This is a genomic window from Janthinobacterium aquaticum, from assembly GCF_009208565.1.
GTDB lineage: Bacteria > Pseudomonadota > Gammaproteobacteria > Burkholderiales > Burkholderiaceae_D > Janthinobacterium.
Genome location: NZ_WFLK01000019.1, coordinates 1 through 55,681 on the forward strand (window position 1 = coordinate 1; position 55,681 = coordinate 55,681).

At 55.4% G+C, this 55,681-nt stretch carries 53 protein-coding genes and 5 pseudogenes (1 of these 58 cut by a window edge); 28 read left to right on the forward strand and 30 right to left on the reverse strand.

The genetic code is table 11. From position 1 onward, the window contains the following. Positions 1-159 precede the first annotated feature (159 nt). Positions 160-852: an IS6 family transposase gene (locus tag GCM43_RS23865; RefSeq protein WP_152248397.1), complete on the reverse strand. Its 693-nt coding sequence runs from the start codon at positions 850-852 to the stop codon at positions 160-162. A 165-nt stretch (positions 853-1,017) separates the two neighbouring features. Between GCM43_RS23865 and GCM43_RS23870 the strand changes: the two genes are divergently transcribed. The 3 genes from GCM43_RS23870 to GCM43_RS23880 all read left to right on the forward strand — a co-directional run bounded on the left by GCM43_RS23870 (position 1,018) and on the right by GCM43_RS23880 (position 4,240). Next, a complete protein-coding gene (locus GCM43_RS23870) occupies positions 1,018-2,088 on the forward strand; it encodes a type IV toxin-antitoxin system AbiEi family antitoxin (protein WP_152248398.1) in 1,071 nt (356 codons plus the stop codon). Positions 2,089-2,090: 2 nt separating this feature from the next. Further along, positions 2,091-3,020, forward strand: a complete 930-nt coding sequence (locus GCM43_RS23875) for a hypothetical protein (protein WP_152248399.1) — start codon at positions 2,091-2,093, stop codon at positions 3,018-3,020. 401 nt (positions 3,021-3,421) lie between these two features. Beyond that, positions 3,422-4,240: an AraC family transcriptional regulator gene (locus GCM43_RS23880; RefSeq protein ID WP_152248400.1), complete on the forward strand. Its 819-nt coding sequence runs from the start codon at positions 3,422-3,424 to the stop codon at positions 4,238-4,240. Positions 4,241-4,259: 19 nt separating this feature from the next. Here GCM43_RS23880 and GCM43_RS23885 read toward each other — a convergent pair whose 3' ends face one another. Together GCM43_RS23885 and GCM43_RS26535 are read right to left on the reverse strand one after the other, a co-directional pair. Then, entirely contained in the window at positions 4,260-4,925 is a 666-nt protein-coding gene (locus GCM43_RS23885; RefSeq protein WP_193315731.1) for a substrate-binding periplasmic protein, read from the reverse strand. A gap of 140 nt (positions 4,926-5,065) precedes the next feature. After that, positions 5,066-6,676, reverse strand: a complete 1,611-nt coding sequence (locus GCM43_RS26535; RefSeq protein ID WP_152248402.1) for a methyl-accepting chemotaxis protein — start codon at positions 6,674-6,676, stop codon at positions 5,066-5,068. Positions 6,677-7,165: 489 nt separating this feature from the next. Between GCM43_RS26535 and GCM43_RS23895 the strand changes: the two genes are divergently transcribed. Next, positions 7,166-7,960 carry an SDR family NAD(P)-dependent oxidoreductase gene (locus GCM43_RS23895; protein WP_152248444.1) on the forward strand — a complete coding sequence of 265 codons (795 nt, stop codon included), beginning with the start codon at positions 7,166-7,168 and terminating at the stop codon, positions 7,958-7,960. A gap of 193 nt (positions 7,961-8,153) precedes the next feature. Further along, positions 8,154-9,316 (forward strand): IS3 family transposase gene (locus tag GCM43_RS23900; RefSeq protein ID WP_413770984.1). Its coding sequence is split into 2 segments (ribosomal slippage): positions 8,154-8,424 and positions 8,424-9,316, totalling 1,164 coding nucleotides; the frame shifts between segments, so codons are not numbered across the junction. Positions 9,317-9,319: 3 nt separating this feature from the next. Here GCM43_RS23900 and gorA read toward each other — a convergent pair. The 5 genes from gorA to GCM43_RS23925 form a co-directional block, all read right to left on the reverse strand. After that, positions 9,320-10,672, reverse strand: coding sequence for a glutathione-disulfide reductase (gene gorA / locus GCM43_RS23905; protein ID WP_226929645.1), 1,353 nt, complete (start codon positions 10,670-10,672; stop codon positions 9,320-9,322). 111 nt (positions 10,673-10,783) lie between these two features. Then, the gene (locus GCM43_RS23910) at positions 10,784-11,482 is read right to left on the reverse strand and encodes a DsbA family oxidoreductase (RefSeq protein WP_152248405.1); all 699 of its coding nucleotides are present in this window, start codon (positions 11,480-11,482) and stop codon (positions 10,784-10,786) included. A 61-nt stretch (positions 11,483-11,543) separates the two neighbouring features. Beyond that, positions 11,544-11,876, reverse strand: a complete 333-nt coding sequence (locus GCM43_RS23915; RefSeq protein ID WP_152248406.1) for a carboxymuconolactone decarboxylase family protein — start codon at positions 11,874-11,876, stop codon at positions 11,544-11,546. Positions 11,877-12,104: 228 nt separating this feature from the next. Then, positions 12,105-12,668, reverse strand: coding sequence for a TetR/AcrR family transcriptional regulator (locus GCM43_RS23920; RefSeq protein WP_152248407.1), 564 nt, complete (start codon positions 12,666-12,668; stop codon positions 12,105-12,107). Between the two features lie 124 nt (positions 12,669-12,792). Then, positions 12,793-13,347 carry an OsmC family protein gene (locus GCM43_RS23925; RefSeq protein ID WP_152248408.1) on the reverse strand — a complete coding sequence of 185 codons (555 nt, stop codon included), beginning with the start codon at positions 13,345-13,347 and terminating at the stop codon, positions 12,793-12,795. Between the two features lie 347 nt (positions 13,348-13,694). Between GCM43_RS23925 and GCM43_RS23930 the strand changes: the two genes are divergently transcribed. Continuing rightward, a complete protein-coding gene (locus GCM43_RS23930) occupies positions 13,695-14,105 on the forward strand; it encodes a hypothetical protein (RefSeq protein ID WP_152248409.1) in 411 nt (136 codons plus the stop codon). 17 nt (positions 14,106-14,122) lie between these two features. Next, positions 14,123-14,452, forward strand: a complete 330-nt coding sequence (locus GCM43_RS23935) for a thioredoxin family protein (RefSeq protein ID WP_152248410.1) — start codon at positions 14,123-14,125, stop codon at positions 14,450-14,452. A 253-nt stretch (positions 14,453-14,705) separates the two neighbouring features. Here GCM43_RS23935 and GCM43_RS23940 read toward each other — a convergent pair whose 3' ends face one another. After that, the gene (locus GCM43_RS23940) at positions 14,706-15,479 is read right to left on the reverse strand and encodes an SDR family NAD(P)-dependent oxidoreductase (RefSeq protein ID WP_152248411.1); all 774 of its coding nucleotides are present in this window, start codon (positions 15,477-15,479) and stop codon (positions 14,706-14,708) included. Positions 15,480-15,555: 76 nt separating this feature from the next. Next, the gene (locus GCM43_RS23945; protein ID WP_152248412.1) at positions 15,556-16,671 is read right to left on the reverse strand and encodes an alkene reductase; all 1,116 of its coding nucleotides are present in this window, start codon (positions 16,669-16,671) and stop codon (positions 15,556-15,558) included. Positions 16,672-17,123: 452 nt separating this feature from the next. Here GCM43_RS23945 and GCM43_RS23950 point away from each other — a divergent pair, with 452 nt between their 5' ends. Continuing rightward, the gene (locus tag GCM43_RS23950) at positions 17,124-18,032 is read left to right on the forward strand and encodes a phosphate/phosphite/phosphonate ABC transporter substrate-binding protein (RefSeq protein ID WP_152248413.1); all 909 of its coding nucleotides are present in this window, start codon (positions 17,124-17,126) and stop codon (positions 18,030-18,032) included. Between the two features lie 239 nt (positions 18,033-18,271). Here GCM43_RS23950 and GCM43_RS23955 read toward each other — a convergent pair whose 3' ends face one another. Beyond that, entirely contained in the window at positions 18,272-19,309 is a 1,038-nt protein-coding gene (locus tag GCM43_RS23955) for a DNA-binding protein (RefSeq protein ID WP_152248414.1), read from the reverse strand. 833 nt (positions 19,310-20,142) lie between these two features. Here GCM43_RS23955 and GCM43_RS25925 point away from each other — a divergent pair. The 3 genes from GCM43_RS25925 (at position 20,143) to GCM43_RS23970 (ending at position 22,790) form a co-directional block, all read left to right on the forward strand. After that, a complete protein-coding gene (locus GCM43_RS25925) occupies positions 20,143-20,577 on the forward strand; it encodes an RRXRR domain-containing protein (protein ID WP_193315732.1) in 435 nt (144 codons plus the stop codon). 78 nt (positions 20,578-20,655) lie between these two features. Then, a complete protein-coding gene (locus tag GCM43_RS23965; RefSeq protein ID WP_152248416.1) occupies positions 20,656-21,075 on the forward strand; it encodes a hypothetical protein in 420 nt (139 codons plus the stop codon). Positions 21,076-22,331: 1,256 nt separating this feature from the next. After that, positions 22,332-22,790, forward strand: a complete 459-nt coding sequence (locus GCM43_RS23970) for a transposase (RefSeq protein ID WP_152248417.1) — start codon at positions 22,332-22,334, stop codon at positions 22,788-22,790. On the opposite strand, the pseudogene GCM43_RS23975 reads toward GCM43_RS23970, so the two are convergent. Continuing rightward, positions 22,730-24,130: pseudogene (locus tag GCM43_RS23975) on the reverse strand (Tn3 family transposase); the annotation flags it as partial. The gene GCM43_RS23970 and the pseudogene GCM43_RS23975 sit on opposite strands and share 61 nt — an antisense overlap. 80 nt (positions 24,131-24,210) lie before the next feature. Between GCM43_RS23975 and tnpA (GCM43_RS23980) the strand changes: the two are divergent. The 3 genes from tnpA (GCM43_RS23980) to tnpC (GCM43_RS23990) are packed head-to-tail and all read left to right on the forward strand — an operon-like array spanning position 24,211 to position 26,491. Next, complete coding sequence (gene tnpA, locus GCM43_RS23980) at positions 24,211-24,504, forward strand: IS66 family insertion sequence element accessory protein TnpA (protein ID WP_152248418.1); 294 nt, start codon at positions 24,211-24,213, stop codon at positions 24,502-24,504. Continuing rightward, the gene (tnpB, locus tag GCM43_RS23985) at positions 24,504-24,845 is read left to right on the forward strand and encodes an IS66 family insertion sequence element accessory protein TnpB (protein ID WP_152248419.1); all 342 of its coding nucleotides are present in this window, start codon (positions 24,504-24,506) and stop codon (positions 24,843-24,845) included. Before tnpA (GCM43_RS23980) ends, tnpB (GCM43_RS23985) begins: the two co-directional genes overlap by 1 nt. Positions 24,846-24,898: 53 nt before the next feature. Continuing rightward, positions 24,899-26,491: an IS66 family transposase gene (gene tnpC / locus GCM43_RS23990; RefSeq protein WP_461653627.1), complete on the forward strand. Its 1,593-nt coding sequence runs from the start codon at positions 24,899-24,901 to the stop codon at positions 26,489-26,491. Here the strand turns inward: tnpC (GCM43_RS23990) and ltrA are convergent. Continuing rightward, positions 26,454-27,830: pseudogene (gene ltrA / locus GCM43_RS23995) on the reverse strand (group II intron reverse transcriptase/maturase); the annotation flags it as partial. The gene tnpC (GCM43_RS23990) and the pseudogene ltrA sit on opposite strands and share 38 nt — an antisense overlap. Before the next feature lie 301 nt (positions 27,831-28,131). On the opposite strand from ltrA, the pseudogene GCM43_RS24000 reads away from it, so the two are divergent. Next, positions 28,132-28,368 (forward strand): annotated as a pseudogene (locus tag GCM43_RS24000) (transposase domain-containing protein); the annotation flags it as partial. Here GCM43_RS24000 and GCM43_RS24005 read toward each other — a convergent pair. Beyond that, entirely contained in the window at positions 28,355-28,669 is a 315-nt protein-coding gene (locus tag GCM43_RS24005) for a phage integrase N-terminal domain-containing protein (protein ID WP_152248420.1), read from the reverse strand. The pseudogene GCM43_RS24000 and the gene GCM43_RS24005 overlap by 14 nt on opposite strands. A gap of 1,098 nt (positions 28,670-29,767) precedes the next feature. Between GCM43_RS24005 and GCM43_RS26600 the strand changes: the two genes are divergently transcribed. Genes GCM43_RS26600 through GCM43_RS26610 form a run of 3 tightly spaced genes read left to right on the forward strand, consistent with a single transcriptional unit; the run spans position 29,768 to position 30,599 of the window. Continuing rightward, positions 29,768-29,890 (forward strand): hypothetical protein, encoded by a 123-nt coding sequence (locus tag GCM43_RS26600; RefSeq protein ID WP_413770985.1) that lies wholly within the window; start codon positions 29,768-29,770, stop codon positions 29,888-29,890. Beyond that, a complete protein-coding gene (locus GCM43_RS26605; RefSeq protein ID WP_152248421.1) occupies positions 29,883-30,260 on the forward strand; it encodes a hypothetical protein in 378 nt (125 codons plus the stop codon). Before GCM43_RS26600 ends, GCM43_RS26605 begins: the two co-directional genes overlap by 8 nt. 42 nt (positions 30,261-30,302) lie before the next feature. Further along, a complete protein-coding gene (locus tag GCM43_RS26610) occupies positions 30,303-30,599 on the forward strand; it encodes an IS4 family transposase (protein WP_152248422.1) in 297 nt (98 codons plus the stop codon). Between the two features lie 75 nt (positions 30,600-30,674). Here GCM43_RS26610 and GCM43_RS24020 read toward each other — a convergent pair whose 3' ends face one another. Further along, the gene (locus GCM43_RS24020) at positions 30,675-30,962 is read right to left on the reverse strand and encodes a hypothetical protein (RefSeq protein ID WP_152248423.1); all 288 of its coding nucleotides are present in this window, start codon (positions 30,960-30,962) and stop codon (positions 30,675-30,677) included. Between GCM43_RS24020 and GCM43_RS26615 the strand changes: the two are divergent. Next, positions 30,874-31,062, forward strand: a pseudogene (locus tag GCM43_RS26615) (IS6 family transposase); the annotation flags it as partial. The gene GCM43_RS24020 and the pseudogene GCM43_RS26615 sit on opposite strands and share 89 nt — an antisense overlap. Positions 31,063-31,972: 910 nt before the next feature. Continuing rightward, the gene (locus GCM43_RS24025) at positions 31,973-32,773 is read left to right on the forward strand and encodes a methyltransferase domain-containing protein (RefSeq protein ID WP_193315733.1); all 801 of its coding nucleotides are present in this window, start codon (positions 31,973-31,975) and stop codon (positions 32,771-32,773) included. A 448-nt stretch (positions 32,774-33,221) separates the two neighbouring features. Here the strand turns inward: GCM43_RS24025 and GCM43_RS24030 are convergent, their stop codons facing one another. The 6 genes from GCM43_RS24030 to GCM43_RS24055 all read right to left on the reverse strand — a co-directional run bounded on the left by GCM43_RS24030 (position 33,222) and on the right by GCM43_RS24055 (position 39,740). Beyond that, positions 33,222-33,731, reverse strand: a complete 510-nt coding sequence (locus tag GCM43_RS24030) for a hypothetical protein (RefSeq protein ID WP_226929647.1) — start codon at positions 33,729-33,731, stop codon at positions 33,222-33,224. Continuing rightward, on the reverse strand, positions 33,728-35,374 hold the full coding sequence (tnpC, locus tag GCM43_RS24035) for an IS66 family transposase (protein ID WP_152248425.1): 1,647 nt from the start codon (positions 35,372-35,374) through the stop codon (positions 33,728-33,730). Before tnpC (GCM43_RS24035) ends, GCM43_RS24030 begins: the two co-directional genes overlap by 4 nt. A 21-nt stretch (positions 35,375-35,395) precedes the next feature. Next, complete coding sequence (gene tnpB / locus GCM43_RS24040) at positions 35,396-35,752, reverse strand: IS66 family insertion sequence element accessory protein TnpB (RefSeq protein WP_152248426.1); 357 nt, start codon at positions 35,750-35,752, stop codon at positions 35,396-35,398. Beyond that, on the reverse strand, positions 35,752-36,075 hold the full coding sequence (tnpA, locus tag GCM43_RS24045) for an IS66 family insertion sequence element accessory protein TnpA (RefSeq protein WP_152248427.1): 324 nt from the start codon (positions 36,073-36,075) through the stop codon (positions 35,752-35,754). The genes tnpB (GCM43_RS24040) and tnpA (GCM43_RS24045) overlap by 1 nt, the downstream gene beginning before the upstream one ends. A gap of 1,620 nt (positions 36,076-37,695) precedes the next feature. Beyond that, the gene (locus GCM43_RS24050) at positions 37,696-38,697 is read right to left on the reverse strand and encodes a ParB/RepB/Spo0J family partition protein (protein ID WP_152248428.1); all 1,002 of its coding nucleotides are present in this window, start codon (positions 38,695-38,697) and stop codon (positions 37,696-37,698) included. Next, the gene (locus GCM43_RS24055) at positions 38,694-39,740 is read right to left on the reverse strand and encodes a ParA family protein (protein ID WP_152248429.1); all 1,047 of its coding nucleotides are present in this window, start codon (positions 39,738-39,740) and stop codon (positions 38,694-38,696) included. Before GCM43_RS24055 ends, GCM43_RS24050 begins: the two co-directional genes overlap by 4 nt. A 2,209-nt stretch (positions 39,741-41,949) precedes the next feature. On the opposite strand from GCM43_RS24055, the gene GCM43_RS24060 reads away from it, so the two are divergent. Continuing rightward, positions 41,950-43,293, forward strand: a complete 1,344-nt coding sequence (locus tag GCM43_RS24060) for a replication initiation protein (RefSeq protein WP_152248430.1) — start codon at positions 41,950-41,952, stop codon at positions 43,291-43,293. Positions 43,294-43,385: 92 nt separating this feature from the next. Here the strand turns inward: GCM43_RS24060 and GCM43_RS24065 are convergent, their stop codons facing one another. Together GCM43_RS24065 and GCM43_RS24070 are read right to left on the reverse strand one after the other, a co-directional pair. Continuing rightward, positions 43,386-43,733, reverse strand: coding sequence for a hypothetical protein (locus GCM43_RS24065; RefSeq protein ID WP_152248431.1), 348 nt, complete (start codon positions 43,731-43,733; stop codon positions 43,386-43,388). Then, a complete protein-coding gene (locus GCM43_RS24070; RefSeq protein ID WP_152248432.1) occupies positions 43,720-44,784 on the reverse strand; it encodes a tyrosine-type recombinase/integrase in 1,065 nt (354 codons plus the stop codon). The genes GCM43_RS24065 and GCM43_RS24070 overlap by 14 nt, the downstream gene beginning before the upstream one ends. 426 nt (positions 44,785-45,210) lie before the next feature. Here GCM43_RS24070 and GCM43_RS25935 point away from each other — a divergent pair, with 426 nt between their 5' ends. The 4 genes and pseudogenes from GCM43_RS25935 to GCM43_RS24085 all read left to right on the forward strand — a co-directional run. Then, on the forward strand, positions 45,211-45,474 hold the full coding sequence (locus GCM43_RS25935) for a hypothetical protein (protein ID WP_193315734.1): 264 nt from the start codon (positions 45,211-45,213) through the stop codon (positions 45,472-45,474). 16 nt (positions 45,475-45,490) lie between these two features. After that, positions 45,491-45,787, forward strand: coding sequence for a transposase (locus tag GCM43_RS24075; RefSeq protein ID WP_193315735.1), 297 nt, complete (start codon positions 45,491-45,493; stop codon positions 45,785-45,787). Then, on the forward strand, positions 45,784-46,131 hold the full coding sequence (tnpB, locus tag GCM43_RS24080; protein ID WP_152248434.1) for an IS66 family insertion sequence element accessory protein TnpB: 348 nt from the start codon (positions 45,784-45,786) through the stop codon (positions 46,129-46,131). The genes GCM43_RS24075 and tnpB (GCM43_RS24080) overlap by 4 nt, the downstream gene beginning before the upstream one ends. A 29-nt stretch (positions 46,132-46,160) precedes the next feature. Next, positions 46,161-46,787, forward strand: a pseudogene (locus GCM43_RS24085) (transposase domain-containing protein); the annotation flags it as partial. 227 nt (positions 46,788-47,014) lie between these two features. On the opposite strand, the gene GCM43_RS24090 reads toward GCM43_RS24085, so the two are convergent. After that, positions 47,015-48,046, reverse strand: a complete 1,032-nt coding sequence (locus GCM43_RS24090; protein WP_152248435.1) for a DNA-binding protein — start codon at positions 48,044-48,046, stop codon at positions 47,015-47,017. Between the two features lie 252 nt (positions 48,047-48,298). Here GCM43_RS24090 and GCM43_RS24095 point away from each other — a divergent pair, with 252 nt between their 5' ends. The 3 genes from GCM43_RS24095 (at position 48,299) to GCM43_RS24105 (ending at position 51,501) form a co-directional block, all read left to right on the forward strand. Continuing rightward, the gene (locus GCM43_RS24095) at positions 48,299-49,249 is read left to right on the forward strand and encodes a site-specific integrase (protein WP_152248436.1); all 951 of its coding nucleotides are present in this window, start codon (positions 48,299-48,301) and stop codon (positions 49,247-49,249) included. A 156-nt stretch (positions 49,250-49,405) separates the two neighbouring features. Further along, positions 49,406-50,077, forward strand: coding sequence for a heavy metal response regulator transcription factor (locus GCM43_RS24100; RefSeq protein ID WP_071080232.1), 672 nt, complete (start codon positions 49,406-49,408; stop codon positions 50,075-50,077). After that, entirely contained in the window at positions 50,074-51,501 is a 1,428-nt protein-coding gene (locus GCM43_RS24105; RefSeq protein WP_100429697.1) for a heavy metal sensor histidine kinase, read from the forward strand. The genes GCM43_RS24100 and GCM43_RS24105 overlap by 4 nt, the downstream gene beginning before the upstream one ends. Before the next feature lie 42 nt (positions 51,502-51,543). Here the strand turns inward: GCM43_RS24105 and GCM43_RS24110 are convergent, their stop codons facing one another. The 6 genes from GCM43_RS24110 to GCM43_RS24135 all read right to left on the reverse strand — a co-directional run. Further along, positions 51,544-52,029, reverse strand: a complete 486-nt coding sequence (locus GCM43_RS24110; protein WP_070289033.1) for an arsinothricin resistance N-acetyltransferase ArsN1 family B — start codon at positions 52,027-52,029, stop codon at positions 51,544-51,546. A gap of 103 nt (positions 52,030-52,132) precedes the next feature. Further along, the gene (locus tag GCM43_RS24115; protein ID WP_198511367.1) at positions 52,133-52,792 is read right to left on the reverse strand and encodes an NADPH-dependent FMN reductase; all 660 of its coding nucleotides are present in this window, start codon (positions 52,790-52,792) and stop codon (positions 52,133-52,135) included. A 77-nt stretch (positions 52,793-52,869) separates the two neighbouring features. After that, complete coding sequence (gene arsH, locus GCM43_RS24120) at positions 52,870-53,613, reverse strand: arsenical resistance protein ArsH (RefSeq protein ID WP_070289034.1); 744 nt, start codon at positions 53,611-53,613, stop codon at positions 52,870-52,872. After that, on the reverse strand, positions 53,606-54,037 hold the full coding sequence (arsC, locus tag GCM43_RS24125; RefSeq protein WP_070289036.1) for an arsenate reductase (glutaredoxin): 432 nt from the start codon (positions 54,035-54,037) through the stop codon (positions 53,606-53,608). The genes arsH and arsC overlap by 8 nt, the downstream gene beginning before the upstream one ends. Positions 54,038-54,051: 14 nt before the next feature. Next, complete coding sequence (locus GCM43_RS24130; RefSeq protein WP_100429698.1) at positions 54,052-55,335, reverse strand: arsenic transporter; 1,284 nt, start codon at positions 55,333-55,335, stop codon at positions 54,052-54,054. After that, positions 55,329-55,681, reverse strand: partial view of an arsenate reductase ArsC gene (locus GCM43_RS24135; RefSeq protein WP_100429699.1) — the 3' portion only. It continues 157 nt past the right edge of the window; 353 of the gene's 510 nt are visible here — the last part of the coding sequence; its start codon lies off the right edge, out of view; its stop codon occupies positions 55,329-55,331. Before GCM43_RS24135 ends, GCM43_RS24130 begins: the two co-directional genes overlap by 7 nt.

The following is a 55,681-nucleotide window of genomic DNA, read 5'->3' on the forward strand; positions in this document are numbered from 1 at the left end:
CACAGAGCACAGGTCCGCAGCCCGCTTAAGTAGAAGATCCATAGAATACCCAACACAACGTCTATCCCACACTATAGACAGAGAAAGGAGGCATTAGAGTCGGTTGTGTCGCGTTGTTGATCAAACGGCGGAATTTCCCTGGAAGGGACATTGTCCCGATCACTGCGGACGGACCTTGCCCGCCAGCGCATAAAATTGGTCGGCAAACGACATCGCATCGGCTCCGCTGATTGCGAACTGCCCCTTGCGGATCATGTGCATGAGCTCGACGCCGACGAGCACGCATTGGGCGGCGCGGAACGATTTGAAGTTGAGCATCGGCCTGGTCACCCGCTTGATGGCGCGATGGTCCTGTTCGACGATGTTGTTGAGGTATTTGACTTGGTGCACCAGGATCTGCACGTCGCGGCCAGCGTTGATCGCATCGATCGCCGCCTTGTTGGCGCCGCTCTTGTCCATCGCGACCTTGTCCGGATCGCCGTTCGCTCTTATGGCCTTGTCGAAGAAGCGCTTCGCCGCAGCCATATCGCGTTTGGCTGTGAGCAGGAAGTCGACGGTCTTTCCATCCTTATCGACGGCGCGGTACAGGTATTTCCAGGCGCCTTTGACCTTAATGTAGGTCTCATCCATGCGCCAGCTGCCACCGACTGGGCGCTTGTGTTTCCGGGCCATCTTCTCGACCAAGGGCAGGAAACGAATCGCCCACCGATTGATCGACGAATGGTCGACCGACACGCCGCGCTCTTCCATCATCTCTTCCAGGTGTCGGTAGCTCAGCGGGTAAGCTACATACCAGCGGATGCAGACGAAGATCACGTCGATCGGAAAGCGCATCCCTTTGATGTTGAGCATGTCGATTCGTCCAGCGTCCAAACACCGTAGTTTACCTGATCGACCCGCCGGCGAGCGCTAATGCGACAGAACCGTATTTGCTTGCACTAATTTATCTGCGCAGCTAAACTATGATTAATACCTAAAGCAAATTAAAGAATAATTATGTATCTGCACGGATAAACCATGTCGATAAAAGAGAAAAACCTTGTAGAATCGCTCACGCAGGCCTTGAACAGCGTCGATATCGAGGTTGAACAAACCATGTTCGACCTCGAACATGACGGCAGGCGACTGGATTGCCTCATGCATATCGTCTCGCCACGCGGTCGCCGACGAATTGCCATAGAACTGCTGCGCCAAGCATATCCGAGAGATGTGCGCGAGGCCGCATGGCGCCTCCAGGGCTTCATGAAGGCGAACGACAATGCCAGCGATATCATCCTGATGGTCGCTGCCGAGCACCTCAGCGAAGGCGCGAAGGACGATTTACGGCACCATCGGATGGCGTATTTTGAGGCCAGCGGGACGTTCTATCTAAGGCACCAGGAATGGCTGATCGACATTCAGCGTCCTTCCAAGCCTGCTTCTCGTCGTGGCACACTGGCGTTATTCACCGATGCACGCGAGCAGGTGATCCTCACCTTGCTTGTGGAGCATCGCAACTTTAGGAGCGGGTTAGAATTTGCCGAGATGTCCACAACCTCTACCTACACTGTGTCCACCGTGCTGGCCGAACTGGAGCGCAGGGAATGGATCGAAAGCGAGGGTCGCGGCCGAACACTACGCCGCAGGCTGTCCAGGCCGGGCGAGTTGCTCGACGCTTGGGCGGCGGCCTGGAAACAGCGCAAAGACACCAAAACGAAATGGCACTGCTACGCATCCAACCCAGCCACTCTACTTGACCAGTTGGCTGGAAAAATCGGTACCGTTGCGCTTGAAGGCAGTGTCTTTACCGGTGCTGCGGCTGCCAACCGCGTCGTGCCGCATCTGACCCGCACCGATACCATTGAGATCATTATTCCTCCCGGCGAGGCCGGATACTATGAGGCCGCGTTCAGGATGAAATCGGTGGACAAGGGCGCCAACGTCACGCTCATCGAGCGTGCCGGTGTCAGCACGATGTTTGCAAGCAAAGATCCATCGTCCAACGCATTGCTGGCCAATCCTTTTATCCTGTATCTTGACTTGCTCGATGGCAAGGGCAGAAACAAGGAGCTCGCCGAACAACTTCGACTTCAAAAACTGGGAATATAAGGATGGCCACAGCGGAAAAACCAAAAACAGCCGACGGTTACGACAGCGCACAGACGCTGGCGTGCGAGCGGGTTCTGGTCACCTTGTTGTCGGCGTTCGGCACCATGAAAGATTCCATCCGACTGGTCGGTGGCCTGGTGCCACGTTACCTGACACCGGAGATGCCACCAGACGTGCCGGCACATGCGGGCACGACGGACGTCGATATTGTCTTCAATCTGCAGGTGATCGCCGAAGGCGATGGCTATGCGTCGTTGGGCGAGCAGTTGAAACAGCGTGGCTTTCACCGTTATCGCAAGCCCGGCGGTACTGGACCGAGCAGCTGGCAGTGGGAGCACAGGATCTCGGCGCATGAAAGTGTCGTGGTCGAGTTCCTGCATGACGCCGCTGACCGTTCCCAGGAAGGCCGGCTCACGCCGATCGAGGGGGAAAAAGTGTCGGCGCTCGGCATTCGTCATGCGGGCGTGGTACATGATTGGTACTGCGAACGCAGGGTCACGGCCGAATTGTTCGACGGGGCAGGCATGTCGACCGAATTGGTTCGCTACGCCGATGTGACGTCCTTCCTCATCTTGAAGGCCATCGCATTCGACCAGCGCGCCGAGAACAAGGACGCCGGTGACCTGGTACACGTGATGCGCTACGTCGGCACGCCGGAGCAGGTCGGCGACGAGATCGTCAAGCGCTACCGTTCAGGCGCACACGACCAGGCCATCCTGGACGCCTTGGATGCTCTGCAAAACCGTTTTTGCGATGGCGACGGCGTGGAAGGGTATCTGCGCAACGGGCCGATTGCGGCGGCGCGCTTCAAGTTGGGCTTGGATGACGAGGACGATGAAGAGCGCGTGCGCGAGCAGCTGGACGTTGCCGGCTTGGTGATGGCGGTCGTCAGTCATGTGCAGAGCCAGCTGCACGGTGCGGGAGTAGAGTAGACAAGCCGAAAATCAGGAGACAATGCCGGTGTCGGTGCTGTCGACAAATTCTCGACATCACCAACACCGGTCATGCTTGCCTTGGCGCGGCCGCACCGCTGGAGCGATTGACGTTACCCTGCGACGATTTTGCCCAGCAGGCTCAAACCCAGGGTCACATTATCGCTGGACAGAGCGAAATGAAAGGCAAAATTTAGTTTATTGATCAGCAATATGTCGATGTTTGTAGTGAACTACGGGCGCAGGATTGGACATTGCCTTTGGCTGTACCAATTGGCATCCGCGCTATGCGCTCCATTCGCGTATGCAAATGATCCAGACAGAACTGCCACACCAGTATACACTGATATATCAGAAGGATTTTCTTCCCAATAAACTCATTTTAAATTGACCTGACGCGGATGATTGCGAAAAATACACCATTTCCATATGGTGATTTCTTAGATGATTTTTATCTCCATAAAACAAAAATAAACGCGTTTCATTCGCAAGACAAGCTGCCCTCCTACCTTGATGCCAGGTCGCACAGTCATGTTCGGGCTGAACTTTTGTATTGTGCAAAAGGACTCATTAACGTTCAAGTCGGGAAGTGTCTTTGGGTGGTGCCTGAAAACTGCGCTGTCTGGATCCCGTCTCGCATAGCCCATAGGAGCTTCGGGAGCGGCTTCGTCGAGTATTGCGCAATATTTGTCGATATCAAGCAAGCGGCCAGCTTGCCGCATGAGGCGTTCGTGATCGAACCGACGGTGCTATTGCGGGAGCTCATACTCAAGTCGGTTTCATTAAAACAGTCGTATGAGAAAAATAGCGCGGAGTGCCGTTTTTTCAGCGTGCTGTTCGATGAAATTGGCCATGCCCAACGGCTGAACCTGATCGTTCCCATGCCGACTGATCCGCGCTTGCAGCTGTTGGTGGAGCAATTGATCGCCAATCCTGCTGACAAGACCAGTCATGGTGAGTGGGCTGCACGATTGGCGCTCAGCGAACGAAATTTTAGCCGCATCATCATGCAGCAGCTTGGCATGACACTGGGGCGCTGGCGCCATCAATTGCATATTACGATCGCCATTCCGCGCATCCGAAGTGGGGAAACGATACAGAAAGTTGCGCATGATCTGGGCTATGAGAATGCAAGCAGCTTCATCAGTATGTTCAAGAGCATCATGCACAATCCGCCGAATCGATTCGTCACCATCACACGCAACAGGAAACATCCCTGAGCTGGTCAGCCCTCCGATGCTATTGCTTGTATTTTTTTTGCAGCCGGTTCAGGGTTCCATCATTGTTCATGTCCGTCATTGCCTGCCTGAACTTTGCAATCATGTCATATGGCACCTTGTTTTTGTTGAACATGATGTAGCTGTCGTAGCTGCCAACTGGCGGGCCGATCATTTTGACGTCAGCCGATGCGTTGAGCCCCTTTAAAATGGTCAAGCCGACCAGACGGCTGCAAAGTACCGCATCCATCCTACCGGCCAGTAATTTTCTGAAATTCATCTCGTGCGAACTCGACGGCTCGAGCTTCTTGTACCCGCCATCAAGGGAAAACTTTTTCAGATCGATACCGTACGAGGCGCCGTGCAGTACCCCGATCGAATAGCCAGCCAGTTGTCTTGGGTTACCTGAAAATTGAATTGCTGAATTGGCACGTACAAAAATCTGGATATCCTGCTTGAGCAGTGGGAGCAGCGCAAAGTCATATCGACTTTCGCGTTCAGGTGTTTTTCTCATCGGGAATAACGCATCGATTCTGCCACTCTCCAGATTGGCCAGAGAACGCTTGAAAGGCAGAAATTCGATGGCGATCGGCTGGCCCATCCTGCCAAATGCATGCTCGATCAATTCCACGGCCAGTCCCGTTGGTTGCCGGCTTGCATGCTCTTCAACGTAAGGCGGATAGTTCAATGTCGCGATCCTTAATTCGAGTTGCCTGACCGCCTTCGTGGGGTGGCATGTCATGGCCGCGAACAACAGGAAAAGATACGATAATCTTGCTCGCATGGGGGAGCTCCGGCTAAACAATATTCGGCAGGTATCTTTCATTGTCAGTTCTTGAGTTGTAGCGCCGGCTTATGCTGCGTCACTACGGGTGTTCGGGCTGTCGCGTGCTTGACCTCGTCATGCGTCTTGAACACGCTCATCAGTTGAGCCAGTTCGGTTGCCTGCTCTTGCATCGCCGCTGAGGCCGCCGCCGCTTCCTCTACCAAAGCTGCATTTTGTTGTGTGACCTGGTCCATTTCCGTCACCGCCTGGTTGATTTGCTCAATGCCAGCACTTTGCTCAGCGCTGGCCTCGGAGATTTGGCGGATGGTTTCGGTTACGCCTGCGACACTTTTGATGATCTCTTCCATCGTGCCGCCAGTCTGCTGCACCAGCGCCGATCCCATATCTACCTTGTGCACTGAATCATCAATTAACAGCTTGATCTCTTTGGCCGCACTGGCCGAACGCTGCGCAAGGTTGCGTACTTCAGACGCAACCACGGCAAAACCACGTCCCTGCTCGCCGGCACGCGCCGCTTCCACTGCGGCATTGAGCGCCAGGATGTTGGTCTGAAAGGCGATGCCATCAATCACGGAGATGATGTCGACGATTCTCCTCGACGATGCATTGATGCCGGCCATGGTGCCGATCACGTCGCTGACCATAGTGCCGCCTTTCTCTGCAATAGCCGAAGCTTCTTTCGCCAGTGAACTGGCATGGCGTGCGTGATCGACGTTTTGTTTGACCGTGGCTGTCAGTTCTTCCATTGAAGAAGCGGTTTCCTCAAGCGAGCTCGCCTGCTGTTCCGTGCGGGCTGACAGATCCAGGTTGCCCGCAGCAATTTGTGCGGAAGCGGCGGCAATATTTTCAGTTCCTTTGAGCACCTTCGACACAATACTCAATAGATTGCTGTTCATGCTTTGCAGCGCCTGCATCAATGATCCCATTTCATCCTTGCGATCTACTTGTACCAGGCTTCTGAGGTCGCCGTCCGCGACAGTTTGCGCAAGCTGCACGGCCGATGCAATTGGGATGGTGATGGAGCGGGTGGCGAAATAGGCGGATGCTATTCCAACCAATAGGGCCAGCGTGCCCATCACGATAAGAAAAATGCGAGTATTTGCGTAGGAACTCAACACATTCGATGCCACGAGTTTTGCCGCATCTGACTGGATAATGGCAAGTTGCCGGATACTGGCGAGGTAAGTGGCTGATGCGGGAAGGACTTGTTCATGAAAGATGGCGTTGCCGGCTGTGCTATCGTTATCGGCTTTCGCTTTCAGCATCTGGCTGCGTGCCTCGACGTAGCGGCTGCGTTGCTGTTTGACTTTGTTGAATTCCGCGATGACGAGAGGGTTGCGTAGCGATCCTTCGATCTCCTGCTGCAGTGCCAAAGACCGCGCAGCATCGGTATTGATCTCGTCCAACAGCAGTTTACTCTCGGCCGCATCGGTGCTTTTCCACATGGCGGCCGAGCGCAACACATTGAGCTCGATGATCTTGGACCATTCGGCTACCATGCTGACATTCTTGTAGCTGACATTGACCAGATGGCTGGTAGCGCCACCCGCTATTTCCATTTTGACGATGGCAACCGACGTCAAAATGACTAACAGCATTAAAACCAAGGCAAACCCCAAGCCCAGGCGTACGCCAATTTTTAAATTTTTCATGCAATGACTCCGGTGTCGTGAGAGAGAATGATGTGCTATCGATACCGTATAGAGGATATCGGCCAGTGCAGTCGATTTTCTGGCGGTCCCGTCGCCAATGTACGTCCCGGATAGGTCTAGAGCTAGCGTGAGCAAGCACGATGGCGCGCTCACAAAGACGGCTAGAAACGTCCGGGCATTTTTTTTTGCAATCATATTTACTTGGCAGAAATAATGTTGTGTTGATCCGCCAAGAAATTACGTGAAACGGCCAATCACGTTAAATGCTATTTCGATCACAAGAAGATAGCCTCGCTTCGATTCAGGCAGCACCACTCCGCCAAAACTGTTTTCGCTGCTCTCACAACATGAATTCGTCGCGAACCTGTCACCCAGTATTTTGGGTGAAGAGCGCGGTTAAAGTAATTCTTGACACAACAAAATTGCTTGCCTAAAATGTCTACCTACTAGTTGGTAATTTTTTGATTAAACTGAAAAAGGAACGTGATGATGGATACCAAAAGCTTTGATGGCCGCAAACTCCTGGTCGTTGGCGGGACCAGCGGCATCGGTCTGGAAGTGGCCACGATGGTTGCACAGGAAGGTGGCGCAGTGGTAGTCGTGGGAAATCGCGTGGAAAAGGCAGAGGTCGCGCGTCAGCAATTGGTGGCCATTGCTGGCGAAGGTAAGGCATTCGCACTGACTACTGACCTATCGGATTTTGCCAGCGTACGTACATTAATCGACAGGTTGAAAAGCGAGCATAGTGACATCGATTTGCTGGTCAATTCCGCTGGTATTTTTTATCCTAAAGGGTTCCTTGAGCACTCGCTCGAAGATTATGATAGTTTTCTGAATCTGAATCGGGCGCTCTTTTTTATTACCCAGCAGGTGGCCAGCTCGTTGGTGGCGCAGAAGAAGTCGGGCTCCATTGTCAACGTGACAGCTGTTGCAGCTCGCCAAGCGATTGAGACGGTGCTGGCCTCGGCTTATTCGATGGCGAAAATCGGACTTGATTCCATGACGCGGCATGTGTCCGCCGAACTGGCAAAATTCGGCATTCGCATCAATTCAGTTGCCCCAGGCATGGTGGAAACCCGGATTTTCGAACGCTTCATTCCTGGTGATCAGCTCGATAGCGCATTGAAGGATTTCAACGATTTCCATCCGCTCGGTCGTAATGGTACGCCGCGTGATGTTGCCGAGAGCATCGTGTTTTTGCTTTCGGACAGGGCCTCCTGGGTGACTGGTGCAGTATGGGATGTTGATGGCGGTGTGATGGCATCCCGCAAATTGGGCAAATAAGCAGCAAATCGTCGCACGCATCAATTGCAAGAATGTAAGGATGGGTTTGCCTATTGCGCACCTGGCTAGTTCAGGCCAGCCTCTAGTGCTGCTGGACCAACCCATCGCTCGATCGTATTCAGGTGGCAGTGTAGTGGTTTAATGTACCCGGACACTGATTTAGGCGAGAATGCTCGCCATGGAGAGGTGTTTGATGAGCAAGCAAAGACGTACATTTTCCCCTGAGTTCAAGCAGCAGGCAGCATGCTTGGTATTGGATCAGGGATACAGCCACGTGGAGGCCAGCCGGTCGATCGGCGTCGGAGAATCGCTAATGCGCCGCTGGGTTCAGCAGCTTCAATTGGAGCGACAAGGCGTCACGCCACAGGGCAAGGCGATCACGCCGGATCAGCAGCGAATACAGGAACTAGAGGCGCGCATTGAACGTCTTGAGCGGGAGAAATCCATTTTAAAAAAGGCTGCCGCGCTCTTGATGTCGGAAGGGATAGAACGTACGAGGTAATCGATCAGATTTGTGGTGACGAATCAATCGAGTTGATTTGCGCGGTGTTCGATGTCGCGCGGTCATGCCTGTATGCACATCGGGAGCGCGTGCGACACATTGATGTTGAGCGCGTGGCATTACGTAGCCGCGTCCACGAGCTGTTCGTTGAGAGCCGAAGTTCAGCGGGGAGCCGCAGCATCATGGACATGATGCGCGAGGAAGGCACGGCCATTGGCCGCTTCAAAGTTAGTCGTCTGATGGCGGAGTTGGGGCTGGTCTGCAAGCAACCTGGCAAGCACGCCTACAAGCAGGCCACGGTGGAGCGTGTCGACATTCCAAATCATCTCAACCGAGAGTTCACGGTTGGGGCGCCAAATCACGTCTGGTGCGGCGACATCACCTATGTTTGGGCGCAGGGGCAATGGTATTACTTGGCCGTGGTGTTGGATCTGTTCGCTCGCCGAGCGGTGGGCTGGGCATTCTCGCTACGGCCCGACGCCGACCTTGTTGTGCAAGCGCTGGAAATGGCTTTCGAGCAGCGTGGTCGACCGCAGGCACTGCTGTTCCATTCGGATCAGGGTAGTCAGTACGCCAGCCGAAAATTCCGTCAGCGATTGTGGCGCTACCGGATACAGCAGAGTATTAGCCGTCGGGGAAATTGTTGGGATAACTCACCTATGGAACGACTGTTCCGCAGCTTCAAAACGGAATGGCTGCCGTCAACAGGTTACATGACGGCACAAGAAGCACCACGGGACATCAGCCATTACCTGATGCACAGGTATAACTGGATACGGCCGCATCAGTTCAACCAGGGACTGGCACCGGCCGTCGTCGAAGAAAAACTTAATATAGTGTCCGGGATGGGTTGACCACTACAATCTCATCGTAACGAACTCTTCAGCAGCTGTAGGATGGATAGCAACTGTATTGTCGAAGTCGCGTTTGGTCGCCCCCATCTTCAAAGCCACCGCAAAGCCTTGCAGGATTTCGTCCATGCCAATACCAATACCGTGTATGCCAACGATCTTTTCTTCAGGCCCTACACAAACGAGCTTCATGCGTGATGGCTGAGCATGATGGGTCGGTGCCGTATACATGGAAGTAAAAGCTGATTGATATACCTTCACCGCGCTGTGGCCATACTGCTCGCGGGCGGCGGGCTCTGTAAGCCCGACCGTGCCAATGGGTGGGTGACTAAATATGACGGTCGGTACATTGCTGTAATCGAGATGCTCGTCAGGTTTGTTGTTGAACAGGCGTTCGGAAAGACGACGACCTGCCGCCACCGCCAAAGGTGTCAGCTCGACCTGGCCCGTGTTATCACCTACCGCATAAATGCCTGCCACTGCGGTATTCTGGAACTTGTCGACAACGATGTAACCTCGCGCATCGGCTTTGAGGCCAGCTTGGTAGAGCTCCAAATTTTCGGTAGCAGGTTTGCGGCCAATTGCCCAGATAAGGCAATCCACGGTTTGGGTATGACCGTCCTCCAGGATAAGGGTCACACTGCCATCTGCGTTTTTTATCACCGACTCAGGTACGGCATTCGTGTGCAGCGTCAGACCGTCAACACGCATCACATCTACCAGTGTATCGACGATGAGCGGATCCAGCCAGCGCAGGGGTGCATGGTGGCGTACAAACAGGTGCGTTTCAGAGCCCAGTGCATGGAGAAGCCCTGCAATTTCAACAGCGATATAGCCTGCCCCTACCACTGCGACGCGCTGTGGTAGGGCATCCAAGGCAAAGAAGCCATCGGAATCGATACCGTGTTCTGCACCAGGGACTGCAGGCCGATTTGGATAGCCGCCGGTTGCGATCAGAATGTGATTTGCAGTTATTTTTTCACCGTTAACTTCGACAGTGCGTGCATCAACAAACCTGGCGTAACCCTGGATCACGTCTACCTTATTTTTGTCGAGCACACTGTGATAAGAGGCGCGGATACGCTCGATATAAGCCGTGCGATTGGCGACCAGCCGGCGCCAATTGAAATGGTCGACGCTCACCTCAAAGCCATAATCAGGACCATAGTGATGGAGCGCTGTGGCAATTTGCGCTGCATACCACATCACCTTCTTGGGAACGCACCCAACATTGACGCAAGTGCCACCGATGTCCTTCGCCTCAATCACGGCGCATTTCATGCCATGCATGGCGGCACGATTGACCGATGCAATCCCGCCGCTTCCGCCACCTATAGCAATATAGTCGTAATGTTTCATGATTTGCTTCCGCTAAATAAAATGTTGAGCTCTAGAGCAGCTCTGGCCAGCAACCTGCTCGCATTTGATGGCTGGATTGACGTGAAGGCCCTTGCGAAAAGTCGACCTGCGTTAAATCGTGCAACCATCCAGGCCACAGACCTGCCCGGTAGGAGCTGCGAGCTGCAGTTCCGATTGGGCGTACATCTTTTCCAAGGCCTGCTTGAACACCTTTTGCGGCTGCGCGCCAGAAATTTGAACACCATTACCAAAGACGAACAGCGGTACTCCTGAAGCCAAGGCTGACGCAGTACGCTCATCTTGCTGTACCTGATCACGTAGTTCCGGTGTCGTCCAGGCGCGTTGCACGACGTCGGCAGGCACGCCAGCTTGTGCTGCGAGCGAAGCCAGTGACGCTCGATCAAATAATGATTTACCGTAAGACGTGCTTTGTTCGTAAAGTACCTCAATCAAGCGTTTTTGTAAGGCCTCATCGTCGACTGCCTTGACGAGCATGTGAGCATCCATGGTGTCACCAAACATCATCGTGTCGAACTGGTAGTCCAGTCCTTCATCAGCGCCATGCGACTTCACGGCGTAAACCATTCCTTCTGCTGCAGTCGGATTGCGAAACTTCTTCAGCAAGGCTGACTTGATCGGTTCAGGCGGATAGTTCGGGGCAAGGCGATAGGCGTGGAGATTGACTTGCACTGCCGCTTGATGTTCGAAATCGGCCAGCGCTTTCTCAAAACGGCGCTTGGCTATCCAGCACCAAGGACAAACGAAATCTGACCAGATGTCGACGACCAGGGTTTTTTTATTGCTGTTCATAGATTCACCTTAAATGTAGAACCTGGCCTATACAGGGACCAGGCTACTAAAACGAAAAGTATTACGCTTTATCGAAAGCATCGAGCACATGGGTGCTGTAGACAACTGCGGCGCCCGCATTGAGATTGATCGCAACACCGAGGGCTTCACCGATCTCTTCCGCGGTCACGCCGAGTTTCTTGGCGGCAGCGGCATGGAAGGCGATACAGCCATCGCAGCGTGTGGTAACGGCTACCGCCAGAGCGATCAGTTCGCGCGTTTTCGCATCGAGACGATTGGTTTTGTCGCCGGCTGCGGCCAGGGCAGCAATGCCTTTCATGGTTTCTGGTGTCAATGCATTGAGCTGCATCGCACGAGTATTGATGTCTTGGCGGGCTTGTTTCCAGTCTTCCATAATGTCCTCAGTTAGCGCTATGCGCTGATTAGTTATCTGGGCAAATCCCAGGATTCAATAACTCTACCATCTAGTAGATAGGTAGTCAAGGTGTGTTTTTGTTTGTCAAACTACGGTTTAAAATTTAAGGCTGGTCGATACCGATGACCGGCTAGCTAATAGTCAGCTCGGGTAATGCCACGGCGCAATGCGCCGTGGCAAAAGATGATGGATATTGCCCCAGAATAATTAGAGCAATGTATTGAGGATGTGAGTAAATGCTGCCAATGGATCAGATGAAGGGCCCAAGGCCCAGTCAATAAAGCTCGCACCTTCAAGTGCGCCTAGCAACATCAATGCACAGTCCTTGGCAGGTTTAGCCAGTGTTTTTCCATGTACTTGTGCTGCCTGAAGCAAGTTTTTCTCCATCCAGGACAGCTGCGTCACGATCAATTGTCTTCCTAACTCTTGCAAGGACGCGGGTAGAGCAGCCATTTCAGCGGCAAGTGCTCCGCACAGCGGAAGCAGGCGATCATTGGCACTGGCCAGAAACAGTCCAGCGAACTCGCGCAGGCGTTCAACTGGATTGACCTGCGTTGCATCGATGGTTTGCAATTTCTCGCTAAACAAATCGATATATTGCGTAATCAATGCGATGCCGAGGTTTTCCTTGGTCGGGAAATGATGGTGAATACTAGCTTTGCGGATGCCGATTTCTTCCGATAGGTCGGCATAACTGAAGGCTGCGTAGCCTTTCGACCGCAGCTGGATTTCCGCGCTCTTCAAGAGGGCATCCCGGGTGCTGACTGACATGACAAACTCCTAAACCAATGACCATGGTTCAGCTTGTGCTGTAGCTGGTCGAAAGGTACTGATATTGCGGCGACCGACATGGTCGGCTGCCGCAGGATTAACATCGAAACTGCAAGGTGGGCAATTATGCCTCAAGAATCTCCAGCTTGGGCACCATGCGGATGGCCTTGGAGAAATTAGCCAGGTTGACCGAAGTCTTGGTTACTGCCTGGTGCAGCTCTTCGACGCGCTCGCGCGAAGCGTCGGTATGCAGCCGCACCACGTAGCTTACCTCGTCGTAGCCAGGATTGACGGTTTCGTCCAACCCCAAAAAGCCGCGCAGATCCAGCTTGCCATCCGTTTCGATTTCCAGGCTGTGCACGGTGATGCCCATGGCGGCCGCATTGGCGGCGTATCCGACTGACAGGCACGCGTTGAGCGCAGCCATCAGCAATTCCTGTGGATTCGGCGCCGTGTTTTGACCCAGCAATTGTTCTGGTTCATCGGAGGCGATCTCAAAATGCCGCGCATGCTTCTCACCGCCCAGCTCATAGTGGCTGACGGTCGCCACACTGCGGGTCTGATGTTGCCACTTGGTTTTGACATTGAAGCGTGCTTCACCTTTGTCCGGATTGGCTGCCACGCATTGAGCGAACTGTTGCAGGCCGTCTACATTAATACCATTGAGCATATTGGTCATGATGGATCCTTTTGATTCGGCGGGTGTAGCCGATATAGTGAAAGAACCATTAGTCTACCAACTAAAAGGTAGGTTTGCAAGAAAACTCTTCAATTATGTATTTTTGTGGTTTGCCAGATTGAAATTTAAGTGACGTTAACCTGCTCATCTAGTGGTGGGTAAAGTGCATTCCTATTGACGCTGACATACACTAGCATTGCCATCGCTTGACATGCTACCTACTAGAAGGTAGAATTTTTCCCATGCAATAGTAGAACTTGCGCAACCTTGCGACACCACTTGGCGAGAACTTCATAAGCCACACAAAATTGTAGTCTAGGTGTCGTCTCACGACGGGAAATACCTTCATGATTTGCCATAATCAAACGCTCATTGTCGATATCTGGTCTGACGTCGACAGTCCAGGATTCTTGCAAGCAAAATGCTATTTTGATCAAGCCTTGGCTGACTTTTCCGATAGACACAGGGTGCAAGTGAACCTACACGGCACTCATTGTTTGGTCGAAGAAGAGCGAAAAATTCCTTGTGGAGAGACATTTTTGTCGAAAAGTGTATCGAATGGATCCCACGAAGATCAATGTGGATCGGCTATCCCGATTTGTTCGCCTCACTTTATCTTCAATCAACATTTTTATGTTTCTGGCGTGCAGCCGGTGCAACGCTATGTCAATGCACTTGAAGGCATGCTCATCTTGTCCAAAGCTGCAAGCATGGAGGCGAGCGGAACCCAATGCCCTTTGGGGCATGGTCTGGTGTAGCGAAAAGGAGGTATAGAATGGGTAATTTTGTCGACTTGTCCGCAGAGGCATTTTCAAACTTTATACGGGAAGGTGACACGATCGTGCTATTTTCCGCATCGTGGTGTCGGCCGTGCAATGAAATGAAACCAGTGTTTCAGACTCTCGCGAACGAACTGACCGATAGGGCACGCTTTGGCGTGATCGACAGCGCTGTCTCACCCACTGTTGCCGTCACAATGGGTGTGCGTTCCGTTCCATCGATCGTACTGTTTCGAGATGGGCGTTTGCGTTTGATGCTGAGTGGTCAGCGCACCCTTGCAGCAGTGAAACAGGCCATTGTGGAAGAGTTGCAAGAGCCATCATGACTATCAGCTTGCCGCTGAACTCAGTTATCAAACGCTTGCGAAAGCACCGGGCAGATCTGCTCAGTTTGTCAGATGGCAGTACTCGAAACTGCTCGCTGAGTTGTGAGCAGAGTATTGATGGTGCGCCGACCTATGTTGCAAGGGCCTAAAAATATGAAATCACAGCGAGTTAGATATTTGCAACCAGCTTACCCGCTGCTTGGTGCCTCCTAGCAGTCGGCTGCAAGGGGGCGCCGTCGTGCACCTGGTGCGTTTAATTGCGTCCTGCAGTAACGCCGCCATCGACCGGCAAGATTGCGCCGGTAATCCATGACGCTGCGTCGGAGGCCAAAAATAACATGGCTTCAGCGACATCACGCGGCTGGCCGTTGCGGCCTAGTGGGTGGAAGCTGTCAAAGCCCGGCAATGCAGCTTTGACTTGATCGGCGTCCATGAAGGTGCCGAAGATCGGTGTTTCCACTACGGCTGGCGCGACGGTATTGATACGAATGTTCGAGCTTGCTAGCTCGATGGCAAGATTGCGCGTCAACGCGTGTACGCCCGCATTCGCCGCCGAGTAGGCCGCAGATGGCGTGGCGCCAATCGCCTGCGTGGCCCACATTGAACCCGTTTGGACGATGACGCCACCACCACGTTTCAACATTGCCCGGGCGGCGGCCTGCGCCATGAAAAACTTGCCTTTCAGGATAATATCCAGAAAGCCGTCGTACTCAGCTGGCGATACCTCAAGAAACGGTTTGGGTTGAAACACGCCGGCGTTGTTGATCAGGATGTCGACGCCACCAAATGCGTCTTCGGCCGTATCCACCAGATCCTGGGCTGCCGAGGGCAGACTGATGTCGCCGGCATGGAAACGAACGCGCTGATGGCTGGGATCAATTTCGTTGGCCGCTTGCGCCAGTTTGGCAGCATCTCGGCCGCCGATGACCACCGAGGCGCCAGCAGCGACCAGGCGCTTTGCTACTTCTTTACCGATACCGGAACTGCCGCCAGTCACGATGGCAACTTTTTTGGTAAATGCATGCATGTTGATACTCCAAGAAGATGTGGGAGGTACTGGATAAATGGGCAGACCGCGCTGGTGCGTGGTCTGCCTCTGTTTTTTAGCGCTCTGACGCTGCGTTATAGGTCGGGTAATCGGTATAGCCCTGGGATAAGGCACCGCTGACACCGTAGTAGGTCGAGCGATCGCTGTCGGCCAGTGGCCAACCGTTCTGCATGCGCTCCACCAGGTCCGGGTTGGAGATGAAAGGCATGCCGAAGGCGATAAGGTCGAGGTCGCCTTTTTCCAATTCGCTGCTTGCCAGTTCCTGCGTGAAACCACCGGCGCCGATCAGGGTACCCTGATAATCTTGGCGGAATTTGGCGCCAAAACCTGCAGGAACTTCTGCTGCGGTAATGGTTGGCTGATAGTTCAGGTGCACATAGGACAGCTTCCTGGTATTGAGTGCTTCGGCCATGCTGCTCCAAACTTGCGCTTCGTCAGCGTAGGCACGCATGTCGTACAAACGGCCAAACGGCGAGAAGCGCACGCCAATTTTGCTGCTACCAATGGCGGCGGCAATGGCATCTATCGTTTCGAGCAAGAATCGCTGGCGATTGGCGATGCTGCCGCCGTATTGGTCGGTGCGCGTATTGACGGCGCTGCTCAGGAACTGGTCGAACAGGAATCCATTCGCCGCCATGATCTCGATACCATCGAAGCCCGCTTCAATGGCAACTTTCGCGGCGTGAACAAAGTCAGCGGTCACGCGTGCAATCTCGTCGACCGTCAGCGCGCGTGGCACGCTAGGGAGCACGGGGCCAGCTTTGCCAGGTTCGATCCAGGCGTACACTGTGGTGTTCTCGGCAGCAACGGTGCTGGGCCCCACCGGCGCTGCATTGCCCGGCTGAATCGAGACATGCGACATGCGGCCCACATGCCACAACTGGGCAAAAATCTTGCCGCCTTTGGCATGCACAGCATCTGTGACCGCGCGCCAGCCTTCTCCCTGTACCTCGCTGTAGATGCCTGGGGTGTACAGATAGCCACGGCCTTCATCGGAAACCGGCAAGCCTTCAGTAATGAGCAAGCCAGCTGACGCACGTTGAGCGTAATAGAGTGCGGTGAGTTCATCAGGATTGTTCTGGAGCGTGCGGGTACGGGTCATCGGCGCCATTACGACGCGATTGGCTAAAGAAATACCGGACAGGTCAAAAGGAGTAAAAAGTTGATTCATGAAATGCCTCGCAAAGGTTCTGGAGCGCCGTGGCGCGGAATATTTGACTGGGTAAATACCAAGCTCAAAACAAGTCTACCATTTAGTAGGTAGATAAATCAAGCATAATTTTCTTGTGAAAGAAAATTTTGGTCGCACAAAGTGCTCTGTCGCCGTATTGCTCAAACGAAAAGTCCTTTACGCCATCAAGGATGAGGCTGAGCGGGAGCGTGCGTCGACGGGCAAGGCACCACGAATCAAGCCGACGCGCAAATCGCTGCTAGAGCACCTGGCGCGCGAGGAATGCGCGTATCAATCGGGGCCGAGACTTGCCTGGCGTGCGGGGGCGAACCACCCGCTGCCGCCGTTTTTTGCAATAGTTTTACCTAGGCCAAGTAAAAAAATCGACGCGTGTGGCATGATGGCGCCGCTTATCCGTATCACGCATATTTTTCAGGAACCCCCCACGCCCCATGATCCCAAGGCAATTGCGCCAGATACTGGCGCTGCCGAGCAAGCAGCGCAGCGTCTTGCCAGCGCTGCTGCTCTGCTGCGGCATGGCCAGCGCGCAGCAGCAGGAAGTCACGCTGGCCGTATTTGCTTACCAGGGTGAACGAACGGCGCTGGCAGATTGGACGGACTTGGCCAGCTATCTGGGCCGGACCGTCACCGGCTACCGCTTTCGCCTGAAAACCTACGACGCGCCCGGCTTGCGGCGCGCAGTAGCCACCGGCGAAGCCGATCTTGTCATCACCAACCCTGGTTACTACATTGCGCTTGAAACGGAGGCTGGCTTGAGCCGCATCGCCACTCTGTCCTCGCCAGCGATGCCGGCGATTGCCTCAGTGATCTTAACGCGGGCCGATCGCATCGACTTGAGCGAGCTGTCGGATCTGGCCGGCAAGCGCTTGGCGGCCGCGTCGCCGGATGCTTTTGCCGGCTACCTAGTGGCAGCGCGCGAGCTGCGCGACGCGGGCGTCGATACGGAAACCGACTTGGGTGAGCTGCGCTTTGTCGGTCTGCCAATGTTCAGGACAATCGAGGCCATCATGGAGGGCGAAGTTGACGCCGGCATCGTAAAAGCCTGTATGGCCGAGCAGATGATCAGCCAGGGCCTGCTACAAGCGGCGGAGTTGAAAGCGGTGGGGCCGCACCAGAACGAGGGTTTTCCCTGCATGGCTTCCACGCGTTTATATCCTGACTGGCCGATCGCGGTGGCGCGCCATGTCGATCCGGTTCTGGCTAAGGCCGTCGCGCTCGCGCTGCTGGCCATGCCCGAAGGAGAGGGGCGCATCAGCTGGACGGTGGCGGCCGACTATCAGCCCGTGCACGAACTAGAGGGTCGGCCGGGATTGCGGTTTTTTTCGCGAAAAGCTAACTAAGCTATTGATTACATGGAAAGAAATGTGAATTGCATACTCACGGCAGGAATACTGGCTGCAAAGAAGATTTCATGTCCCACGATTATCGCTGTACCGGCCCGCATCTACCTAATGCCGGCCGGGATTCCTGTAAAAATTCCCAAAATTTGATCTAAGCTTTTGTTTTTAAAGAGTTTAATTCTGATTTTTGTTGCAATATCTGTTCATTTAGATTGGCGGTCGGCTGTCCAGACCAGTCTCTACCTCTGTTTTGAGGCGGGTGGTCGGTCCAGTGACTGCAGATAACCCCGCAACTCCTCACTGAAGCCTTGGCTCGCTTCGGCTCTAGCGTTAGCTTGGGCCAAGGACAATTCGAGTTCACGTAATCGGGTTTTCAGTCCCCCCATTTCCTTTCCCAATGCTGCCACCTGCCCCAGCAATACATCATTTTCAGTCACTTTGGCGGCAAGTTGTCGTTCCAGGTCTCCGGCATGTAGCTGCCCCGCATGAAGCTGCTCGATCTTTTGATCTTGCCGACGGCCGAGCGCTTGTTGCTCGTAAAGCGCCTGTTTGGCATGTGACAGCTCGGCAACCAATTTAGCGCCTTCCTGGTTCAATCGAGTCGCCTCTTCCTGTTTGAGTACCACCGCTTGTTGCTGTTGCCGTAGCTCGGCTTGCAGTTGCTGTGTCTGCTGTTCATGGCGCCGCTGATCCTGATCGCGCTGTTCCTTGACTGACTGACGATAATGCTCCAGGGAGTCGCGCGCATGGGCATGCTTTTCCTCCAGCGACCGCCGGTGCGCCTCATTTTCGGCCAGGCGCTCTTGCAAATCGGCCACCTGCTGCTGCGCTGTGTGGCGCAAGATGGTCTCATTTTGCAAACTGGAACGAGTTTGAGTATGCGTCCGTATTTCCTCGATGCCGTCATCTCTGGCCTGGCGCAATTGCTGTTGTAGCGCCGCCAGTTCTTTCTCATAGTTGCCCACGGCCGCGGCATGGTCGCGCTCCCGTTCGACGCTCCGGGACTCGATAGCCGAGGTCCGTTCGTCGGCTTCTTCATGCAGTCGCGCGGCCAGCCGCACCACAATATCATGCAAGGCATCGCTGATCGGCGCCTTGCGCCCGTCACCAGAGCCTTCTTCTGTCTCCAGTTCTTTCAGATATTTATGGATGGTGGTCTTGGACCCCGTGTTGCCTAAGGCAACTCGGACAGCGTCGACCGAAGGGTAGCGCCCTTGGGCCAGCAACGCATCGCGCGCTTTTTTGATATCCGATTGATACAGTCCGGCACGGGCCATAACCTCTCCACGAAATAAGATGATGGATTACATACCATGTAATTACATACCATTTTTCGAGAAATTCAAGCTAAAATTTTCCTTGAAATTGAAGCAGGATAATGTATTCTTATCCTGTGCCAGGCCATGTTTTGTGCAGTTTTGACCAGTGCACCTGTACATTTAGCCTGAACGCCAGACAAACGCGACACCGCTCCTTTTGCCAACGACTGTTGGCGCCGACCTAAAATTGACCCCCAGAAGTGCATCTTACAATTGCCGAAGACAACGATCTTATTTTTTCTCAACTACCACACCCAGATGGGTGTAGCTTGAAAGGCGAATACCCCGAGAATTCAGGTTCTCCCGAGACAGTACCTGAGGGCGAAAGCCCTCAGGTACTTCGTTGCAAGTGTGTGCAAGACCGAGGCCGGGATGCTTCATCCAGTTCCGGCCGATACCGGCTTGCAACATTCTCGAGGAGAGCGAGGCAGTGAATCTGCTGCCTCCGCTGGAAGGCAGGTAAGTGCAAACTGTTACGGATTTCATGGCGACGCCACAAAGGAATCAACGTGGTTGTAGTGGTTATGTATAAGCGGTAGCAGCCCTTGATGCCGTGTACACCGAAGCGAGAAGAGAGCCTCATTGCCTGCTGCAGTACGCGGATCCATAGCTGTTTCCGTTCTATATCCGGTTCGTCGAGCGTCTTCAAGAAACAGGCGTCTTGCAGCCCCTGCAGTTGTCGTTCGACTTCGGTAGCAAAACCACCGGCCTGGCGCTCTGCCGTATCGAAGACACTGTCGACGCCAGCGGCGTGGCCGAACCGTGTATTTCCTGTTCGAGCTGGTACAGCAGTGTTACTGCCATCCGTGATGCCCTGCTCGGCCCGTGCAGCCGCGCGGCGTTGGCGCCGGCACAATCTTCGCTATCGCACACAGCAGTTCAACAACCGCAGCAGACCGACGGACTGGCAGCAGCCATCCATCGATATGACCATGGCATGCGTTTCCCGGCTAAGCCGCATGGCAACGGTCGCGCACCTGGCTCAGGAATTGGTGTGCATCGACATGCAACTGCTGCAGAATCCGGACATCAGTGGTGTCGGCTATCCGCAGGGTATGCTTGCCGACTACGAAGTGCACGAGTACCTGCACGGAAAATTTGGGCACACCTTTACTTATTGTGATACCACCGTCGTCCCGCTGCAGATGGAACACATTCATGCGCGCCGCCGGCGCCTCGAACCTTGTGAGCAACCTGACACTAGCGTGCAGACTCTGCTCCGGTAACAAGGCTGCGCAGAACATCCGGGACGTCCTGGCGAATGCATGCGGCGAGGCTGACATGCATCCTGCACCAGGGTGAGAATGCCGCTGCACGATGCGGCCGCCGACATGCCACGCGAGCGCTGCTGGCGACACTTAAAAGACCGCTCTTTCGATTCAGACGGGAACCGGCGGGCGCACGAAGTGAAACTGCAGCCGGGTCGGCCTGGTCAAGACGCATGCGCTGGACGCTGCCTGTGTGGGCACGGCATGCACGGGACAATCCTGCGCGTCACCTGCACCGGGCCGTGTTCGCACTGCAAGACCCTGCGTCACCGGTTTGGTTTCCAGCGCGCCTGCCTGAGGCGCAAGAAGACCGCATTGGGTTTTCGCACTGGCGACATGGTAATGGCGATGGTGCCGTCCGACAAGGGCCAGGGCGTGCACAAAGGCCACATCCCCATCTGTATGGCGGGCAATTTCAACACTCAGTCGGGCCTTGCTGGTGCTGCGACTTTGTAAGGCATCAAGCATAAACATTCCCGACTGCTGCAGCTTGCCGACGGTGACGGTTCTGTGTGGCAAACGACACTTCCCCCACAACCGGTGACAGAGGCTGCGACCGTTCAGCTATCCGTTCCTTCAATATTACTCAGTAATATTGTCTAACTCATTGATTTTATTCGGGTTCCCAAAGAAATTGTGCAGTAGATCATCAGAAAAGTGGGAGCGGCCAGATAGCGGCTACTGTTGAGGAACCAGCCTCTCCTGAACTGCAGCATCGGGACAGCGGTAGGTGACATCGAGTTATCCGATCATAAGTGTCGCTGTGTGGGTATGGACCTTTTATACAATCAATCTCTGGTAATGCAAGCGATCTCGCGATGTGACTTTGATCGGTTGCACTCTTAACCTCGCCTTTCAGGGCGGGGTTAAGAGTGCTGACGGCGAAGCTGTCTGGCTTGGCATGCCTAGTTCTTGGTCTGCGGCTGCTCGATGTGCTGCTGGATAACGGCGGCAAAGTGTGAGGGCGACTATAGTGCGCCGTCCGAGTGCTTCTTGCGGATAGGAAGACTCAGACGTCATTCCTTTGCGTCGATTGCGGGTACCCAAATTAATTGGGCACGATCAATGTTTTAGAGTGGCGACAGCGCTTGTTAGCCTATGGAGAGATGGTGCAATCAGGTCACTCGCGGAGGCAGGGGACCAGCGATGCAACCCGAAAGTCATTGCGCAGCGCTGTAGGAATCCCCTTCCTTTAGGCGGATATCAACGTTCAAAGGCACACTTCCATGTAACAAACAATGACGAGGCATGCTTCCTCAATAAGACGCTGACGGCCATTCAATACTGCCATTCGGGGTAGTCCCGTGATCCATGGCCTAACTCCACTTGTAATCTCTGATCTGGCTTATTGCAATCCCGTTTCGAAAAAATCTTTATTAAATCAAAGAGTTAGACGGTATTACTGAGTAATATCAGGGATGGCTGTATTTCAGCGTGTCAATGTGCCATTGAGCCGGTGGATGACTTTGCATGTCTTGAAAATCCACCTGATGAACTTCAACCGCCATCAAGGAAAAACCCATCTAACTGGATTGGCCGGCGGCATCTTGAGGGGGCCGTGGAAGGGGAGCAGGTGCCATCAAATATATTTCTAGAAAAGAGTGATGTGGTTAGCGCTGTAGTTAAACAGGCTAAACAGCGGCGTTGTTGAATAATTCGACCGGTCGCCCTAGGAGTGTACAATCTGACATCATTTTCTCCCAGGTAGACCCGTGCCGTACAAACACAGCGAAGAGCGTCGCCACAAGTTCGAGAAGCCGCTTTACAAGGTGACGAACTGGCCTGAGTACAACGCCGCGCTCAAGCGGCGCGGTGACTTTACGATGTGGTTTACCGAGGAGGCGATTGCCGAGTGGTGCCCAGCCAAGACCGGGGCGCGCGGCCGGCCAACAAAGTATTCCAATGTGGCAATCGAGACCGCGCTGTTCATACGTCAGGTTTTTCATCTGGCATTGCGGCTGACAGAAGGCTTCATGAACTCGCTTGCCCGTGCCCTGAAAGTCGAGATCAGCATCCCGGATTTCAGCTGCATTTCCAAGCGAAGCATCGGCTTGCCAAGACATGCTTGGGGAGCACACAGGATTCGGAAAAAATCGGGCGCTAAGCCAATTCACTCCTCTTTGAGGTTTCGCAGCGCTCGAAATTGTCCGTCGTCGACTTTCCGATTTTGACGCCAGACGTAATCCCCGGTCAGATTGATATGTTCCCAGCCCAAGGGCGACAGGTATTGCAGCATATCGTCCTTGGCCAGTTTTCCTGACTCGCGCAAGGACCGTGTGGCTCGCTCCAGGTACACGGTGTTCCACAGCACAATAGCGGCCGTCACCAGATTCAGGCCGCTGGCGCGGTAGCGTTGCTGTTCGAAGCTTCGATCCCGAATTTCGCCCAGCCGGTGGATAAAGACGGCCCTAGCCAGCGCGTTGCGCGCCTCGCCCTTGTTCAATCCGGCATGGACGCGCCGGCGCAATTCGACGTTCTGCAGCCAGTCCAGGATGAACAGCGTGCGCTCGATGCGGCCTAGTTCGCGTAGCGCGAGCGCCAGGCCGTTCTGGCGCGGATAACTGCCGAGCTTGCGCAGCATGAGTGATGCGGTGACTGTGCCATGCTTGATCGACGCCGCTAGGCGCAGGATTTCATCCCAATGTGCACGCAGGTACTTAATGTTCAGGGTACCGCCGATCATGGATTTCAAACCTGGATAGTCCGCAATAGCGCCCGGAATGTACAGCTTCGTGTCGCCGAGGTCGCGAATGCGTGGCGCAAAGCGAAAGCCCAGCGTATGCATCAGCGCGAACACGTGGTCCGTGAAGCCGGCGGTGTCCGTGTAGTGCTCCTCGATGCGCAGGTCCGATTCGTGATAAAGCAATCCGTCGAGCACATAGGTCGAATCCCTGACGCCGACGTTGACCATCTTGGTGCTGAACGGAGCGTAGTTGTCGGCGATGTGCGTGTAGATCATCTTTCCCGGTTCGGCGCCGTACTTCGGGTTGACGTGTCCGGTACTTTCGGCCCGGCCAGCGGCGCGGAAGCGCTGGCCGTCCGAAGATGACGTGGTGCCGTCGCCCCAGTTGGCGGCAAACGCGTGACCAGATTGAGCGTTGACGAGTTCGGCCAAGCCGGCCGAATACGTTTCGTCACGGATGTGCCAGGCCTGTAACCACGACAGCTTCGAATAGGTCGCCCCGGGGCTCGATTCCGCCATCTTGGTCAGACCGAGGTTGATCGCATCAGCCAGAATCGCCGACAGCAGCAGTGTTCTATCCTTGGCCTGCTCGCCGTTTTTCAGATGGACGAAGTGGCGGGTAAATCCGGTCCAGTCGTCGACGTCCATCAACAACTCCGTGATCTTGATGCGTGGCAGCATCGCGCTGGTGAGGTTGATCAGTGCCTGGGCCGACTCGGGCACTACCGCATCCTGCGGGCTGATTTTGAGGCCAGTGTCGGTAATGATCGCATCCGGCAGTTCATTGGCCAGCGCAAGCCGGTTGACCGTGGCCAGTTGCTGGTTCAGCGTAAGCATCCAGCCGTCCCATCTATGAATTCCTGATCGGCCTCGCCAAACTATCCTCTCGATCACTACGGGAGTTAAAGATGTCAAACGAAGAGCGACAGAAAGTGTGGCAGGAACGAGTAGCACAGTGGCGGGACAGCGGACTGTCGCAAAGGGCATACGCCATCGAGCAAGGCTTTCCGATCCGCCAGGTTGGCTATTGGGTACGGCGGTTGGCCAAGGTATCGTCCGTGCCCGGGTTGTTGCCGGTGCGCGTGGCGCCAGCGGCGGCGCTGCCGCTGGCGATCAGCCTGCGCAACGAGCACGGCTGGACGTTGAGCTTGCCGGGCGATGTGCCGGCAAGCTGGCTGGCCGAACTAATGCGTGCCCTGTGATGGAGCTGTCGGCCAAGGCGTTCTGGCTGGCGACGGCGGCAGTCGACATGCGCACCGGAATCGACGGACTGTCGCTGCACGTGCAGCAGGCGCTGGGGCGCCCGCCGTGCGACGGCACAGCCTACGTGTTTGCGAACCGGCGCCGCACCCGCCTCAAGTTGGTGTGCTGGGACGGCACCGGCGTGTGGATGTGCGTGCGCCGCTTGCATCGTGGCCAGTTCGTCTGGCCGCAGGCGGACGACGCGAGCTGGCAGATCAGTGCCGAGCAATGGCAGTGGCTGGTCGCCGGGGTGGACTGGCAGCGCCTGTCGGCGCCGGCGCCGGCACAGTGGCGGCTGTGACAGGTAAACAGTTGCGCTTGTAAACATGGCGCCGGCCCTGTAAACTGCCCGGCATGAACCCGCTCGACGACCTGGCCCGCACCGACATCGACCCAGCCCTGCTGGCACAGGTGCAGGCGCTGTTTGCGCAGCAGCAGGCCAAGCTGGCCGAGAAGGACTTCAAGATCACCGCGCTGACGCACGAGCTTGCTTACTACCGGCGAGTGCGTTTCGGCAAGGCCAGCGAGGCCCTCGTCGGCGAGCAACGCCTGCTGTTCGAGGAAACGGTCGACATGGACTTGGCCGCAATCGAAGAGGAGCTCGACAGCCAGGCGCCGGCCAAGCCGCGTCGCAAGCGCGCCGGCCGCCAGCCGTTACCGCCAGAATTGCCGCGCATCGAGCACCGCCATGAACCCGAATCGTGCCAATGCGGCCAGTGCGGCGCCGCCCTGGTACTGATCGGCGAGGATGTCAGCGAACAGCTGGACGTGGAACCGGCGCGCTTCTTTGTGCACCGCCACATCCGTCCGCAATACGCGTGCCGTCCTTGCCAGACAGTGACGGCGGCGTTGATCCCGCCGGTCGTCATCGATGGCGGCATGGCCGCCGTTGGCCTGCTGGCGTGGATCGCGGCCTGCAAATATCTGGACCACCTGCCGCTGTACCGGATCGAGCAGATTGCCGCCCGCCAGGGCGTGCCGCTGGCCCGCTCGACGCTGGCCGAGTGGATCGGCCGCATCGGCGTGGCCCTGCAGCCGCTGGCCGACCGGCTGGCCGAACTGCTGCGGCAACATGATTGCCTGCACGCCGACGAAACCCCGGTGCGCCAACTCGATCCCGGCAGCGGCAAGACCCGCCACGCCTATCTGTGGGCCTACCGCTCCGGCGCGCATGACGACGGCCCGCCCATCGTCGTGTTCGACTACCAGACCAGCCGCGCCGGCGCCCACGCGCGCGCCTTCCTGCAGGGCTGGCGCGGCCACCTGATGGTCGACGATTACGTGGGCTACAAAGCCCTGTTTGCCGACGGCCCCACCGAACTGGCTTGCCTGGCCCATCTCAGGCGCAAATTCTTCGACGTGCACGCCGCCAGCGGCAGCCCGGTCGCCCAAGAGGCGTTGCGCCGCATTGCGGCGCTGTACGCGATCGAGCAGCAAGGCGCCGGACTCGATCCGCCGCTGCGGCTGGCGTTGCGCCAGAAACTGGCCATGCCGGCGCTGGCCGAGCGGCACGCCTGGCTGCTGGCGACCCAACGGACCGTCGCCACCGGCAGTGGCACGGCCAAGGCCGTCGACCATGCACTCAAGCGCTGGGCGGCGCTGGAGCGCTATGCCAATTCGGGCATACTGCCGATCGGTAGAGTAGAGATGTGGCGCGGCAGCTGCAGGCAAGTGCCCACAGCCCCGTTTCCACATCCCCCTCGTCGAACCGGACGTGCGGATTTCCCGCATCCGGCTCTCTTCCGGCGCATCAAACCTTCGCGTTCGAGCGGCCGCGTGCAGTTGGCAGCAGGCGTATCAGACCCAATTTCTCGTAGAGGTACTGGTCGGGATACTGGCGGTATCCCGTTCCCCGCTTGCCGCTGCGCCTGCGCAACCAGATTCGCAAACGCCGCGCCGTGTAGTCATCGACATGGCGGTAGATCTTTCCCACCGGCCCTTGACTGAAATAATTCGCCCAGCCGCGCAGCATCGGATTCAATTCCTTGACCCGAGTCTCTGGCGTTGTCGCGAACCACCGGCTCGTCGTTTCGGCATGTATGTGGTCTTTCAAGCGTTTGATGGCTTTCTTCGAGGGTGCCGTGCCCCAATAACGTCGCCCTTCGCGGCCATAGAACTGTCCTATGGTGTAGCCAAGGAAATCAAACCGTTGTTCAGGCAGTTGGACCAGCCGGGTCTTCTGTTCGTTGACCGTCAGGCCCAGTTTGGACATCAGGTGCCGCATCGTCACCATCGCCTCCTGCCCCATGCCAGGTCGGCACAGGAGCACGAAGTCGTCCGCGTAGTTGACTACTTCAGCTTGTAGCCGCCGCGCATGTCCACCGAGGTACCACGCCAACATGAAACGACGGAAGTACAGGTTCGCCAACAGCGGGGAGATAACGCCTCCTTGCGGTGTGCCGCGATTGGTGTCCCTTGCCACCGTCGTGCGGGTTTCCCCGCCCGTGTGGTCCCGTTCGACAACGGGGGTATCAAGCCACTGGCGTATGACCGCCAGCACGGTCCCATCGGCAATCCGCCGCGCAACACAGCGCAGCAGGCGACCGTGAGGGATCGTGTTGAAGTAATCAGCGAGGTCGGCATCCACCACTTCGCGCGCTCCCCTATCGGCGATGCCGTAGTGAATGCGCCGCAGTGCCATCTTGGCGTCCATGCCTTCGCGGAAGCCATACTGCCACGGGAACAAGTCGCCATCGAAGATGGGACCGATCACGAGCAGAACGGCCATCTGCGCCACACGGTCGCGGACGGTTGGAATGCCCAGCGGACGTTGTGCGCCATTTGCTTTAGGAATCCATACACGCAACAGGGGCGCACACCGATACGACTTGGTGCGCAGCTCCTGCTTTAATCTTTGCAGCCAGCTCGCCAGCCCGTAGTCTTCGATGTCCGCGAAGGTTTCGCCATCCACCCCGGCGGCCCCGCGATTGATGCGGCAGCGCCGGTAGGCTTCGTACAAAACATCATCGCGGCACACCTTGTCCCACAGGCTGTAGAACCGATAGGCTGCTTCGCTCTTGGCTTTCGCCTGCAACGCACTCTGCAAGGTCCGAACCGAATCAAGCGGGGTTGATAGACGTGCGCCAATCCCCGGGCTCTTCCTGCTTTGAACGTTTGCACCGAAACAGGGGGCCTTCGCTCCACCGGCGTTACCCAGCTTCGTCACTACTACACCCCCATCCGCCATCCGCAATGGCCGACTCCACCCCTCGCGAGGTCGTCGTTGATCGATTGCCTGTAGATCACCATCACGGACTTCCCTTGTTGCACGATTAATCCATACCATGCGTGCTGCCACCACTACCCCGGTGGACGCGGCACCTGCGTTTCACGCTCGCTTCGGTGCCGCCATCGGCCTTCCTCGTTATTATGGCGAGTCGGCATCCACGACGACCTTTCGAGGCCTTCTCAGTGTTCACTCACGTTGCGGCCCGCATGGCTCGCTGGCCCCCTAAAGAGGCCTTTTCAAGCAGTGCTTCAGTCCATTCGTTACCTCCTGAACCGCCCCTTGTGCTTCTGGCTGGAGCGCGAGTTAGCCAGGTCGGAATTTCACCAACTGATCAATCGTGCCTTAGCAAGGCACACACAACAACCCGGTCGAGAACGCCATTCGCCCTATCGCCATCGGCAAGAAGAACTGGCTGTTCACCGGCTCGGAACGGGCCGGCCGCCGCGCCGCTGCGATCCAGAGCCTGTTCGCTACTGCCAAGCTCAACGGCCTTGACCCGGCGCGCTGGCTGGCCAATGTTCTGGAACGTCTCCCGACATGCCCCAACAGCCAGATCGACTCGCTGTTGCCATTCCCGGACTTTACCCAACGCTGAACACGCTGTACAGGTGGGGCGGCTGGCCGCTTACGAAAATTCGCAGGTACGAAAGGTTGGATTGAATTGTCTTTGGGGTAAGTCCCGAGTGATACCAAAACTCGCAGAGCGCCTTGACGTGTTTGTCACCCAAATTCTCCGGATTTTGGAGGCGGAAATTCAAATTCACGAGGTGACGGAAGCTCGCGCGCAAAGAGTCGCCTATGGCAGTCTTCGTGCGTTCGCTGGCTACTTTCCCGTTGAAACGGGTACCCGCTTTCAGTTGCAAAATTGCGCTGAGTTGCGAGATCAGAGATTTCATGTCAGTCCTTTTCTACAGGTACGCCAGGCCGCATCCCTATACATTCGATTGAACGCATACGGATGCGGCATGACAGATGCCGCTGGTAAAAAATCATCAACTGCCGGGGAAAGGGACCCAAACGTAAGCACACTAATTTCACACTGCCACCCCTTTTGGCTTGAGGCAGTATGCCGACTCCTTTCGGAAGCCGATCGCCGAACATGATGCTGTTAGGCCCGGAACTCTCACGTGGTTTCTCACGCAGCGCGTCCTGCCCTCATGGGCAAGTCTTTGGTGGCGCTGTCACCAAATGGTATTTCTCACGTCACGTGGACGTCGCGGAGGCTACATTGGCACCAGCATATTGCTAGCGATTCCTGTGTCTGGGAGCATCCAGATATCCGCCCTTCTGTGTCTCTAAAAATTTCGATGGCCCGGACCGGGGTATACGGCGCAGCTGCAACTGAGCTGCTTGTGGCGTTCCGGCAGCCGGCCCTGTTTTTCTCGCATAGCAGCGCGAAAAATCAGGTTCAGTGGGAAATCAGTGTTCCTAAGCGACGTCTAACCCTGATGTAGCTTGGGTTTCGCTGTCACTCAGTGTTCGTCCCAAGTTTGCGCTCGAAGGAAAAAAACGGCCAAAGATGGCCTTGGGCTAACTGCATTACGAACTATTTAAGGTTGATGTACCAAGGTATTAGGCTCGGCCTGGAAGATTGCCGCTCAAGCGGCGGTAGAAATTGGTGCTTTTCGATTCCGAAGGAACTGAAAAGATGTCTAGTGAAACAATGCCGCATGGCGACGGATAGATATTAGCAGTTTGGACTGCTGCAGATCAAACGAAAACAGATAAAAAACGCATCATATTTGGAATCTCAGTTCATGAGTGCAAAGTATCTTACCGCCAGCGCAGCAAAGTGCAGCGAAGTGCAACTTAGTGCAGCAAAGTGCAACGTAGTGCAGCAAAGTGCGGCATTTTTTAAGGATGGATGTAATCAAGAATATAGGAGATTAAGCGTGACTTGACTGTTAGCTCACCTCTTTATACATAACTCTTGAGCGCCCCTATCTCAGGTAGCGTGCATATCGTTGGCGCCGACCTAGAATTGCCCCACCGTCATGGCGGCGCATTCGCCGGACACGCGACTGGTGTATGTGGCCGACCGCGAAGCCGATTTGGTGCCGTTGATGCTGCGGGAGCAATACCTGGGCACGCCGGTTGACTGGCTGGTGCTTGCGTAGCACAACCGCTGCCTGCCAAAGTCGGAAAAGCTCTGGCAGCACACCAGCGCCGCAGCGCCTCTCGGCGAGATCGTCTTTGACATGCCGGCGCGGCACTGCGTCAAGGCGCGCAAGGTGCGTCAGCAATTATGGGCGCGCAAGGTGGAACTGCCAACGGGCCAGGGCAAAAACCGTCAGCGCCACCTGCCTCATCGCCCGGGAAATCTATGCGCCGGACCGTACCAAGCCGATCGAATGGCACTCGCTCAATAACTGCGACGCTGACACGCTGGCGCAAGCGCAGGAAATGATTGACTGGTATTGGGCACGCTGGGAGATCGATATTCTGTTCAACGTGCTGAAAAACGTCTGCAAGGTCGAGGAGCTTTAGCTTGGCTGCATCGCACGTATCGAGCGCGCCCTGGCGCTGTTCATGATGGTGGCGTGGTGCACCGCATACCTGGAGCGCACGGGCCGGACCTGCCCAGACTTCGACGCCACGTTGTACTTCGATCAGGACGAAATTGAAGCGGCCTATCTGCTGCGTGAAAAACCGGCACCGCCAAAGGCAACAGTCGATCAGGTGCTGAGCCAAATCGTGTGCTTTGGAGGCTTCCTGGCGCGCAAACGCCACTGGGACCCCTGCGCGGAAATCATCTGGCTTGGATTGAAGGGTCTACAGGTGGCCGTCAAAAATATGCGCACCGTGCGCAGGTTTGGGCAAGGATAGACTTGTGTATAACATGGTGCCTAGAATGGGCCTTCTGTAAGCATAGAGACGAGGTCTCGATATCTTGTCAGTACATCAGTGTTTCACTGAAGAGCGGGTGAAGTCTTTTTTGATGAATTTGAAAACAGAAACAAACGGCTCAAAGAACAAGCGTGTGTCTGCGACTGCAATTTTTTTGATGTGCTGGATAAGTGCGATCATGTTCATGCTCCTTAATGTCCTTTTGTGTTGCTGTAAATGTACCTGCAGATGCGGGTAGTTGTCAACAAAGGGCAATCGCGCCATCAAACGGGCGACCAGACCGATGCTCAACTTCAAATAGCTCCGCGCCGCCCACTGCGTGCTCGCAGGCGTCGAGCTCATGCACATGATCCGCAAGGGGCAGTTCGCAATCAGCGGAGCCGATGCGATGTCGTTCGCCGACCAATTTTACGCGCTGGCGGGCAAGGTCCGTCCGCAATGACCTGGACAATGCCCTTCAAGGGAAATTCCGCCGTTTAATCAACAACGCGACACAATCACTTCCAATTCGTCGTCTGGCCTGCCTCCTGGTTTAAGCCGTGACGGAAATGTCGGGAGATATGCAGGCGTGTGAGCCTTTTGTCGACGAACATACCTATGAAAATTCATGATCGGCAATTTACCAATCAATGCCTTACGTCGGTGATGAGGGTTGCCATTTCGAACGCATTGCGCTTGCTATAGTTGCGGGCATTTCTGCCGTGGTAACGATATTATTTCTCTATCTAAGTTGGTAACGCTGTCGCGCAATGTTTTCGTCAAATACCGACGCTATCGAGGAAGAAAAGACGCTACTCATCTGTGCAAATCCCTTTGGGTACGGACCGAAGTCGAACGCTCCCAGGTTATGTTGTGCGACCACGAAGTCGTCGACCGTGCCGATCTCGTCAATTAGGGGCGAAGAGAGGAAACGGAAAAAATCGGGCGCTAAGGTTATTTCGCCCCTGGCGGCTATTGCTGCGCCGTGTGCTTGAGGCGCAGGATATCGATTTTCTTGGTCAGCACCCGAGAGATCACAACATAGCTTGCGCGAACACTTGGTGGGCATCCGGCGCAGTGGAACGCAAAACCGAGGTACGCGAGCTTAGCGCCCGATTTTTTCCGAATTCTGTGTTCTCCCCATCAGGGTACAGCTTGACTTGGTGCTGTCCAGAATCGATGAACAGCCTTGACCCGTTCCATCTTGAGGTTCAAGAAGAAGCGTTCAGCGACGGCGTTGTCCCAGCAGTTACGCTGGATGCACGCATATCCAGGCACGGCCGATGTAGGAAAATGAATTGGTGGCGATGCCGCCCCGACGCCGGCCGGTAGCCGGCTATTTGGAAAGGCCGCCAAGTAGCGGGAAAAATGATATGAATGAAATCCATCCGAGATTCGGTCAGGCAATGACCGCAGCCCAATATTCTTCAGAATGGGAGCGCAGCGCCGCTGCCTTCTCTGCAGCAGGGCATTACACGTGGATGAACGAACGATTGGGGAAAGCCGACAAAATCATTGAGGTTGGTTGTGGCGCAGGTGCCAGCACAGAAGCTCTGCTCAGTACAGGTCGCCAAGTGCTGGTGATTGAATCTAACCAATCGTGCGCTGATCGCACCTGTGAGCGCCTAAATGCCAAAGGTATATCGGTCGAACTGATCTCGGTCGATCAACTGTCAAATCTCTCCGCATGGCAAGGACTGAAAGTGAAGATCGTTGTAATAGATGTTATATCCTCTGACCTTGAGCTACATTTGCAGCCAGGTTCGTTTGACGCACTTGTATGCTGGATGACTGGGACGCATCCTCATCACATCAGCGAAATACTTTCAAAACCTTACATGTCACTCGAAGGCGGGGACATGGCTTTGTACAGGTCATTAGTGCAGGAGCGCTGCTACAAACTCGGCAACCATGCAGTCAAAGTCGGAGGGGGCGTCCATATGGTCGACCGGGCTATGGTCCGTAGCTGGTCGGACAAGGATTGGATGAGAGAAGAGTTGGTAACGCTCCTGAGTACAGTCGCCGGTCCAAATTATGTTTTAACGAAGGGCGATTGCTATCTTAGAAGACTCAGCGAGGGCTTGAATCAATCCGCTATCAAGTACGTGGCACAGCATCCAGCCAGTGTTACCGGGGAGGTAGTACTTACCTCTACCGTTGCACATCTGGCTTAAGTGTGATGATCTGAAAGTAGCTATCTTCGAAAGCTAAGTCGAGGAAACCTACAAACAAGGGGCCGCGGCCCCGTAAGCTAGATCGTATAACGATCATGCCAATAAAGCGATGCCTTCATCATTCAGCGGCGCCATTTTCACGCTGTTTTGCCACTTGCTTTAGGAAATGTGTTGGCGCCGACCGAAAACTGACCCTGTATCAGTTTACAACCGCTGCTGACACAGGACTACCTAGTCCGGTAAACATGATCTCGCAGCGTGAATGCAAGGACATGACGATTTCTGGTCTCAAGAGTTTAGCTCCCCGTAGAAGCTCCCTTTAAAAATGCAATGCCTTGAGCTGAGAGTACGTCGTAAGCGATCCATAAACCCCAACCTTGCCCGCTAATCTTCTTGCCGGCATGATGGTGGCATTGAAGTCCATGCCTCACGAACCAGGCCAGGTCGTTCAGGTTCGCTTCGCCGGCTTCGGGATCGGGGTGAATGCGATACAGTTGACGAAGTTCATGGCGGCGAGCATGACGTAGTTGTCGGTCGCTTCGGGTGTGATGCCGGCCAACCATTTATTGAGCTCGTCGGTGACATAGGCGAGCAGCGGTTTTTCCGGATGGGATTCGAGATATTGCGTCATGGCGCGCTGGCGTTGTGCCAAGGCCAGGTCGTCACCAAACCGCACCGTGGCGACATAGCGTCTTAATTGCTTGTCCAGGTCAGCCTCGGTGATCAATGGCCAGCATAGCCCCGACTGCTTCATTGACTGGAAGCAGATGAACAGCAGATCAAGCACCACCTCGATTTTTGCCGGGGCGACACCCATGCGGTGGAGTGCGAGCGCCGAGCCGAACAGGTTTGGCTGCCGCTCGAACAATTCGTTGGCCAGTACCTCTTTTTGCTCGATGCCCATGGCCCTTACGACTTTGATGGCGTCGGCGAGCGTCGGCGATGAGATCCGGCTCATTGCAGCACGCCCATCGGTGTCACGCTCTGGCCGTGGTCGAGTGCGCTCATATTCCATGGCAGCAGCGCCTCAACGTCTTCGACGTTTTTCACCGCCGGCAGCTCGCGCAGCACGCGCCGCAACCAGGTGTAAGGTTCCACCCCGTTCGCCCTGGCCGTCTCCAGCACCGAGTAGATGACGGCGCTGGCATTGGCGCCGGCTACTGTGTCACTGAACAGCCAGGCCTTGCGCCCGACGACGAACGGGCGGATCGCGTTCTCGGCGCGGTTGTTGTCGATCGGCAGGTCGCCGCGCTCCGTGTAGCGTGTCAGACGCGGCCAGTAGTCGTGCAGGTACGACAGCGCCGTGCCGAGCGCGCTCTTCGACATCACGCCCGGCAGCGTCTGGTCGAGCCAGGTCCGCAGCGCCGCCAGCGCCGGCACACTGTGGGTTTGCCGGGCCAGCAGGCGCGTCGCGTCATCGGCATCCTGGTGGTCGCGCTCAATGCCGTACAGCTTGCCGATCATGGCAACGGCCTCGTCGGCTAGCCCGCGCTTGCCCTTGGGCTGCACCTTGACCGCCTCGACGAAGCGGCGGCGCACGTGCGCCCAGCAAATGAGTTGCTCGATGCCGTCTGTGCGCATCAGCTCGTTGTAGCCGCTGTAGCCGTCGGTCATCACATAGCCCCGGTAGTCGTGCAGCAGGCGCACCGGCACCTGCCCGCTGCGGCTCGCATCGTAGTCGAACACCACCACCGACCGCCCTGGCGGTCCGCCCGTCTGCACCCACATATAGCTGTTCGAGGTCGGCGCCTTGCCCGCTTCCTTGAGCACCTGCACCACCGTTTCGTCGACGTGCAGGAACGCTCCTTCAAGCAAGGCGTCGCGCATCAGGTTGAGCAGCGGCTGCAGCACGCCGGCCGCGCCGATGACCCAGCGTGCCAGCGTCTGGCGCGGTACCGTCACACCGTGGCGGGCCAGCACGTATTCAAAGCGCGCCAGTGGCAGGCCATCGATGAACTTGACCACCAGCAGCATGGCCAGCAGGTCGGCGCTGGCGTTGCTCTTGGGCAGGGGTTGGGGCGGCAACGCCGCCGTCACCGGCGCGTGCACGCTGCCGGGGCAGCCGTAGCGCTTGCGGATATGGCGCAGCACGCGCACCTGCATCGGCACCAGGTCGAGCTGTTCGCTGATTTCTTCGCCGATTTCCACCATCGGAGTGCCGCACGGGCAAGTACGTTCGGCCGCTGGCACGTCGTGCACGACATCGACGCGTTTTAACTCGGCTGGCAGCGCGCTGCGCTTGCCGCGCGCCGGTTTGCTGTTCGATTTGGAATCAGGCTGAGTGTCCGGCGGCAGCGGCGCCACGTCCTGCGTTGCATCACTGCCAGCGGCCAGCGCCTCGGCCTCGTCGAACAAGCGGCCCTGCGCTGACGACTGTTCCGAGCTGGTGCCGAACATGCGGTGGCGCGCCAGGACGAACTGTTCCAGCATGTGCTGCATGTGGTTCATCGCCTGGGTCTTGACGTCGTGGTGCGCGGCGATGACCGAGTGCAGCAATGCCGTCAGCGCTGCCGCGTCGGTCGGCAACACGGCCGGCAGCACCAGTTCTGGCAGGCTGTAGCGCGGCGGCAGGCTGGACGGTTTGGCGGTGGTTGCAGGCATGCCGTAGTTTACCAAATTCTCCTATGAAACAGAACTGAAATGCAGTGTTTTATGGGGCGGCTTCTGCCAGACATCGAAGCCTTCCAGCAGCCACTCGAACTGCTGCAGCGTGACGCCTTGCGTGGCGCCGCCGGCGTCGCGCGGCCACGCGAATTTCTCCGCTTCGAGCCGCTTGAGCCACAGACAGAAGCCGTTACGGTGCCAGTACAATACCTTGATCTTGTTGCGGTCGCGGTTGATGAACACGTACAGCGCGCTGCCGAACGGATCAAGTCCCAGCGCCTGCTCGACCAGCACCGACAGACCGCCGATGGACTTGCGGAAGTCGACCGGGTCGCGGCATAAAAACACTTGGTCGATGCGGCAGCCCGGGTGCATCAGCGCACTCCCGCGTGGGCTTGGTCGAGGGCCAGCAGCCAGACTGGCGACGGCAGCGCGGCCAACTCCAGGCGCAGACCGGAACGCAGCACCAGAGTGCACGTGCCGGTTGCGGCGCCAACTGCCATATCAACCACGCGCAGGGCGACAAATTGGTTCGCTGCGCCATCGGCGCCGGTTACTGCGGCCCGCGTCAACTTGCGCCGCCAGTAGTACAGCGACGCCAGCGTCAGGCCATGCTGCCGTGCATATACGCTCGCCGCCATGCCTTCACGGCGGCAGGCCTCGATATGTGAGGTCCAGAATTCGGTGTCGCCTTCCATACTTGCTCCCGTTCAAATTGAAACGGCAAGCATGCGCAAATCGGGATCACGCCACAAGGCTGTGGTTTATGGAGCGCTTACAGTACGTCTGCAGATATGCCTCCGAACAAACATCAAGACAGCTGGTATAACAGGGTTGAAGAATATCTGGCTAGCGTGGCACCAAGTCACTTGGGGCCGAGCAGCCTGAGTGCCTTCTGTCGTGCCGCGTGGGCTAGAACCACAAGAGAATGCCAAGACTTGATAGCGGATAGATGACAGCAGACTGCGCACGCCATACTAGCCACGATGCCGTTGACGTCTAGCCAAGTGAAAGACAAAGAATCTTCCCAGTCTAACGCCAGGTTGTCAGCACACTGTCAGAACGACTCCAGTCGTCTCGCCGCATCTATTCTATCCAGACAGCAGACAGTAGGGTAGTCAAACACTGACAGACCTGTCGGAAATACCATATCGATGTCCTGAATGTACATTTCGTTATGGGGCGTCAGGCACTGATTGTTGCAGTATTTGCGGCCAGTATATTAGCGAAAACTTCTGCTCAACCGGCGGTGGGTGAGATTGTGGCGGCATCTTGGCAACCAAGAAACCTATACGCAGGCGATGGCCTAAATAATCAAGAAACCGTTTTTTGTATGCCAATCAATTCTGCAGCGTGAACAACTGGCAAAAGAAGATACCAGCCAACTATCGCCGGCACGTCTCCAAAGCGATCTTCCTGTCAAGTTACCCACGCGGGTATTGGGTGAGCTTTATTAGGGACTACTTTTGATAGTCCCTGATAAAGCTCACCTTTAATGGATAAAAAAGATCAGGTTCTTATTAGCTATCTGTGTAACAGCATCTCTACAGCTTCATGTAATGCTAAATACACCTGGAAAGCCATTGGCGGCCAGCATGCAACGGTTTCAAGAAGGATAAGAAGTGATGCTTGATCATGAAAATGATGTCTGTCAGTTAATCTACATTAGCAATGCATAGCGATGACATGGAATTGACTCCCTGCTACATCTCACCTTGAATGAAAATCCATGCTTCTAGAATAAGAGTGCTGTGATGGAAATGCACCTGCACGTTGTACGGTATAGAGCGAGATGCTAGATAAAGCCATTCTCGGGGAGTGGTCCCTGTTCGACCTCACCATTCGCATCATGGCTAGTTTTCTTACTTAGGCAAAAAGAGCCCGCAGATGATCCTGGATGCGCTGTTGTTACGTCACAATCCACAGCGCTTCCCAATGCGGCTGAAATTGGCCATGCTTCTCCTGCATAATCTATAGATGTTGAGTCGAGAGAAACTGGTACTGGCATAGCACAGCAACGAGCCATTTTTGTGCAATGGTTGCCATGGTTGGATAAGATATGTGTGATCGAGTGGTCGATTGGATGTTTGGCTTCAGTTACGCCAACAACATTAGATTTATCGCCGTTCTCTTGAGACGGGTGGATATCGAAAACGTGGCAGATCTCTCAGCGTTTTATTCCACCAGAGTATCCTGATATGAGCAATCAACTTCCAAAAAAAAAAAAGCCTGGGGAATCCCAGGCTTTTGACGTATAACAGATCAGGTTATTACTCAGTAATACTCTGTAAGTCATTGATTTAATTGAATTTATTAAATTATCCCGTTACTTCGTCAGCCATTTTTCTTAGCATTTCATCAATCTTCTGATGCACCATCGCCGCATCGATCGATCGGTCTGAAATACGCACGATGATGTCGCGGTCCTTCGCCTGTGTCAAATACCGCGGTGCACCTGACGAAGAAGGAATCAAGTGCTTCTGCGCCCGGGGAGAGCGGCTGGCGGCGTTAATTTGCTGTGTGACCCACACTTGTATCGATCCCTGGTCAGCGCCTTCCTTGAGGCGCTGAATGGCCTTCAAAATGACGTGGTGGTGGGTAGGATAGGTCTCCCACAGCGAATTGATTACTTTTGCCGCATGCGCGCCAAATAATCCGGGTTCGTCATCCAGCAGGCTGAGTACTTCGGCAGGCAGGTTGAGCATCGCCAGGCCATTGGAGACCTTGGCCTGAGAACACAGGAACATCGCAGCGACTGCCTTTTGTGTGGTCGCATATTCCTTGCTCATCGCCTTGCGGAACATCAGTGCTTCTTCGTACTCGGTCGGAGGCGCGCCGGTGTTGTCGACCATGACGTCCAGTTCGGCTTCCCGATCCGTTCTCGAGACAACCAGGACGCGTGCCTGCTTCCAGCCGATGTTGATAGCAGCCTTTTTGCGCGTCTGGCCTTTGATGATTTCGTAGCGGCCGTTAGGCATTTGGCGTGCCGTAATCGGCGTACTTTGTCCGGCGCTCAAGAACGACTGTGAAATTTCATCGATACGTTCCGGGTCATACTTCAACCGGGTTTGAAATGGGCTGTCATCAAGCAAATCCAAATCAATCAGTTTTTCCACGCCGAGTGCATTGACCGGCGCTACAGTCGCTGGGGTGCTGGTAGGCTGAGCGTTGTAGGTGACTTCAGCTGGATGGTCCTGCCCAATCTCCATGGCTGAGGCATCGGCTGGCGTATCAAATGCGGTTGAGGCGGTGATGCCGGCTTGTGGCACCAGACGGCCTGACTGGATCAGGCCGGATACTTTCAATGGTTTTCTGCTCATAATTTTTCCTGCCCTGGTAATGTCGTGCCAGCCAAGCGCAGGCCGTATAGTTTGATAAGTGACTTGGTTAAATCGATGATGTCGCGTGCGCCCCCGCTATTGGGTTCTTTTTCCAGTACCGGGCCATTGCTGCTGATGTTGTCCGGATCTGATTCACGCAGGAAACCGACAAAATCACGGATGATGGTGTCGTTGATCTTGCCCGGAAATTTCGGCAGCAGTTTCGAGAGCTGATACTGGTGCGGTGTTTTCGACGTATTGAACTGGTTCACCACGATATGGACGTCCAGATGGATCCCTTGCCGTCCAAAAGCAGCATTGATTTCCTGTACGTTTGATGCCAGCACGTCGAGTGCCGCGATGGCCTGTCCCTCGGCCGTCACCACCGTCAGCAGCGTTTTGCAGGCCACCATGAATGTCGTAGCCAGGACCGAAGTGCCTGGTGCGGAGTCAATGATGATGACGTCGTATTGGCTGAAAAACTCGATCTCGGCTTCCAATAGGCGCGTAAAGGCTTGCTCCCGGTTCATGGCTCCCATCAGCCAGGATTCGTCGACCATGGTGATGTCGCTTGGGATCAGATCAAGCATGCCATCGGCGTAGATCGAACGGATTGCTTTCTCGGGATGTGCACGCTGCCCCTGTGAGGTGCGTTTCATCAGCTCGCCAATATGCGTAATTTCTTCGTCGAGCCAGTTGATGCCGTACAGGCTCGTCAGCGACGACTGTGGATCGCCATCGATCAACAGTACGCGGTAGCCTGACAAGGCGATACAGCTGGCGACGTTGCCGCAAATGGTGGTCTTGCCGACGCCGCCTTTAGCCATGCGCGTGTCGATTACTGGTGGCAGTGTCAACGGGCGTTTGGTATCTGGAGGGATATTCAGCAGTCCGAAGCGGATAGCACGGATTTCAGCGGCACTGTACAGCTTGTGCTTGTTGTCTGCCTGTTCACGATACCGTGTACGAAACGTTTTTGGCGTACCAGTGAAGCCGCTCAATTCCATCGCTAGTTTCTGCTTTACACCTTCAAATGAGCGCATGGGGATCCCGTCGTGATGATTATTTCAATGATGATAGCGGGTTTCAATGTACTTTTCAATCGAACTTTTCCAAATAAAGGGAGATTGACGAAAATAAAGTCTATCGACAAGTTAAAAGGAATAGTCTCTTTTAAAAGCCTGGATGCGTTTTTCAGGCTTTTATGAAGGTGAAAATTGTCGTTATGGTATGTGAAAAGCGGATGTCCATGTCTGTACGACAGAATTTAATTGTTTTTCAATCAATAAATGCGATGAAGATACTCAAGGCCTGTTATAGGTGAGCTTGAACAGGGACCACGAACATAGCTCATGCATTAATTTATTTATCACTTAATAAAGGATCTATCGACCCAGGTACGTTTGGGGAGCTTTTATAGGGAGTGTTAGGAAAGGAAGTCGGTATATGGTGAGCCTTTACGGGGACATCAGGTCAAGCAAGCAAATATTCTCTAAATTCATTGCAAACTGTCTGTCCAGGTACTGGTCGGACGTGATCTGAGTGGATGAAAATTAGTCTGAAGCAAAGCGATCTGAAAACTTGGCGGGTATATTAGTTTCCTTTTAGAAACTTTCGTAAAGCATCCTCCAGTAATCTTGATTCACACTCCCTGTAATACCTCACCTTTAGAATCCTGTCTGTATAACATTTGCGTTGAAAATATGTATCTACGGACTGACAGTATTTTGAAATTTGAGCTCAGAGGAATCATGCAGGAGCTTTTACAGTGACTAAGATTGATGTGACTCATTCTTTGTTTATTTATTAATCAATCGCTTAATTGGTAAAGATAGAATGTGTTTTTTGCAGAAAATAATGTTTTTATAACAACTTAACCCATACTTTTTCTTGCTATTTACCTATGGGGAGCTTCTACAGGGGCACAGTAAGAGAGTGTTGCTATCGATCTATCATTTGTTAAAGAGATATGTCTCACATAGTATGTGGTCGTCAGATTAGTTTTGTTTATGGAAAGTTGTTTAGTGTCTTAATGTCGAAATCGAGTAGTCCATGTCCTGACGATGTTTTTTGTATTCGCTATGCATGCAAAGTTAGTACGTTTGCTTGTATTGCATGGCTTATGTTCTTTATGAAGCGATGTCATTGTTTTATAGTAAGTGAAATTTCTTGATTTTTTACTAAGTTATCTCTATTTCTAGGCAGTTGAGTCATCGTTAAACGTTCATTGGGATATTTTTTTTGCTTGAGAGGTTTTTTGATAAAGAACCCTTTTAAAACCTTAAATACAAATTAAGCGTGCGTAGATTGAGTATCCATGCGGCCTAGCGAGGGATTCGGTGAGCTTGCCCGGGGACAGGGGTGAGGCTGTACGGGGAGTTCGGTGAGTCGTATCAGGGAGTAAAAGTTTTTATGGTGAGACTGTACGGGTACCGAGGGGAGGGGATACGGTGACTGGAGGCGATGAGGGTGAGCTTTTACAGGGACAGTATTAAAGGGATGTGGATAACTTTTTCCCATCAGATGATGCTTCGGGTAGAGGGTAGAGGCATGGGAAGCGCCGCATGAGTTTAGGCTGCTCTTTTGCTTTGTGCTTCTGGCTAACGTTGGCTTTGCATAGTTACTGCAGTGGGCTCTCAGTTCTTGGGGGAGGTTTTACAGGGAGCATATTTGATTGCAGCTAGATAGATGTCTTGATATCGCCTGGTGATGTCTTTTGCGGGAGCTTCCACGGGGAGTGCTTTTGGTAGTGCAGGATATTTGTGGCGGCGTGCTGGCGTGCTATGGTCTTCTGGTGCCGTTTTTATGCGAAATAGGTCGATTTGCTCGAATGGTATGTTGTCGAGGGCACTGTGAGGCGCCTGTAGCTTCGATTGGTGAGATTCCACAGGGAGCGTGAAGGATGTGATGGACGAAATTGCGTAGCTGTGGGTAGCTTGCTGGTTCGGTGGGCGTGTCGATGTAATAGTACTGGACAGAGCCACTTATGCGGCTCTGGTGTCTGATGCCTGTTTATGTAGCTGTGATATCAGGTGAGCTTGCACAGGGAGCTTGTTAGTCAATGGAGCATGTCCGCAGCATGTGGTCCAGTTTTAAGGTGAAATATTTTTCAAAAAAAAATCACTTATTTTGGTGAAATTCCCTGTGTGAGCATGCAAAGGTGAGTCAATTCGCGCTATAGTTCGCACCATGTAAAGGCGAGTATGGGCATGTGGAGCCATGCTTTCTCGATGAAAGAGGATCGGCGTGGCAATGAGAAAACCCAAGGCAGCCAATAATGGCGAATTGACATCACCATCGATGGAATTTCGCAAGACAAATGATGCGATCGGTCTGCGCGTGCGGGAAGGCAAGATGTCTTTGCTCACCCGTAAGGTGTTCAACGTCATGATGTATCACGCCCAGCAGCTGAAGGTCACGGGCGTCAATTCCCCGATCGATACACCGGCGTCAAAAAAATACTTCTGGATTCGCCTGGCCGATCTGGCACGCGATGCTGCCTACGATAGCAAAGACACCGAATTCCTGAAGGCCCAGCTTGAAGAGATGCAAAACATCAAGCTGCTGATGGAAAATGACCGCCAGTGGACGTCCGAGCGCCTGGTCGCTTCGGTTACGCTGGTCAATCCGATGGGCTTGAAAAAGCATTCCGGGCAGGTCTGGTTTGGTTTCGCATTTCCGCCGGAAGTGCATGAGCTGGTCATGGCCCCGGGAACTTACACGCGGTTCAGCATTTTCTACCAGGGCTTGCTGCGTTCCGGTTCGTCGCTCGCGCTGTATGAAATTTGCCGCCGCTATGCCACCAATCCATCCAAGGTCACGCTGATCGAGACGTATGAACACTGGTATGGTGCGCTGACCGGCAATCCTGTTTCCGCGGATGCGCCACCGCCGCAGTATAAATATTTCAAGCGCGATGTTATTCGGCCAGCGATGGCAGAGATCAATGCGCTCACGGATATCCAGGTTGAGCTCATCGAACACCGCGTGGGCCGGCGCGTCGAGCGCCTGCAGTTTCGCGTCGAGCATACCAAGCAGCCGCAGCTTGGTTTTGCAGCGCCGCCCGTCATCGATCTGGAACTGATGGGCAGCATCATGAAATTTGGTCTGACCCAGGTCGATGCAGCTGATGTGATGGCGCAGCATGGCGATGACAAGATCCGCAGCGCCGTGGCCTTTGTTCAGGCTCGGATTGATCACAAGAGTAGTGCGCCACTGGATTCTCCAGCTGCCTATTTCCGTTGGACGATGAAGCAGGGAGCTGATGCGGCGAAAAACCTGCAGCTCAAAAGCAGCGCGGCAAAAAATAGCGTCGTCAAAAAAGACAGCGGTACGACGGTATTGGAGAAGTTCCTCGCGGCGCGCGCGCAGGACGCGTATGACCTGTACAACGAACTCGATAACGCCGACCGCAGCGCCATTTTTGAGCGCTTCAAGGATCAGAATACGAACACGGCCGTCAATCTGGACCGCGGCGTCGAGAACGTCCTGGCACGCTCGCTGTTTACCAACTGGTACGCCCAGGAGCTATGGGGTGAACCGACCATTGAGGCACTAGCCGCCTTCGTTGAGCAGTTCAGCCTGGCGCCACGCTAGCTGCGCGCGCAGGATCAGCTGCGGCGCCACTTTCGGTATCTTGTTCGGCCTGCACATGTAAAGCAGCCCAGTGTCCGACCGCACCATGGACTTTATGCAGCCGACAGGTCGATGGTGATGCCGCGGATAAGTGCCGCGCGCAGCTGCACTGCATGCTGTTCCCGGAAGGCGGCCGGCACCGTTCCTGGATCAGCTGTTTGCACCGCGAGCTGATTGCCTTGCAGCGTGGCGCGCAGCAGTAGCACACCGGCCGATGCCATCACCGTTCCCGACAGCATGTGTGCTGGCAGGGCAGGTTGTTGCAGCACCTGGTCGGCCGCCGCCGCGGCGTGGTGGTTCGAAGGATTCAATGGCAATGAGCGCAAATAGTCGACCGCTTTTGTAAGGGCGCTTTCCAGCTCGGCGATACGTTGTTCTGCCGTTGGATTAATCGGATGCATCGTGGCAGCTTTCAGAAGAGGGTGGTGGAGCATCGTTCAGATCGTTGCTGGACGTCGATTCTACCGTGCTTTGCTGTAGCCCGGAACGGCGGCACCATGCCGCATGGGCATGTGAGAAGCGCCGGGCAAATTCCAGCCTGGAGAAGCCCATGTATTCCCGCACGGCGTCCAGGCCCAGTCCATCCTCGAGCAGGCTGGCGCCGTAGGAGTTGCGCAGGGTTTGCGGACTGACCCGTTCGCCGCCAGCCATTGTCCCCAGGTCCGCCAGCAGTTTTTTCGCACCGATGAATGCTCGTGCATAGTCGACCGGATGCTCCTTGTCCGAGGGCGCGCCCGGAAACATCAATCCTTCGCTCCCGCTTAACGCCAGCCACCGGTCAATCGCCGGCCAGGCAGCCGGATGCACCAGGGCCCGGTGCGACGTCATGGTACCGCATTGCGGCGCAACGATAAACCGTTCGCGCCCATATCCTACACAATTAACTGAGGTTATGTTGGCTTGTCCAGGCTTAAACCCGGCGCCCAGCATCAACGCACACATCGCCTTGGCGCGGATGCGCACCAGGTTCTCCTGATCCTGCGGATCGTTGGTATCGCATAGCAAGGCAAACACGCGTACTCGTTCAGCTGGGAGCAGAAAGGGCATCGGCTTTTCGTCGGCAGGCTGGGTTGTCGGGCGAAAGGTCGCCTCGGTCGGATTGACGAAATCAGGATCGGCTTGCTGCAAGGCGGCGTAAGCGCGCCGAAGCAGCAGCGCATAGCGCTGACGCGCTTCGACGCGTTTGCATACATGGGCCTGATCCAGGAAGTGACGGATATCTTCTTCATTGGCCAGCACGACGCTTTTGCTGCGGAATGTCCGTAGGTGGGCAATGAAGATCGCCCACATCGACGTGTAGACCGCGATGGTCTTGGCGCTGAAGTTGTGGCCTTCCTCGTACGCGTCTTTTTCAAGCCAGCGGCGAAAGGCTATTTTTGGATCGGCGGCCCATAAGAGGGCCCTTTTGTAGACGGTGTTGGCCGCGCGTAAGCGCGGTGATCTGTTTGTCATAAGTTAACCTCAGTTAATTGCGCTAACGAAGGTATTGTATTATATTTTCATTGACTGGCGGTTTTGGCCTATTAAATCGGAGGTGTGCCTGGCCAACCCTTCTCGCTTCGTTTGGCCAGTGTTTGTATAAATCGGGCCGAAGGCGGTTCTACGATTTGCCGGTGGCGTCAATATGCAGGGATGCCTACGGCTGCGAATGCGCGAGGGAGTGTGCACTTTCACCTCTGGAGTGGTGTTGCTGCGAAGGGTGCCTCGATATATGGCAGGTGCCTTGGCAAGTAAAGAGACGCGCATCATCAGCTTCCCTATGGATGTAGGGTGAGAACTAAGCGGGACGCCAGATAGTCATGGGGTTGTTGAATTAATCGACGCCAGGCAAAAACGTCCCCAGTTTCCGTCCGTTTTTAGATTTTTACCGACACCGGCATGCCGAAGCTGGTCATCCTGTTCAGTGCGGACGCACTGATCCACGCCTCCGTTTTCTGGCGCGCCAGAGCACGCGCTTTCATCGTATTGCCGAAGATGCGCTGTAAGCGTCGGCCCACCGCCGTCTACCCTTGGGCACCGCACGATGCCATGATTGAATTTGGGGCACAAATTGATTGTGTCCACAAATTTATTTATGGACACAATAATTCAATCAGTTACAACCAGGGCGAAACGCGGGCCGTATCGCCGTCACAGCGATGAATTCAAGCGTGCCGCGGTGGCACGTACGCAGGTCGATGGCGCCTCCGTTTCGCTGATCGCCCGTGAGCTCAAGATCAACACCAATCAGTTGTTCAGTTGGCGCAAGCGTTTCGGTGACGAGGCGCTTGCCGGCGGCAATGCGCCAAGCCAGCTGGTGGCCGTCACAGTGCTCGACACCCTGCCCGCAAGTGCACCGGTCGCCAGCGTCCCGCCCGGCGTGATCGTGCTCAGCGTGGGCCCAGCCCAGCTGCGTCTGGAAGGCCAGGTCGACGCGACCACGCTGACGCTGTTGCTGGCGCGGCTACTGCCATGATCGGTTTGCCAGCAGGCACGAAGATATGGCTGGCGGCCGGCGTCACCGACATGCGTGCAGGCATGAACGGGCTGGCCGTCAAGGTGCAGGCGGCGCTGGCCGAAGACCCGTTCAGCGGCCACGTGTTCGTGTTTCGGGGGCGGCGTGGCGACATGCTCAAGGTGCTATGGTGGAGTGGTGATGGCCTGTGCCTGCTGTCCAAGCGGCTTGAGCGCGGTCGCTTCGTCTGGCCGCAGGCCACCGATGGCAGTGTCGCACTGACGCAGGCACAGCTGTCGATGCTGCTCGAAGGCATAGACTGGCGTCGGCCAGAGCGCACCTGGCGCCCGACAGCGGCCTTGTAAACGTCGCGTACCTCGCGTAAACTCGGTCCATGTTCAACCCTGCCGACCTGCCCAACGACATCGATGCCCTGAAGGCATTGCTGTGGGCGCGTGAGGTCGAAGTGGCGGGATTGAAAGCGCAGTTGAATACCCGCGCCGCCGAGATCGAGCATCTGAAACTGCAGATCGCCAAGCTGCGACGTATGCAATTCGGCCGCAAGTCCGAAAAACTCGACCACCAGATCGAGCAACTGGAGTTGCAGCTTGAAGACTTGCAGGCCGACGACGCCGAGGCCGAACGGGAGATGCCGGCAGCGGACCAGGCGCCGCGCAAACGGGCGGCACGCAAGCCTTTGCCTGAGCATCTGCCGCGTGATGAACAGCGCTACCTGCCTCCCGATGAAGCCTGCCCGTCCTGCGGCGGCAAGCTGCATCAACTGGGCGAGGACGTGGCCGAGCAACTCGAGTTCGTGCCGGCCAGCTTCCGCGTGATCCGTCACGTGCGCCCGAAACTGGCCTGCGGCTGCTGCGACGCCATCGTGCAGGCGCCTGCCCCAAGCCGGCCGATTGCGCGCGGTATCGCCGGTCCCGGCCTGCTGGCACATGTGCTGGTTGCCAAGTTCGCGGATCACCTGCCGTTGTATCGGCAGTCGGTGATCTACGCCCGCGAAGGTGTAGGAGGGTCGGGCTGGATTGCGGTTTTTTTCGCGAAAAGCTAACGAAGTTATTGATTCCATGGAGAAAATAGTAACCCGATACGGTTCCCTATCTCCCGTGAACACAATGAGAGAGTCGGCCGGGATTCCTGTAAAAATTCCCAAAACTTGATCTAAGTTTCTGTTTTTAAAGAATTTTAATTCTTTTTTTTGTTGCAGCGGCCGGATGTCCAGACCAGTCTTTACTTCTACTCTGAGGCGGGTGGTCGGCCAAGTGACTGCAGATAACCCCGCAATTCATCACTGATGCTTTGGCTCGCTTCGGCTCTAGCGTCAGCTTGTACCAAGGACAATTCGAGTTCACGGTTTCGGGTTTTCAGTCCTCCCATCTCCTTGCCCAGTTCTGCTACCTGCCCCAGCAATACCTCATTCTCAGTCACTTTGGCGGCATGTTGTCGTTCCAGGTCTTTGACATGCTGCTGAGCCGCATGAAGCTGCTCGATCTTTTGATCCTGCCGACGGCCTAGCGCTTGCTGCTCGTAAAGCGCTTGTTTGGAGTGTGAGAGCTCGGCAACCAACTTAGCACCTTCCTGGTTCAACCGAGTCGCTTCTTCCTGTTTGAGCACCACGGCTTGTTGCTGTTGTCGTAGCTCTGATTGCAGTTGCTGTGTCTGCTGTTCATGGCGCCGCTGGTCCTGATCGCGCTGTTCCTTGACTGACTGACGATAATGCTCCAGGGAGTCGCGCGCATGGGCATGCTTTTCCTCCAACGAGCGGCGGTGCGCCTCATTTTCTGCCAGGCGCTCTTGCAAATCGGCCACTTGTTGCTGCGTCGTGTGGCGCAAGATGGTCTCATTTTGCAGACTGGAACGTGTTTGGGTATGCGTTCGTATTTCCTCGATGCCGTCATCCCTGGCCTGGCGCAATTGCTGTTGTAGCGCTGCCAGTTCTTTCTCATAGTTGTCCACGGCCGCGGCATGGTCACGCTCCTGCTCGGCGTTCCGTGATTCGATAGCCGAGGTCCTTTCGGCGGCTTCCTCATACAGTCGCGCGGCCAGCCGAACCACAATATCATGCAAGGCATCGCTGATCGGCGCCTTGCGCCCGTCGCCAGAGCCTTTCTCCGTCTCCAGTTCTTTCAGATATTTATGGATGGTGGTCTTGGACCCCGTGTTGCCTAAGGCAACGCGGACAGCGTCGACCGAAGGGTAGCGCCCTTGGGCCAGCAACGCATCGCGCGCTTTTTTGATATCCGATTGATACAGTCCGGCGCGGGCCATGGCGTCTCCACGAAATAAGATAATAGATTACATACCATGTAATTACATACCATTTTTCGAGAAATTCAAGCTCAAATTTTCCTTGAAATTAAAGCAGGATAATATATGGTTATCCTGTGTCAGATCTCTTTTCGTGCTATTTTGGCCGCGTTTGCTGTACATTTTCCGGTATAGCCGGACATAATTGGTGACAACGCTCGCAACGATTTACCCAGTCGACCTTACCCGCCCGCCTTTCTGCCTTGTCATGCCATGTCTGATATCGACCTCTTTCTGCAGGCTGCTACGCGCGAGAACACGCGAAAAAGCTATCAAAGCGCGCTCCGCGACTTTGAAGTGGAATGGGGTGGTTTTTTGCCGGCGACGCCGGATAGCGTGGCACGCTACCTGGCCGACCGTGCCGGCAAGCACGCTGTCAACACCCTGCGTCAGCGATTGGCCGCATTAGCCCAGTGGCATCTCGACCAGGGCTTTCCAGACCCAACCAAGGCACCGGTAGTACGCCAAGTCTTGCGCGGTATCCAGACGCTGCACCCCGCCCAGGAAAAGCGTGCAAAACCTTTCCAGATCGATCAACTCATGTTGGTCGATCACTGGTTGACTACCAACGCCGACGCCGCGCAATCCCAGGGAGAACTGGCCGCCGAGCTGCGGTACCGCCGCAACAAGGCATTGTTCCTGCTGGGTTTCTGGCGCGGGTTTCGCGGCGATGAGCTGACGCGCCTGCAGATCGAGCATGTCCACGTCACGCCAAGTGAAGGGATGACTTGCTTTTTGCCACGCACCAAAGGTGATCGCCAGCTCAAAGGCGGCAACTTCAAGGTGCCGTTGCTATCGCGCCTATGCCCTGTCACCGCTTATGAGGAATGGATTGTTGCAGCGAGATTGACGGCTGGACCGGTGTTTCGTGCCATTGATCGCTGGGCCAACATCAGCGCTAACGGCCTAAACATCGATAGCCTGGTGCCGCTCCTGCGTAACATCCTGCAGGAAGCTGGCGTGGATGCGCCTGAGTTGTACAGTGCCCACTCGCTGCGCCGCGGCTTTGCCAGTTGGGCAACTGCGAATGGGTGGGATCTGAGAACGCTGATGGAGCATGTGGGCTGGAAAAATGCCCAGTCCGCCATGCGCTACATCGATCGGGAAGATCCCTTTAACCAGCGCCGCATCGAACAAAACCTGTATCCTCTTTATAGCAAGTAATTAAACAGCTGCAGGTGGACCTTTAATTCTGACAAGATTGTAATCCTGGCGTTAGACGATTGTCATCTTTCCAAGGTAGACTGAAGACAGAGACCGATGGCGATCTTCACCATCCGCATAACGTGGACACAGCAGTTGAACTAGTGGAAAAGTGACATGCGATTATTAGTGGTTGAGGACGAGCAAAAGGCGGGCGAATATATTCAGAAAGGTCTGAGTGAGTCTGGTTTTGTTGTTGACTTGGCGAGAACTGGGCCCGACGGACTTCACGCTGCCACTACTGCCCATTACGACCTGATCGTGCTTGACGTCATGCTTCCGGGCTTAGACGGTTGGCAAATCATCGCTGAGTTGCGCAAAACGGTTGATACGCCGGTGCTATTTCTTACCGCACGGGATGGGCTCGATGACCGCATCAAAGGTCTGGAGCTTGGTGCGGATGATTACTTAGTTAAGCCATTCGCTTTCGTTGAGTTGCTTGTTCGTATTCGAACGTTGTTGCGCCGAGGGCCGATCAGAGAAGCTGATATTTTTCAGATTGCCGATCTGGAACTAGACATTCCCAAGCGAAGAGTCATACGGGCTGGGGTTCGGATTGATTTGACTGCGAAAGAATTTGCACTTTTGCATCTGCTATCCAAGCGGGTCGGACAGGTTTTGTCCCGGCCGTTAATTGCATCGCAAGTCTGGGACATGAATTTTGATAGCGACACGAACGTGGTGGATGTCGCGGTACGCCGTCTACGGGCAAAAATTGACGACCCCTTCGAAGTCAAACTGATCCATACGATTCGGAGTATGGGCTATGTATTAGAAGATAGACAATGAAGGCCAAGAACTGGTCTCTCACCACGCAGCTGGGGGCGCTCTTCGCCTGCATCTCGGTAATTGTATTTTCGGCCTTAGGCATCTATCTCTATCAAGCTCTCGCGGTGCAGCTCCAAGCACGGGATGATGCAGACCTTGTCGACCGTATTGTGTTCATCAGACATATGCTTGAGGAGACACCGAGTGTAGAGTCGATTCGTGTGGATCCGCACCGTTTTTTAGATGCTGTCGATTTGCATGGCGGCTTTTTGCTCGTTATGCAGGCACAAGACGGTGAAGAATTAACCCGCAATACCCGTGACCGTTCATTCATGCATGCCAGCGGGGCTGTGCCGGTAGAGACGATGCCAGAGCCATCTCACGTACGTGCTGCACTAGGGCATAGCGAACCCAACCTAAGAGTTATTGCTGCGCTGGGTACCGTTGGTTCGACAGGTTCCGTGGTGAAAATCACGCTCGCCAGAAGCGAAGAGAGCCGCGCAGCTGTTCTATCTGCATACAAGTTAAAAGTGCTTGCATCGGGCTTCTTTGGTGCGGTGCTAACAGCCCTACTGGGGTTTCTACTAGTACGTCGCGCGTTGCACAAAGTAAAGCTCATCGCGCAGCAAGCTCAGCAAGTCAGTGCGCACAATTTGGAAGTGCGCTTGCATGCAAAATCAGCACCGAAGGAAATCCAGATACTGGCTGATTCGTTCAATGAGGTGCTTGACCGCCTGCAAAATAGCTTTAATAACCTTTCCCAGTTTGCAGATGACTTGGCACACGATTTGCGTACGCCTCTCAACAATCTGATGGTTCAAACAGAAGTTGCCCTGTCTCAGCCCAGATCATCCGATGAATATCAAAACCTGCTTTCATCTAACTACGAGGAGTTTGGCCGTCTAGCTAGAATGGTGGAAAGCATATTATTTTTGGCGCGGGCTGACCATGACCAAGTTTCGCTAGCAACTGAGCAGCTTGATATGGATGTTGAGCTGACGCGAATCGCCGAGTATTTTGAAGGGCCGGCATCCGACGCAGGGATATCATTCATCGTCATCGCCTCAGGTAAAGTGCTTGCTGATGGGCACCTGCTTCGCCGCGCGGTGAGTAACCTTGTATCGAACGCTCTTCGGTACACGCCGAAGGGCGAAATTATCTTGCTCAAGGCGATAGAGGACGACGACGGGGCCGTAGTTTCTGTTTCCAATCCTGGCCCAGGCATCGCGCAGGAACACCTGTCGCGGTTGTTTGACCGGTTCTACCGTTCCGATAAATCGAGGGCCAGTACGTCAGCCTCCGCTGGATTGGGTCTTTCAATCGTCAAATCCATCATGGCGCTTCACCATGGCCGAGCCAGTGTCACGAGTGAGCTTGATGGAGTTACCCAATTCACGCTATTTTTTCCTGGCACGACAGCATCGAACGAAACAGTTAAGCGCTGAAAATGGATTTTTGAGGACAGAAATCTTGTGCTCAGCGGTTAACTAAGCAAGCTGCAGCTCCCAGTATCCGACATCAATCCACTGATCAAATTTACAGCCAACCCGCTTGAACATGGCCACCTTCTCAAATCCTAGGCGCTCGTGCAAAGCAACGCTAGATTCATTGGGCTGCGCAATGCCACCAATGACCACTTGCAGTTGGCGGTGCCGGAGCTCCTCGATCAGGGTACTGTAAAGCTGTCGACCGATGCCCTGACCGACTCCATCGTGCGCCACGTACACCGTTGACTCGACCGAAAAACGATAGGCGCTCCGGGCACGCCAGGGCGTTGCGTAGGCGTAACCTAGTATTTGACCATCGCGTTCAAAGACGTACCACGGCAACTGCGCACCCACAGAAGCGATGCGCTGGGCCATCTCATCGATGGCGACCATCTGCTCTTCAAACGTGATGGTGGAGCTGCTGACGTAATGGTTGTATATCGTGGCGATCGCAGCAGCATCGGCGGTAGTGGCAAGTCGAATCATCAGCGGGATCCAAATAGACGTGAAATGGCAGGAAGGAGCACGGCCGCAAACTACGCACGGCACCCTAAAGTATCATTCTAGCAATAATCCATCCTATGTGGCTTCACGGCGCATTGCGTTGAGTAGGATCGCGCAGAAAAGCTGGTGAAGGCCCTGTGCCTCCCGAGCGGGCCCGCTCCCGTCCTGCGGCCTCTGCCCACCAGATCAACTGGGAAAAGGTGCGTTCGATATAGGAAACCCAACGCGTACTGTCGACTTCAGGTGCAAAGCTGCCATCGGCAGCAAAAACAGTATGTGCTGTCGGAATATGGATCATGGCCGACACCGGCAAACAGCCCAGCTCGGACAGAAAAGCGCGCATACCCACCGCCGCCCGCACACCACCCCACTGGCCCGCCGAATAAGTGACGATGGCGCTGGGCTTGAAGGCAAACAAAGAACTGCCAAAGTGGTTCAGTAAATGCATCAGTGCCGGACTCATTGAATGATTGTATTCAGAACTGACCATCACATACCCATCGGCGCTGGCAATCTCACTGGCCAGTTGCTCCAACGGCAAGGGCGCGCGCCCCTGCGCATAGGAAAAGTGTGGCTTGAACACGTCACCTAGCTCGTAATCGAGCGGATCGATGAGCACCACATTGTGGCCATCATGGCGGCACTGCGCCACGATGGCCTTGGCGACCCGTTCGCCCACGCGCGCAGGCAGGGGCGGTGTGCTGGTGCGAATAGAACCGAGAAACACCAGAATTTTCATCTTCATCTTACCCTTTCCAGCCAAAACCTCGGCTAGGTCATCGTGCAGTGAAAACCCGGCGAACGGGCCAACATGAAAACAGCCTATTTGCTTGGCGTCTCGTGATTCATGGCCGCTTCGGCGAGGGCGCGTACTTCGGCCGGCATGGATTCCTTGCGCTCGCTATAGCGGCTGGTCAGGTAATCCGAGCGATCGCGCACCACCAGGGTGAATTTATACAATTCCTCCATGACGTCGACCAGGCGGTCGTAATATGGCGACGGCTTCATGCGGTCGTTTTCGTCGAACTCCTGGTATGCCTTGGCAACGGACGACTGGTTCGGAATGGTCACCATGCGCATCCAGCGGCCCAGCACGCGCAAGCCGTTGACGGCGTTGAACGATTGCGAGCCGCCCGACACTTGCATCACCGCAAGGGTCCGCCCCTGCGTCGGACGCACGCTGCCCATTTCCAGCGGCAGCCAGTCAATTTGTGACTTGAACACACCTGTCACAGCGCCATGGCGTTCCGGACTGCACCAAACCTGGCCTTCCGACCAGAGCGACAGCTCGCGCAGCTCCTGCACCTTGGGATGGTCAGGGCTGACGCTGTCGACCATGGGCAAGCCATGCGGGTCGAAAACCCGCGTCTCGGCGCCAAAATTCTGCAGCAGCCGCTCCGCCTCCAGAGTCAGCAAGCGGCTGAACGAGCGTTCACGTAGCGAGCCGTACAGCAAGAGCATGCGCGGCGGATGCGTTGCCACCGTCGCTGGCATAAGTTTATCAACCGTCGGCGTATCGAGGTGCGCAGCACTGATATTGGGCAAGTCCTTGACTGGCTTATACATGGGGCACCACCCGCTTTCCTTGCGCATCGATGACCGCCTCGCCGTCTTCTTTGGCAAACGTGCCCAGTTGCGGCAAGGGCAGAACGTCAAGCACCAACTCCGATGGGCGGCATAGGCGCACGCCAAGCGGCGTGACCACGAACGGACGATTGATAAGGATGGGATGGGCCAGCATGGCGTCCAACAGTGCCTCGTCGCTGATTTGGGCCTGGTCGAGACCCAGTTCCAGGTACGGCGTACCTTTCTGGCGAATGGCCTCGCGCACGCTCAAGCCAGCACGGGCAATCAAATCGACCAGGGTCTCGCGCATTGGCGGTTGCTGCAGGTATTCGATGACCTGCGGCTCAGTGCCAGTATTGCGGATTAACGCCAGGGTGTTGCGCGAAGTGCCACAGGCCGGGTTGTGATAAATAGTGATATCCATAATAAATCCTTTCCTTAATAACTGAGGCGCAGTGCCAGCGCCGCCAGGGTCACCAGCAACACAGGCAAGGTGAGGACGATGCCGACGCGGAAGTAATAACCCCAGGAGATGTGAATCTTCTTACTGTCGAGGACATGCAGCCACAACAGGGTCGCCAGGCTGCCGATAGGGGTAATTTTCGGCCCCAGGTCACTGCCAATGACATTGGCATAAATCATCGCCTCGCGAACGGCGCCCTGCGCTGAGGTAGGATCGATCGACAAGGCCCCGATTAGCACCGTCGGCATATTGTTCATGATCGAGGACAGGACGGCCGTCAGCACGCCTGTGCCCATGGCCGCGCCCCATACGCCATATTGGGCAAAGTAATTGAGTACGCCAGTCAGGTAGCCGGTCAGGCCCGCGTTGCGCAGGCCATATACGACCAGATACATGCCCAGAGAAAAAACAACGATCTGCCATGGTGCATTGCGAATGACTTCGCGCGTGGGTATCACATGGCCTTTAGCGGCGACAGCCAGCAACAGAGCGGCGCCAACGGCGGCCACGGCACTGATCGGCACGCCCAGGCTCTCAAGCCAGAAAAAGCCGATCAGCAGCAGCGCCAGGACCAGCCAGCCGGCCTTGAAGGTCGCCATGTCGCGGATCGCGGCGCCGGGGCGTTTGAGCTGGGAGACGTCATAGTCTTGCGGGATGTCCTTGCGGAAAAACCACATCAGTGCAAGCAGGGTCGCTATCACTGCCACCGCGTTGACCGGCACCATCACGGCCGCATACTCGGCAAAGCCGATCTTGAAATAGTCGGCCGAAACGATATTGACCAGGTTCGACACCACCAGCGGCAGGCTGGCCGTGTCGGCGATAAAGCCGGCCGCCATCACGAAGGCCAACGTAGCTTTGGCTGAAAACTTCAGTTCGAGCAACATGGCGATCACGATAGGCGTCAGTATCAGCGCCGCACCATCGTTGGCAAACAACGCAGCGACAGCGGCGCCCAGCAGGACCAGCAAGACAAACAACTTGCGGCCGCTACCACCTCCCCAGCGTGCCACGTGCAGCGCGGCCCACTCGAAGAAACCGGCCTTGTCGAGCAGCAGGCTGATGATGATGACGGCGATAAACGTGCCGGTTGCATTCCAGACGATGTGCCAGACGACGGGCATGTCCGACAACTGGATGACACCAGCCAGCAGCGCGACGCCAGCGCCGATGGCCGCGCTCCAGCCAATACCCAAGCCACGCGGCTGCCAGATAACCAGTACCAGAGTCGCCAAGAAAATCAGGAAAGCAGTCAACATACGAGCGCCTCCTTGGGGGCAGCCGGGGCAAAGACACTAGAAATGTTGTCGAGTTCAGCTTTCAGGCGTACAGGGTCATGCTGCAGCTGCTCTAGCGGCAAGGCGAAGAAAGCCTCGATGCGTGCGCGCAGAATGCCATACGTCACCCGGAAAGCAGCGTCCTTTTCTGCGTCCGTCCCCGTGACATGGCCGGGATCGTCTACACCCCAGTGGCTACGAAGCACTGGGCCCAGGTAGGCCGGGCACGTCTCGCCAGCGGCGCTGGCACACACGGTGATGACGATATCGGGCACGGAAGGCAGAGCGTCCCAGGACTTGCTGTAATACCCCAGGGTCGATATCTGCT

Excerpts from the sequence above, each read along its gene's own strand:
- GCM43_RS23865 (WP_152248397.1), bottom strand. The coding sequence starts at position 852 with ATGCTCAACATCAAAGGGATGCGCTTTCCGATCGACGTGATCTTCGTC.
- GCM43_RS23870 (WP_152248398.1), top strand. The coding sequence starts at position 1,018 with ATGTCGATAAAAGAGAAAAACCTTGTAGAATCGCTCACGCAGGCCTTG.
- GCM43_RS23875 (WP_152248399.1), top strand. The coding sequence starts at position 2,091 with ATGGCCACAGCGGAAAAACCAAAAACAGCCGACGGTTACGACAGCGCA.
- GCM43_RS23880 (WP_152248400.1), top strand. The coding sequence starts at position 3,422 with ATGATTGCGAAAAATACACCATTTCCATATGGTGATTTCTTAGATGAT.
- GCM43_RS26535 (WP_152248402.1), bottom strand. The coding sequence starts at position 6,676 with ATGAAAAATTTAAAAATTGGCGTACGCCTGGGCTTGGGGTTTGCCTTG.
- GCM43_RS23895 (WP_152248444.1), top strand. The coding sequence starts at position 7,166 with ATGGATACCAAAAGCTTTGATGGCCGCAAACTCCTGGTCGTTGGCGGG.
- gorA (WP_226929645.1), bottom strand. The coding sequence starts at position 10,672 with ATGAAACATTACGACTATATTGCTATAGGTGGCGGAAGCGGCGGGATT.
- GCM43_RS23910 (WP_152248405.1), bottom strand. The coding sequence starts at position 11,482 with ATGAACAGCAATAAAAAAACCCTGGTCGTCGACATCTGGTCAGATTTC.
- GCM43_RS23915 (WP_152248406.1), bottom strand. The coding sequence starts at position 11,876 with ATGGAAGACTGGAAACAAGCCCGCCAAGACATCAATACTCGTGCGATG.
- GCM43_RS23920 (WP_152248407.1), bottom strand. The coding sequence starts at position 12,668 with ATGTCAGTCAGCACCCGGGATGCCCTCTTGAAGAGCGCGGAAATCCAG.
- GCM43_RS23925 (WP_152248408.1), bottom strand. The coding sequence starts at position 13,347 with ATGACCAATATGCTCAATGGTATTAATGTAGACGGCCTGCAACAGTTC.
- GCM43_RS23930 (WP_152248409.1), top strand. The coding sequence starts at position 13,695 with ATGATTTGCCATAATCAAACGCTCATTGTCGATATCTGGTCTGACGTC.
- GCM43_RS23935 (WP_152248410.1), top strand. The coding sequence starts at position 14,123 with ATGGGTAATTTTGTCGACTTGTCCGCAGAGGCATTTTCAAACTTTATA.
- GCM43_RS23940 (WP_152248411.1), bottom strand. The coding sequence starts at position 15,479 with ATGCATGCATTTACCAAAAAAGTTGCCATCGTGACTGGCGGCAGTTCC.
- GCM43_RS23945 (WP_152248412.1), bottom strand. The coding sequence starts at position 16,671 with ATGAATCAACTTTTTACTCCTTTTGACCTGTCCGGTATTTCTTTAGCC.
- GCM43_RS23950 (WP_152248413.1), top strand. The coding sequence starts at position 17,124 with ATGATCCCAAGGCAATTGCGCCAGATACTGGCGCTGCCGAGCAAGCAG.
- GCM43_RS23955 (WP_152248414.1), bottom strand. The coding sequence starts at position 19,309 with ATGGCCCGTGCCGGACTGTATCAATCGGATATCAAAAAAGCGCGCGAT.
- GCM43_RS23965 (WP_152248416.1), top strand. The coding sequence starts at position 20,656 with ATGCCGCTGCACGATGCGGCCGCCGACATGCCACGCGAGCGCTGCTGG.
- tnpA (WP_152248418.1), top strand. The coding sequence starts at position 24,211 with ATGTCAAACGAAGAGCGACAGAAAGTGTGGCAGGAACGAGTAGCACAG.
- tnpB (WP_152248419.1), top strand. The coding sequence starts at position 24,504 with ATGGAGCTGTCGGCCAAGGCGTTCTGGCTGGCGACGGCGGCAGTCGAC.
- tnpC (WP_461653627.1), top strand. The coding sequence starts at position 24,899 with ATGAACCCGCTCGACGACCTGGCCCGCACCGACATCGACCCAGCCCTG.
- GCM43_RS24005 (WP_152248420.1), bottom strand. The coding sequence starts at position 28,669 with ATGAAATCTCTGATCTCGCAACTCAGCGCAATTTTGCAACTGAAAGCG.
- GCM43_RS26600 (WP_413770985.1), top strand. The coding sequence starts at position 29,768 with ATGGCGGCGCATTCGCCGGACACGCGACTGGTGTATGTGGCCGACCGC.
- GCM43_RS26610 (WP_152248422.1), top strand. The coding sequence starts at position 30,303 with ATGATGGTGGCGTGGTGCACCGCATACCTGGAGCGCACGGGCCGGACC.
- GCM43_RS24020 (WP_152248423.1), bottom strand. The coding sequence starts at position 30,962 with ATGAGCTCGACGCCTGCGAGCACGCAGTGGGCGGCGCGGAGCTATTTG.
- GCM43_RS24025 (WP_193315733.1), top strand. The coding sequence starts at position 31,973 with ATGAATGAAATCCATCCGAGATTCGGTCAGGCAATGACCGCAGCCCAA.
- GCM43_RS24030 (WP_226929647.1), bottom strand. The coding sequence starts at position 33,731 with ATGAGCCGGATCTCATCGCCGACGCTCGCCGACGCCATCAAAGTCGTA.
- tnpC (WP_152248425.1), bottom strand. The coding sequence starts at position 35,374 with ATGCCTGCAACCACCGCCAAACCGTCCAGCCTGCCGCCGCGCTACAGC.
- tnpB (WP_152248426.1), bottom strand. The coding sequence starts at position 35,752 with ATGCACCCGGGCTGCCGCATCGACCAAGTGTTTTTATGCCGCGACCCG.
- tnpA (WP_152248427.1), bottom strand. The coding sequence starts at position 36,075 with ATGGAAGGCGACACCGAATTCTGGACCTCACATATCGAGGCCTGCCGC.
- GCM43_RS24050 (WP_152248428.1), bottom strand. The coding sequence starts at position 38,697 with ATGAGCAGAAAACCATTGAAAGTATCCGGCCTGATCCAGTCAGGCCGT.
- GCM43_RS24055 (WP_152248429.1), bottom strand. The coding sequence starts at position 39,740 with ATGCGCTCATTTGAAGGTGTAAAGCAGAAACTAGCGATGGAATTGAGC.
- GCM43_RS24060 (WP_152248430.1), top strand. The coding sequence starts at position 41,950 with ATGAGAAAACCCAAGGCAGCCAATAATGGCGAATTGACATCACCATCG.
- GCM43_RS24065 (WP_152248431.1), bottom strand. The coding sequence starts at position 43,733 with ATGCATCCGATTAATCCAACGGCAGAACAACGTATCGCCGAGCTGGAA.
- GCM43_RS24070 (WP_152248432.1), bottom strand. The coding sequence starts at position 44,784 with ATGACAAACAGATCACCGCGCTTACGCGCGGCCAACACCGTCTACAAA.
- GCM43_RS25935 (WP_193315734.1), top strand. The coding sequence starts at position 45,211 with ATGCCGAAGCTGGTCATCCTGTTCAGTGCGGACGCACTGATCCACGCC.
- tnpB (WP_152248434.1), top strand. The coding sequence starts at position 45,784 with ATGATCGGTTTGCCAGCAGGCACGAAGATATGGCTGGCGGCCGGCGTC.
- GCM43_RS24090 (WP_152248435.1), bottom strand. The coding sequence starts at position 48,046 with ATGGCCCGCGCCGGACTGTATCAATCGGATATCAAAAAAGCGCGCGAT.
- GCM43_RS24095 (WP_152248436.1), top strand. The coding sequence starts at position 48,299 with ATGTCTGATATCGACCTCTTTCTGCAGGCTGCTACGCGCGAGAACACG.
- GCM43_RS24100 (WP_071080232.1), top strand. The coding sequence starts at position 49,406 with ATGCGATTATTAGTGGTTGAGGACGAGCAAAAGGCGGGCGAATATATT.
- GCM43_RS24105 (WP_100429697.1), top strand. The coding sequence starts at position 50,074 with ATGAAGGCCAAGAACTGGTCTCTCACCACGCAGCTGGGGGCGCTCTTC.
- GCM43_RS24110 (WP_070289033.1), bottom strand. The coding sequence starts at position 52,029 with ATGATTCGACTTGCCACTACCGCCGATGCTGCTGCGATCGCCACGATA.
- GCM43_RS24115 (WP_198511367.1), bottom strand. The coding sequence starts at position 52,792 with ATGAAGATGAAAATTCTGGTGTTTCTCGGTTCTATTCGCACCAGCACA.
- arsH (WP_070289034.1), bottom strand. The coding sequence starts at position 53,613 with ATGTATAAGCCAGTCAAGGACTTGCCCAATATCAGTGCTGCGCACCTC.
- arsC (WP_070289036.1), bottom strand. The coding sequence starts at position 54,037 with ATGGATATCACTATTTATCACAACCCGGCCTGTGGCACTTCGCGCAAC.
- GCM43_RS24130 (WP_100429698.1), bottom strand. The coding sequence starts at position 55,335 with ATGTTGACTGCTTTCCTGATTTTCTTGGCGACTCTGGTACTGGTTATC.